Origin of the sequence: Bacillus cereus group sp. BfR-BA-01349 (genome assembly GCF_022663795.1) — a bacterium.
GTDB lineage: Bacteria > Bacillota > Bacilli > Bacillales > Bacillaceae_G > Bacillus_A > Bacillus_A cereus.
The window spans coordinates 1-57,671 of record NZ_JAKUGE010000019.1 but is presented as its reverse complement, the minus strand read 5'-3'; the positions used below and the strand labels follow the sequence as shown (position 1 = coordinate 57,671).

Below are 57,671 nucleotides of genomic sequence, written 5' to 3'. Positions count from 1 at the left end.
TGTAGTTTCAAATTTATTAGGTACTGTTATTGTTGCGAAAGATTTACGTGGAGCAAATGAGTTGGCGAAACAACTGCAATACCGTTATCGTATTGTAACAATCGAAGGTGACGTAGTGAATCCTGGCGGTTCTATGACTGGTGGGGCGGTAAAGCAAGCGAAATCTTCTTTATTAGGACGCCAACGTGAACTGGAAGAGTGGACTCGCAAGTTAACTGATATGGAAGAAAAAACAACGAAGTTAGAAAACTTTGTTAAAGCAGTAAAACAAGAGATTCAAGAAAAAGAAGTGAAAATACGCGAACTAAGGCAAACTGTAGAAGCAGATCGTGTAGATGAGCAGAAATTAAGAGAAGAGATTAATCGTTTAGAATTAGAAGAACATCGTATTAATGATCGGTTGTCTATTTATGATTTAGAGATTGAAGGTTTTTTACAAGATCGAGTAAAAATGCAAGGGCGTAAAGAGGAGTTAGAAGGGGTTTTAACGAATCTTCAAGCTGAAATCACTAAGTTAGATAGTAAAATTGTAGCTTTAACAAAACAAAAAAGTGAGCAACATTCTTCGAAAGAAAAAGTTCAAAAAGAAATGACTGAGTTAAAAGTGCTGGCAGCTGAAAAGCAACAACGCTTATCTAATCAAAAAGAAAAAGTTGAACGATTGACGAAGGAAAAAGAAGAAACGGATGCGACACTTGTAAAAACGAAAGAGGATTTAGCGTTCTTAAAACAAGAAATGACATCTAATTCAAGTGGTGAAGAGCAAATTACGAATATGATTGAGAAGAAAGCATATGATCGTAATCAAACTTCAGAATTAATTCGCTCTCGTCGTGAACAACGTGTATCGTTGCAAGAGAGAGTAGAACATTTAGAGCACCATTTGAAAGAAACGACAGGTAAACATAAATATATTCTTGAAATGTTGAAAGATCAAGAAGTGAGAATAAATCGACTTGATGTAGAGTTGGAAAATAGATTACAACATTTACGTGAAACATATACGATTTCATTTGAAGCGGCAAAACTAAAATATACAATGACAATGCCTGCAGAAGATGCGCGTAAGAAAGTAAAATTAATCAAATTATCCATAGAAGAGTTAGGTACAGTGAACCTAGGGGCAATTGATGAATATGAACGTGTAGCGGAGCGTCATACATTCTTACTAGAGCAGAGAGACGACCTAGAAGAAGCGAAAGCGACATTGCACCAGCTTATTACCGAAATGGATGAAGAAATGAAAAAACGCTTTTCTACTACGTTTGAAGGCATTAGAATGGAGTTTCAATCGGTATTCTCTGAATTATTTGGAGGCGGTAGAGCGGATTTAGTAATGACTAATCCAGAGGATTTACTAAATACGGGTATTGATATTGTAGCACAACCGCCAGGGAAGAAACTGCAGAACTTAGGTTTACTTTCAGGTGGAGAGCGTGCTTTAACAGCAATTGCGCTTTTATTTGGTATTTTAAAAGTACGCCCAGTACCGTTCTGTGTACTAGATGAGGTAGAGGCAGCCCTTGATGAGGCGAATGTAGCTCGTTTTGCACAGTATTTAAAGAAATTCAGTGATGAGACGCAGTTTATTGTAATTACACATAGAAAAGGTACAATGGAAGAGTCTGATGTGTTGTACGGTGTAACAATGCAAGAATCGGGGGTATCTAAACTTGTTTCGGTTCGTTTAGACGCCGGAGAAGAACTTATTGCAAGTGAATAGGAAGGATGGGAAAGTATGAGTTTTTTTAAAAAACTAAAAGAAAAAATTTCAAAACAAACGGATACAGTTACAGAGAAATTTAAACAAGGATTAGAAAAAACGAGAAATTCATTTGCGGATAAAGTGAATGATTTAGTGTATCGTTACCGCAAAGTGGACGAAGATTTCTTCGAAGAGTTAGAAGAAATTTTAATCGGTGCAGACGTTGGCGTTGCGACGGTAATGGAATTAATTGACCAATTGAAAGAAGAAGTACAACGTCGTAACATTCAAGATCCAAAAGAAGTACAAGCTGTTATTTCAGAAAAACTAGTAGGAATTTACAAAGGTGACAGCGATTTTAGTAACGAAATTAATATGCAAGAGGACCAATTAACGGTCGTTTTATTTGTTGGTGTTAATGGTGTAGGAAAAACGACGACAATTGGTAAACTGGCGCATAAGTTTAAATCAGAAGGTAAGTCAGTCCTATTGGCGGCAGGAGATACATTCCGTGCTGGAGCGATTGAACAATTAGAAGTATGGGGCGATCGCGTTGGTGTAGAAGTGATTAAACAAGGATCTGGATCTGATCCAGCGGCGGTTATGTATGACGCTGTACAAGCAGCGAAAGCACGTAAGGTAGATGTATTACTATGTGACACAGCAGGACGCTTGCAAAATAAAGTGAACTTAATGAAAGAGTTAGAGAAGGTGAAGCGTGTAATTGAGCGTGAAGTACCAGGTGCTCCTCATGAAGTATTGCTTGTTATTGATGCGACAACGGGACAAAACGGTTTAAGCCAAGCGAAAACATTCCGTGAAGCAACGAATGTAACTGGTATTGTTTTAACGAAGTTAGATGGAACTGCTAAAGGTGGTATTGTATTAGCGATTCGTAACGAAATGGATGTACCGGTGAAGTTTGTTGGATTAGGAGAGCAAATGGATGACTTGCAGCAGTTTGATCCAGAACAATATGTGTATGGTTTATTTGCGAACTTAGTAGAAACAGAAGAAGTATAAGCGAAAGAAGCGGTATTTCCGCTTCTTTTTCTATAAAAAATATATGATGTTAAGAAAAAAACTTGACACTCTTTTGGACTACATGTAAACTAATTCATGTAAAGGGAAATCACTTAACAAAGGATGATCCAACATGCTCGAAAAAACAACGAGAATGAACTATTTATTTGATTTTTATCAATCGTTGTTAACGCAAAAACAAAGAAGTTATATGTCGCTTTATTATCTAGATGATTTATCTCTTGGTGAAATTGCGGAAGAATTTGATGTAAGTCGCCAAGCCGTGTATGATAACATTAAACGGACTGAAGCGATGCTTGAAGAATATGAAGAAAAATTAGTATTACTTCAAAAGTTTCAAGAGCGACAGCGACTTGTTGCAAAGCTAAAACAGCTAATCAGCGAAGAAGAGCATGTGAATGAAGAAATGAAACAAGTTGTTGAAGCTATCGAAAAATTAGATTAGGAGGGCGGCAATATGGCATTTGAAGGATTAGCCGACCGACTTCAACAGACAATGCAAAAAATCCGCGGCAAAGGAAAAGTTTCTGAAGCCGATGTGAAAGAAATGATGAGAGAAGTTCGTCTAGCTCTTTTAGAAGCGGATGTTAACTTTAAAGTAGTAAAAGATTTTGTGAAGCGTGTGTCTGAACGTGCTGTCGGACAAGATGTAATGAAAAGTTTGACACCTGGACAACAAGTAATTAAAGTTGTACAGGAAGAACTTACAGAACTTATGGGCGGAGAGCAAAGCAAAATTGCTGTTGCTAATAAGCCACCGACTGTTATTATGATGGTTGGTCTGCAAGGTGCGGGTAAAACAACGACGACAGGTAAGCTTGCGAATTTGCTTCGTAAAAAGCATAATCGTAAACCGATGCTTGTTGCAGCGGATATTTACCGTCCAGCAGCGATTAAACAGCTTGAAACATTAGGGAAGCAATTGGACATGCCTGTATTTTCTTTAGGAGATCAAGTAAGTCCTGTTGAAATTGCGAAACAAGCGATTGCAAAAGCAAAAGAAGATCATCACGATTATGTTTTAATCGATACAGCGGGTCGCCTGCATATTGATGAAGAATTAATGGATGAATTAGCGAAAGTGAAAGAAGTTGCGAAACCGGATGAAATTTTCCTTGTTGTCGATGCGATGACGGGGCAAGACGCGGTAAATGTTGCACAAAGTTTCCATGAACAGTTAGGTTTAACAGGTGTTGTATTAACGAAATTAGATGGTGATACGCGCGGTGGTGCTGCATTATCTATTAAGGCTGTAACAAACACGCCGATTAAATTTGCTGGTATGGGTGAAAAACTAGATGCAATTGAAGCGTTCCATCCAGAGCGTATGGCATCCCGTATTTTAGGGATGGGCGATGTCTTAACATTGATTGAAAAAGCGCAAGCTACAGTTGATGAAGAGAAAGCAAAAGAACTTGAGCAAAAAATGCGTACGCTTTCGTTTACGCTTGACGATTTCCTAGAACAACTTGGACAAGTGCGCCAACTTGGGCCGCTTGATGAATTGTTAGGAATGCTTCCTGGTGCAAATAAAATTAAAGGGCTGAAAAATGCGCAAGTTGATGAAAAACAAATTGGGCATATTGAGGCAATTATTCGTTCTATGACTAAATTAGAACGAGAACAACCGGAAATAATCAATGCTAGTCGCAAAAAGCGCATTGCCAAAGGTAGCGGTACAACTGTACAAGAAATCAATCGTCTAATTAAGCAATTCGATGACATGAAAAAAATGATGAAGACGATGACGGGAATGCAAAAAGGTAAGAAAAAAGGACTAGGTGGATTGAAGTTTCCATTCATGTAAGGAAAAAAAGATGGCTCTGTTAAGAAAAAATACTTTACAAAGCAATAGTCTTTTTGCTAATATAATTATCTGTGTGAAATAAATTCGGAGGTGCTTTATAAATGGCAGTTAAAATTCGTTTAAAACGTATGGGAGCTAAAAAAACTCCTTTCTATCGTGTAGTTGTTGCAGATTCTCGTTCTCCTCGTGACGGACGTTTCATTGAGGAAATCGGAACTTACAATCCAGTTGCTCAACCAGCTGAAGTTAAGATCAACGAAGAAGCAGCATTAAAATGGTTAGGAAATGGTGCTAAACCATCTGATACAGTTCGTAACTTATTCTCTAACCAAGGTATCATGGAGAAATTCCACTTATCTAAACAAGGTAAGTAATTGAGGCAATGACTATGAAGAAGTTAGTCGAGACGATTGTCAAGCCTCTTGTCGATTATCCTGAAGATGTAAAAGTTACACAGGAACTTTGCAACGGAGAGATAAAGTATCGATTAACTGTACATCCTGAGGATGTTGGAAAAGTCATTGGAAAGCAAGGGAGAGTTGCGAAAGCGATTCGAATGCTCTTGTATTCAGTGGGACATCATAATGATGAAAAAGTAACACTGGAAATTCAATAAACGTAAAAAGGGCGAGGAGTTATTCCTCTCCCTTTTTTAACATTTAAATAGAGATTGCATGTTCCATCTGTGAAATGGAGATGCTTAATTTATATAGAAACCAGGGGTGACATACTATTTATGACAAAATGGTTTAATGTAGGGAAAATTGTAAATACTCATGGCGTAAGAGGAGAAATCCGTGTTATTTCTCGTACTGATTTTCCAGAAGAGCGATATAAAGTAGGAAACACGCTATACATATCGAATGAGAAAGGCACAGACTATCTTCCGGTAAAGGTAACTTCTCATCGCCAACATAAGACATTCGATTTATTAACATTTGAAGGATATAACAATGTAGATGAAGTAGAGAAGTTTAAAGGTTCTTTAATAAAAGTACCAGAAGAGCAGTTAGGTGAACTTGCTGAAGGTGAATACTACTATCATGAAATTATTGGTTGCAGTGTTGTAACGGAAGAAGGAGAAGCGCTAGGGACAATCAAAGAGATTCTATCTCCTGGTGCAAATGATGTTTGGGTAATTAAACGCCCGAAGGGTCAAGATCTCTTAATTCCTTATATCGATGACGTTGTACTTCAAGTTAATATTGAAAATAAATTAGTAACCATTCATGTAATGGAAGGGCTGCTATAATGAAAATTGATATTTTAACGTTGTTCCCAGACATGTTTACCGGTGTATTTGGATCTTCTATATTAAAGAAGGCGCAAGAAAAAGAAGCGGTAAACCTTCGTGTTGTTAACTTTCGTGATTATACAACAAGTAAGCATAATAGCGTAGACGATTATCCTTACGGCGGAGGAGCTGGTATGGTGCTTACTCCTCAGCCTATTTTTGATGCTGTAGAAGATTTGACGAAAGAGACAGAGCGTAAGCCGAGAGTTGTCTTAATGTGTCCGCAGGGCGAAAGATTTACGCAGAAGAAAGCGGAAGAGCTTGCAGGGGAAGAACATTTAATCTTCGTATGTGGGCATTATGAAGGATATGACGAACGAATTCGTGAGCATCTCGTAACGGATGAGATTTCTATTGGTGACTATGTATTAACGGGCGGAGAATTAGCCTCTATGGTTATTACTGATAGTGTGGTACGTCTCTTGCCAGGGGTGCTAGGAAATCATGCTTCACAAGTAGAGGATTCGTTTAGTACAGGTTTATTAGAGCATCCTCATTATACACGTCCAGCTGATTTTCGTGGTATGAAGGTACCGGATGTATTAATGTCAGGGAATCATAAAAACATTGATGAATGGCGACATAAGGAATCTTTGCGCCGAACGTATACGCGTAGACCTGATTTATTAGATGAGAGAGAGTTATCTAAACAAGAGAAAAAATGGCTTGAGGAAATAAAGCGAGAGCAGTAATAACTTCATATATTTGCTATTGCAACAGGCCTAGTAATATGCTATTATAACATTTGTGCTACTGAAATCAGTAGCCGTATTAACGATGTTCCGCTGTAATTTATTAAGACTTTATAAGAGCATCTGTTTAAAGGAGAGAATTTAATATGCAACAATTAATCGCAGAAATTACAAAAGGCCAATTAAAAACTGACCTTCCTTCATTCCGTCCTGGTGACACTTTACGTGTACACGTAAAAGTTGTTGAGGGAACTCGTGAAAGAATTCAGCTTTTCGAAGGTGTTGTAATTAAACGTCGTGGTGGCGGAATCAGTGAAACATTCACAGTTCGTAAGATTTCTTACGGTGTAGGTGTTGAGCGTACATTCCCAGTTCACACGCCAAGAATCGCGAAAATCGAAGTACTTCGCCGTGGTAAAGTACGTCGTGCTAAGTTATACTACTTACGTAACCTTCGCGGTAAAAAAGCACGTATTAAAGAAATTCGATAAGACATGTATGGGAGCTTGTAAATGCACAAGCTCCCTTTTTCCAATCTATATGAAATTTTGGTATAATACGAGCAGTTTACATAACCGTGGAGGGGAAATGCATGAAAAAAGAGAAGAGTTCACTTTGGGAATGGATTAAAGCAATTTTGATTGCTGTTGTATTAGCTGGTGTTATTAGACAGTTTTTCTTTGCGCCAATTCTCGTAGACGGGGTATCGATGGCACCTACTTTACATGATCGTGATCGAATGATTGTGAATAAAATTGGTTATCACATTGGAGATCCAAAACGCTTTGATATTATCGTATTTCGAGCAACAGAAGATAAAGATTACATTAAGCGCATTATAGGCCTGCCAGGCGATGAAATAGAGTATCGTAATGATAAACTGTATGTTAACGGAAAGGCTTATGAGGAGCCGTATTTAGACAAGCAGAAAAAGCAAATTGCTGACGGACCGCTTACATATGATTTTAATCTTGAAGAAATGACAGGCAAGAAAACCGTTCCAAAAGACCAATTATTTGTTTTAGGTGATAATCGTCGTTTTAGTAAAGATAGCCGTTCAATCGGTACGATTTCAATGGATCAAGTAATTGGTAAAGCTAATATGTTATATTGGCCGTTAGAAGACGCACGTATTGTGAAATAAATGAAAAAGAAGGTGGCAACATGGTAATTCAATGGTTTCCAGGGCATATGGCGAAGGCTAGACGCCAAGTAACGGAGAAATTAAAATTAATTGATGTTGTAATTGAACTTGTAGATGCTCGATTACCATTATCATCTCGAAACCCAATGATTGATGAAATCATTACACATAAGCCAAGGCTTGTTGTTTTAAATAAAGCGGATATGGCGGATGATCGTTTAACAAAACAATGGATCGCATATTTTAAAGAAAAAGGCCATATGGCAATTTCGATTAACGCGCAAGCTGGACAAGGTATGAAGGAAATTGCAGCAGCTTGTAAAGTGCTTGTTAAAGAAAAATTTGATAAAATGGTTGCAAAAGGTATTAGACCGAGAGCGATTCGTGCATTAATTGTAGGTATACCAAATGTTGGTAAATCTACATTGATTAATAAATTGGCAAAGAAAAATATTGCTAAAACAGGAGATCGTCCAGGTGTGACAACAGCTCAACAATGGATTAAAGTTGGGAAGGAAATGGAATTGTTAGATACACCAGGTATTCTGTGGCCTAAATTTGAAGATCAATTAGTGGGTCTTCGCTTAGCGACAACGGGTGCAATTAAAGATTCAATTTTAAATTTACAAGATGTAGCTGTTTACGCATTACGTTTTATGGAGAAACATTATCCAGAACGCTTGAAAGAACGCTATAATTTAAATGAGATTCCAGAAGATATTGTGGAATTATTCGATGCAATTGGAAAAAATAGAGGCTGCTTAATGGGCGGCGGAATGATTGATTATGATAAGACATCTGAGCTTATACTTCGTGAGCTTCGTGGTGGCAAACTTGGAAAAATGACGTTTGAAACACCGGAAGAGTTTGCAGAGCAAGTAGAAGATGTGGAAAAAATAGAAGAAGTATAAGACGTGCGTTTGTGCGTCTTTTCTTTTTGGATACGTTTAAAAAGGAGCTTGTATAAATGCAAACTATGACGATAAAAGAAGCGGAAAATGTATTGAAAGAAATTATGAATGAAGAAGATGATCGCTTTCAACTGTTAATGAAAGATGATCGAAAAGGTGTTCAAAAGCTCGTTTTGAAGTGGTATAAACAAAAAGAGTTAGAACAGAAAGAAAAAGAGAAGTTTTTTGAAATGTCCAAGTATGAAAATGCTTTGCGTGAAAAAGGGGTCACATATATCGCGGGTATTGATGAAGTAGGGCGCGGGCCATTGGCTGGGCCTGTTGTGACGGCAGCTGTCGTTCTTCCTGAGGATTTTTATATTCCAGGGTTAAATGATTCGAAAAAGTTGAGTGAAGCGAAACGTGAGCGTTTTTATGATGAAATAAAAGTACAAGCAATTGCAATTGGAGTAGGAATTGTATCACCAGAAGTTATTGATGACATTAATATTTACCAAGCAACGAAACAAGCGATGTTAGATGCAGTTGCGAATTTATCTTGTACACCCCAACATTTATTAATTGATGCGATGAAACTTCCTACACCAATTCCGCAAACATCAATTATTAAAGGTGATGCGAAAAGTGTTTCGATTTCAGCCGCATCCATTATCGCAAAAGTAACGAGAGATCGTATGATGAAAGAACTGGGAGAGAAGTATCCTCAATATGGATTTGAGCAACATATGGGATATGGCACAAAGCAACATTTAGAGGCAATTCAAGTGCATGGAGTATTAGATGAACACCGAAAGTCATTCGTGCCAATTAAAGATATGATTCAAAAATAAGCTGTAAATATACAGCTTATTTTTTTATTTTGGCATATAAACATTACTATTTCCGAAAAAGAATAAAGCGATTTCAGTTTTCTGACACTTTATTGTAGACAGCGTGCCAATCATCTTATACAATGGCAATGTAATGTTTTTTAAACATTAAAAAACTTTTCGAGTAAAACAGGAAAACAGGGGAGGATGGGACCATGAATATCCATGAGTACCAAGGTAAGGCAGTCCTTAGAAGCTATGGGGTTAGCGTTCCGAACGGGAAGGTTGCATTTACAGTAGAAGAAGCTGTAGAAGCGGCGAAAGAATTAGGAACAGATGTATGTGTAGTGAAAGCACAAATTCACGCTGGTGGACGCGGCAAAGCTGGCGGAGTAAAAGTTGCAAAAAATTTAGATGAAGTTCGTACATATGCAGAAAGCATTTTAGGAACTACACTTGTGACACATCAAACAGGTCCTGAAGGTAAGGAAGTAAAACGCTTACTTATCGAAGAAGGTTGCGATATTAAAAAAGAATATTATGTAGGTCTAGTTTTAGATCGTGCAACTTCTCAAGTTGTTTTAATGGCGTCTGAAGAAGGCGGAACAGAAATTGAAGAAGTAGCAGAAAAAACACCTGAAAAAATCTTTAAAGAATATATTGATCCAGCAGTAGGCTTACAAGGTTTCCAAGCGCGCCGAATCGCATTTAACATCAATATTCCAAAAGAGCTTGTAGGACAAGCTGTGAAGTTTATGATGGGCTTATACCGTGCGTTTATCGAAAAAGATTGCTCTATCGCTGAGATTAACCCACTTGTTACAACAGGTGAAGGTAAAGTTATGGCATTAGATGCAAAATTAAACTTTGATTCTAATGCATTATATCGCCATAAAGACATTTTAGAGCTTCGTGATCTTGATGAAGAGGATTCAAAAGAAATTGAAGCTTCAAAATACGACTTAAACTACATTCCTTTAGATGGAAATATCGGTTGTATGGTTAATGGTGCAGGTTTAGCGATGGCTACAATGGATATCATTAAACATTACCACGGTGACCCAGCTAACTTCTTAGATGTTGGTGGCGGTGCAACTGCAGAAAAAGTTACAGAAGCATTCAAAATTATCCTTTCTGACAAAAATGTAAAAGGTATCTTCGTTAACATTTTTGGTGGCATTATGAAGTGTGATGTTATTGCAGAAGGTGTTATTGAAGCAACGAAACAAGTAGGTCTTGAGTTACCTTTAGTTGTACGTCTTGAAGGTACAAACGTAGAACTAGGTAAGAAAATTTTAAATGAGTCTGGCTTAAATATTGTTGCAGCAGAATCTATGGCAGACGGTGCACAAAAAATTGTTTCACTAGTGGGCTAATAGAAAGCGGGGGAGAAAAATGAGCGTATTAGTTAATAAAGATACAAAAGTTATTGTTCAAGGTATTACAGGTTCTCAAGGTTTATTCCATACAAAACAAATGATTGAATACGGTACGAAAATTGTCGGTGGTGTAACACCAGGTAAGGGCGGCACTGATATTGAAGGTGTACCAGTATTTGATACAGTAGAAGATGCAGTGAAAGCAACAGGGGCAAACGCTTCAGTTGTATACGTTCCACCCGCTTTTGCGGCAGATGCAATTATGGAAGCTGTTGATGCAGAAATTGATTTAGTAGTATGTATTACTGAAGGGATTCCTGTATTAGATATGGTAAACGTAAAGAGATATATGGCGGGTAAACATACACGTTTACTTGGACCAAACTGCCCAGGTGTAATCACACCGGATGAATGTAAGATTGGTATTATGCCAGGATATATTCATAAAAAAGGTCATGTTGGTATCGTATCTCGCTCTGGTACATTAACGTATGAAGCTGTACATCAGTTAACACAAGAAGGTATTGGCCAATCTACTGCTGTAGGTATCGGCGGAGACCCTGTTAACGGTACAGACTTTATTGATGCTTTAAAAGCATTTAATGAAGATGAAGAAACACATGCTGTAATTATGATTGGTGAAATCGGCGGTACAGCAGAAGAAGAGGCAGCTGAATGGGTAAAAGCTAATATGACAAAACCTGTTGTAGGCTTCATTGGTGGTCAAACAGCGCCTGCTGGCAAACGTATGGGCCATGCTGGTGCAATCATTTCTGGCGGTAAAGGAACTGCTGCTGAAAAGATTAAAACAATGGAAGCTTGTGGCATTAAAGTAGCTGAAACTCCAGCAGTTATGGGAGAAACGCTAATCTCTGTTTTAAAAGAAAAAGGTTTATTTGAGACTTGTAAAAACTATTAATCTGTTGAAAGACACCTTCTTACTTGAGGGTGTCTTTTTAGACTTTTTCTGTTTACATAATAAAAATTATGGATAAGGAGAATCAAGATGAAAAGAGAGAGATTATTACATCTTCATTACTTGCTAGCAGATTATTGGAAAGCGATGGAGAGGCTACTATATGTCGATCCAGAATTAGAGAACATATATAATTTTAACGAAAAACAAATGGAACACTACACTGGAATATCCTCGAAAAAATCTTCAGAACTAGTAAAATTTCTTCAAAGTTCAAATCTTCCGCAATATATATCTTATTTAGAGAAAAATCGTATTTTTTATATAACGATATGGGATGAAAATTATCCGCAATTATTACGTGAAATACAAGATCCTCCCTTCGTTTTATATGGAAAAGGAGAGAAAGATTTCCTGAATAAAGTAAATAAATTAGCAGTTGTTGGAACGAGAGAACCATCATTATATGGTCATGAGAGTTTGAAGTTTATTTTACACCCTTTATTAGAAAGAGAGTGGCTTATTGTCAGTGGGTTTGCAAAAGGGATAGATACAATGTCTCATGAGATTACAGTAAGGCATCATTGCCCGACTATTGCGATATTAGGGCATGGATTGTCTTTTATGTATCCGAAAGAAAATAGACATTTATATGAAATGTGGAAGGAATATATATTGTTATTGACAGAGTATCCGCCGCACTATGCACCGAAAAAATGGTATTTTCCAAAAAGAAACCGGATTATTAGTGGTATAAGTAAAGGTGTTTTAGTTGTAGAAGCGAAATCGAGAAGTGGAACACTTATTACTGCGGACCTTGCGTTAGAGCAAAGTAGAGAGGTATTTGCGCTTCCTGGACCTATATTTATAGAGGGGGCATCGGGAACGAATCATCTTATTCAGCAAGGAGCAAAACTAGTAAGAAATGCAGAAGATATCTTGGAAGAGATTTTAAATTAACCTTATATTTTTATGTTTTTATTAAACAATTATTGACAAATGGTAGATTGGCACTGTATGGTATATTCATTCTTGATTGACAAAAACAAGAGAAATCAATAAGATTAATGAAGACTTGAATCCACCTCTTAAGGAGGCACTAGCATGTCAGATTACCTCGTAATCGTGGAGTCGCCTTCTAAGGCGAAGACCATTGAGAAATATTTAGGGAAAAAATACAAAGTTGTCGCGTCTATGGGACATGTTCGCGATTTGCCAAAAAGTCAAATGGGGATAGAAGTAAAGAACAACTTCACCCCGAAGTATATTACCATTCGTGGTAAAGGTCCCGTCTTAAAAGATTTAAAATCAGCGGCCAAAAAAGCAAAGAAAGTCTATCTCGCGGCCGATCCAGACCGTGAAGGGGAAGCGATTGCTTGGCATTTAGCGAATACGTTAAATGTGGACGTTGAATCAGATTGTCGGGTTGTGTTTAATGAGATTACGAAAGATGCAATCAAAGAATCATTTAAACATCCTCGTGCAATCAATATGGATTTAGTGGATGCACAACAAGCAAGACGTATACTTGATCGTCTTGTTGGTTACAATATTAGTCCTTTATTATGGAAGAAAGTAAAAAAAGGATTAAGTGCAGGACGTGTACAATCTGTAGCAGTTCGTTTAATCATCGAGCGTGAAAGGGAAATTCAAAACTTTGAACCTGAAGAATTCTGGACAATTAAAACAGAATTTGTAAAAGGAAAAGACACATTTGAAGCAAGCTTTTACGGTGTAGATGGTGAAAAAGTTCAATTAACAAATGAAACGCAAGTGAATGAAATAATTGAACAGATGAAAGAGAATGCGTTTTCAGTTGAAAATGTAACGCGCAAAGAGCGAAAACGTAACCCTGCATTACCGTTTACAACATCTTCCTTGCAACAAGAAGCAGCCCGTAAGTTAAACATGCGAGCAAAGAAAACAATGATGCTTGCACAGCAATTGTATGAAGGGATAGATCTTGGAAAACAAGGAACTGTAGGTCTTATTACGTATATGAGAACTGATTCAACACGTATCTCAGAAACAGCTCAAACAGAGGCTCGTACTTACATCACTGAAGCGTATGGTACGGAATACATAGGAACAGAAAAGAAGAAAGAAACGAAAAAGTCAAATGCACAAGATGCGCATGAGGCAATTCGTCCTACTTCGGTAATGAGAAAGCCAGAGGAACTAAAAAGTTTCTTAGGTCGTGATCAACTTCGATTATATAAATTGATTTGGGAGCGATTTGTTGCAAGTCAAATGGCGTCTGCTATAATGGGTACTGTGACAGCGAGACTCATTAATAACAATGTTCAGTTCCGTGCAAGTGGATCGGTTGTAAAGTTCCCAGGATTTATGAAAGTGTATGTAGAGTCAAAAGATGATGGTGCTGAAGAAAAGGATAAGATGTTGCCGCCTTTAGAAGTAGGGGAAACTGTATTTTCAAAGGATTTAGAACCAAAGCAACATTTTACACAACCTCCTCCGCGCTATACAGAGGCTCGCCTAGTAAGAACACTTGAAGAACTTGGAATTGGAAGACCGTCGACATATGTACCTACACTTGAAACGATTCAAAAGCGTGGGTATGTAGGCTTGGATAATAAACGCTTCGTTCCGACTGAACTTGGTGAAATAGTAATTGAACTTATTTTAGAGTTTTTCCCAGAAATTATTAACATTGAATTTACTGCCAATATGGAGCAAAGCCTTGATGAAGTAGAAGAAGGAAATGCGAATTGGGTAAAAATTGTTGATGATTTCTACGTAGGTTTTGAACCGCGTTTAGAAAAAGCGGAAAAAGAAATGCGTGAAGTGGAAATTAAAGATGAACCAGCTGGGGAAGATTGTGAACTATGTAATCACCCAATGGTCTTTAAAATGGGTAAATACGGGAAATTTATGGCTTGCTCGAATTTCCCAGATTGTCGTAATACAAAGCCGATTGTGAAAGAAATCGGTGTTACTTGTCCAAAGTGTGATAAGGGTCAAATTATTGAACGCCGTAGTAATAAAAAGAAACGTCTTTTCTATGGGTGCGGTACGTATCCGGAATGCGACTTTGTATCTTGGGATAAGCCAATTGGTCGTAAGTGTCCGAAGTGCGAAGGCATGCTTGTAGAGAAAAAGTTGAAAAAAGGCGTGCAAGTACAATGTATTTCGTGCGATTATGAAGAAGAACAACAAATGTGAGCGTAACTGCTCACATTTTTTTCGGGAAGAAAAGGAAAGGTGATATAAATGACAACACAGGTAGTAAACGTCATTGGCGCAGGTCTTGCAGGAAGTGAAGCAGCTTACCAAATTGCAAAACGTGGTGTCCAAGTTAGATTATATGAAATGAGACCGGTAAGGCAAACGCCAGCTCATCACACAGATAAATTCGCTGAATTAGTATGTAGTAACTCACTTCGTGCAAACACTTTAACAAATGCGGTTGGAGTTATTAAAGAGGAAATGCGCTTAATGGATTCTGTAATTATTCGTGCGGCGGATGAGTGCTCTGTACCAGCTGGAGGCGCTTTAGCTGTAGACCGTCATGAGTTCGCAGCTAAAGTAACAGAATACGTAAAGAACCATCCAAATGTAACTGTAATGAATGAAGAAATTACAGATATTCCAGAGGGACCGACAATTATTGCTACAGGTCCATTAACATCTCCTGATCTTTCTGCAAAATTGAAAGAATTAACAGGAGAAGATTATTTCTACTTCTATGATGCTGCAGCCCCAATCGTAGAAAAAGACAGCATTGACATGAATAAAGTATATTTAAAATCGCGTTATGACAAAGGTGAAGCTGCATATTTAAATTGCCCAATGACAGAAGAAGAGTTTGATCGTTTTTATGAGGCTCTAATTGCTGCCGAGACAGTGCCTTTAAAAGAGTTTGAAAAAGAAATTTTCTTTGAAGGTTGTATGCCAGTAGAGGTTATGGCAAGTAGAGGGAGACAGACGTTAGTATTTGGACCTATGAAACCTGTTGGATTGGAAGATCCAAAAACAGGGAAAACGCCATATGCTGTTGTTCAGTTACGTCAAGATGATGCAGCGGGAACTTTATACAATATCGTAGGTTTCCAAACACATTTAAAGTGGGGACCGCAAAAAGAAGTGCTACAGTTAATTCCAGGATTGGAAAATGCAGAGATTGTACGTTATGGTGTAATGCATCGTAATACGTTTATTAATTCACCTAATTTGCTTCGTCCAACATATCAATATAAACAACGGGATGATTTATTCTTCGCTGGTCAAATGACTGGAGTAGAGGGATATGTTGAATCAGCAGCATCAGGATTATTAGCAGGAATTAATGCTGCGCGTCTTGTGCAAGGTGAAGAGCCAGTTGTATTACCGCCAGTAACTGCGATGGGTAGCATGGCAAATTACATTACGGCAACGAACGCTAAAAACTTCCAACCGATGAATGCGAACTTTGGTCTATTTGCACCGTTAGAGAAGAAGATTAAAAAGAAAGCAGAACGAAATGAAGCGTACGCAGCACGCGCTTTAGAAACGATTCGAAATTTTGTAAATATTTAGTTAAATTTCTTGCAAAGGCTACTAAGTTGTGATACGATTTAGTAGCCTTTATTGAGGTGAGTTGTGTGAATGTGAAGAAATTGTTACAATTATTCGTTGGATATTTACAAATTGAAAGAAATTATTCAAAATATACAATTGCAAGTTATCAAAATGATTTAGAACATTTTGTGCAATTTATGGAACGAGAAGGCATATCCTCTTTTTTAGACGTTACATACGCGGATGTTCGTTTGTACTTAACGACGTTGCACGATGAGAAGTTAGCCCGTAAATCTGTCGCAAGAAAAGTATCAAGCTTACGAAGTTTATATCGTTTTTTGATGCGTGAAGGTTATCGAAAGGATAATCCGTTTGCACTTGCGTCACTCCCCAAAAAAGAATTGTCAATCCCAAAGTTTTTATATGCTGAAGAGTTAGAGGAATTATTTGAAGTTTCTGACACGGAAACACCATTAGGTCAAAGGAATCAAGCTTTGTTAGAGTTGATGTATGCGACTGGGATCCGTGTGAGTGAATGTGTCAATTTACAACTTACCGATATTGACTTTGCGGTGGGAACAATTTTAGTAATGGGAAAAGGAAAAAAACAAAGGTATATTCCGTTCGGAAGCTATGCGCAAGATTCTTTAATTACTTATATAGAGAATGGGAGAAAACAGTTAGTTAATAAGACTGACGAAGACTCTCATATGGTATTTTTAAATGCGAAAGGTAAACCGCTAACAAGTCGTGGAGTTCGTTATGTTTTAAATGAACTCATTAAAAAGGCTTCGCTGACAATGCGGATAAGTCCCCATATGTTAAGGCATACATTTGCTACACATATGCTAGATGAAGGGGCGGATTTACGTACTGTACAGGAGTTATTAGGCCATGAAAATTTGTCGACGACACAAATTTATACGCATGTCTCTAAAGAAAGATTGCGTTCTGTTTACATGAAGCATCACCCGCGGGCATAAATTGCTTTAAAAGCTATAAAAACAAATAAAGGAGTTTTTTCTATGGGAAATTTCCACGCTACAACGATATTTGCAGTTCATCATAATGGAGAATGTGCAATGGCTGGAGATGGCCAAGTGACAATGGGAAATGCTGTTGTAATGAAACATACAGCTCGTAAAGTTCGTAAGCTTTTCCAAGGTAAAGTTTTAGCTGGTTTCGCAGGATCAGTTGCTGACGCATTTACTCTTTTTGAAATGTTTGAAGGGAAATTAGAAGAGTATAATGGCAACTTGCAGCGTGCTGCTGTTGAAATGGCTAAACAATGGCGTGGCGATAAAATGTTACGTCAGCTAGAAGCAATGCTCATTGTCATGGATAAAACAACTATGCTCCTTGTTTCAGGTACAGGAGAAGTGATTGAACCGGATGATGGTATTTTAGCAATTGGATCTGGTGGGAATTATGCACTTTCTGCAGGTCGTGCTTTAAAGCAATATGCAAGTGAACACTTAACAGCGAAGCAAATTGCGAAAGCGAGTTTAGAGATTGCTGGCGATATTTGTGTTTATACGAATCACAACATAATTGTTGAAGAATTGTAGAATCGTAAGGGAGGCATTTTATATGCATTTACATTTTACTCCGCGCCAAATTGTGGAAAAATTAGATCAATACATCATCGGTCAAAAAGACGCAAAGAAAGCGGTTGCTGTAGCGTTGAGAAATCGATATCGTCGCAGTAAATTAGCTGAAAATTTACGTGACGAAATTGCACCTAAAAATATCTTAATGATTGGACCGACAGGTGTTGGGAAAACAGAGGTAGCACGACGAATGGCGAAACTCGTTGGAGCACCTTTTATTAAGGTTGAGGCTACAAAATTCACAGAAGTTGGATATGTGGGTAGAGATGTAGAGTCAATGGTACGTGACCTGGTGGAAACATCGGTTCGTATCGTAAAAGAAGAAATGGTAGTGAAAGTTCAAGATAAAGCCGAAGAGCAAGCGAATCAACGTCTTGTTGAAATTTTAGTACCGAGTCCAGAGAAACAATCTGGATTCAAAAATCCATTAGAGATGCTTTTTGGAGGTACTCAAAATTCGAATCAAACGTCTGATACACAAGAAGATGTTGAAATCGAAAAGAAGCGTCATGATGTGGAGAGAAAGCTTGCTGCAGGGCTTCTTGAAGACGAAATTGTATCGATTGAAGTGACTGAACAACAGTCTTCCATGTTTGATATGTTACAAGGAACTGGCATGGAGCAAATGGGAATGAATTTCCAAGATGCGCTAGGAAGTTTTATGCCGAAAAAAACGAAAAAACGTAAACTTTCTGTAAAAGAAGCAAGAAAACTCTTGACAAATGAAGAGGCACAGCGCTTAATTGATATGGATGAAGTTACACAAGAGGCTGTTTATCGTGCTGAACAGCTCGGGATTATTTTTATCGATGAAATTGACAAAATTGCTGGTAAGCAGTCGAATAGCGTAGATGTATCACGTGAAGGTGTGCAACGTGACATTTTGCCGATTGTAGAAGGGTCGAATGTTGCGACAAAATACGGATCAGTAAAAACGGATTATATTTTATTCGTTGCAGCTGGAGCGTTCCATATGTCTAAACCGTCGGATTTAATTCCGGAATTGCAAGGGAGATTTCCGATTCGAGTAGAATTAACAAAATTATCGACAGACGATTTTGTTAAAATACTAATCGAGCCTGACAATGCGTTAATTAAACAATATATGGCATTATTAGCGACTGAAGGTATAGAAATTGAATTTTCAGACGAAGCTATTCGTAAGATTGCTGAGATTGCTTATCAAGTTAATCAGGATACAGATAATATTGGAGCAAGAAGACTTCATACAATTATGGAGAAGCTCCTTGAAGATTTATCGTTTGAAGCATCTGAAATTACGTTAGAGAAAATAACGATAACACCTCAATACGTTGAGGAGAAATTAGCAACAATTGCTAAAAATAAAGATGTGAGCCAGTTTATTTTGTAATAGTGTCATCAGGTGACTCGCCCTAGTTTCCAAGTGATGAAAAAATATGTGAGTAACATGTAGGAGGAACTTTTGAAATGGAATTATTAGCAAAAACGAGAAGATTAAATGCGTTATTACAGAGCGCAGCAGGGAAGCCTGTAAACTTTAGAGAAATGTCTGACACAATGTGTGAAGTAATCGAAGCAAACGTATTCGTAGTTAGCCGTCGTGGTAAATTACTAGGTTATGCAATTCACCAACAAATCGAAAACGAACGCATGAAGCAAATGCTTGCAGAACGTCAATTCCCAGAAGAATATACACAAAGCTTATTCAACATTACAGAAACATCTTCAAACTTAGATGTGAACAGTGCTTACACAGCATTCCCAGTAGAAAACAGAGAATTATTTGGTCAAGGTTTAACTACAATCGTACCAATCGTTGGTGGCGGTGAGCGTCTAGGGACATTAGTATTAGCTCGTCTTGGTCAAGAGTTCTTAGATGATGATTTAATCCTTGCTGAGTACAGCTCAACTGTTGTAGGTATGGAAATCTTACGTGAAAAAGCAGAAGAAATCGAAGAGGAAGCACGTAGTAAAGCTGTTGTTCAAATGGCGATCAGCTCATTATCTTACAGTGAGTTAGAAGCGATTGAGCACATCTTCGAAGAATTAAATGGAACAGAAGGTTTACTTGTTGCAAGTAAAATTGCTGATCGCGTAGGAATTACTCGTTCTGTAATCGTAAATGCACTACGTAAATTAGAAAGTGCTGGTGTTATTGAGTCTCGTTCTTTAGGTATGAAAGGAACATACATTAAAGTGCTAAACGACAAGTTTCTACAGGAACTTGCTAAATTAAAAACAAACTAATTTGTAAAAAACTCTCCTCAATCGAGGAGAGTTTTTTTATGTGCAATGGATAGATGGTGCTTGTGAAAAGTGTCATAAGCGTGTTTTCTGAGAAAACTATTAATTGTATTTATTTTTTTGCTTAAAAGAAATGAAGGTTGGTAATACTAGAATTCGAGTATGAACAAAGAAAGTTTTACATTGGTCGCATTTTCGACTTGATTGTAATATTTCAGTATGATATAGTAAGCAGTGGTGTCAGTACAAAGTACACACGTTTACTGATTTAAGTGTTGGTGCTACGTTTGTAGTTTCGCTTAGAGATGAAGTAAACGGAGGATATCAAAAACCATTTAGGAGGAACTATATTATGTCAGTAATTTCTATGAAGCAATTGCTTGAAGCTGGTGTTCATTTCGGACATCAAACTCGTCGTTGGAACCCAAAAATGAAGCGTTACATTTTCACAGAGCGTAACGGTATCTACATCATCGACTTACAAAAAACTGTGAAAAAAGTTGAGGAAGCTTACAGAACGATGCGCGACATCGCTGCTGAAGGCGGAGACATCTTATTCGTAGGTACTAAAAAACAAGCACAAGAAGCTATTAAAGAAGAAGCAACTCGTGCTGGTATGTACTTCGTTAACCAACGTTGGTTAGGCGGAACTTTAACAAACTTCCAAACAATCCAAAAGCGTATCAAGCGTCTTAAAGACATCGAAAGAATGCAAGAAGATGGTACTTTTGAAGTACTTCCTAAGAAAGAAGTTGTTCAACTTAAAAAAGAGTTAGAGCGTCTTGAGAAATTCTTAGGCGGTATTAAAGATATGAAAGGTCTTCCAAGTGCATTATTCGTAGTAGACCCTCGTAAAGAGCGTATTGCAGTTGCTGAAGCACGCAAATTACACATTCCAATCATCGGTATCGTTGATACAAACTGTGATCCAGACGAAATCGATCACGTTATCCCAGCAAACGATGATGCAATTCGTGCTGTAAAACTTCTTACATCTAAAATGGCAGACGCGATCCTTGAAGCAAAACAAGGTGAAGAAACTGTTACTGCGTAACAAAGTTGGAAAGGTGATAAGGGGTTCGGCCTTTTATCACCTTTTTTAAGGTATAAACACCTTTATAAAAGGTATAAATACATATTTTAGGAGGATGAAAAGTATGGCAATCACTGCTCAAATGGTAAAAGAATTACGTGAAAAAACTGGCGCAGGTATGATGGACTGCAAAAAAGCTTTAACAGAAACTAACGGCGACATGGAGAAGGCAATTGACTTCTTACGTGAAAAAGGTATTGCGAAAGCTGCTAAAAAAGCTGACCGCATTGCTGCTGAAGGTTTAACTTTCATTGAAACAAACGGTAACGACGCTTTAATCTTAGAATTAAACTCTGAAACTGATTTCGTTGCGAAAAACGAAGGTTTCCAAACACTAATTAAAGAATTAGCTGCTCACTTATTAACTAACAAACCAGCTAACGTTGAAGAAGCTATGGCTCAAACAATGGAAAACGGTAAAAAAGTTGAAGAGCACATCAACGAAGCAATCGCTAAAATTGGTGAAAAACTTACACTTCGTCGTTTCGAAATCGTATCAAAAACTGATGCAGATGCATTCGGCGCTTACCTACACATGGGTGGACGCATTGGTGTATTAACAGTTCTTGAAGGTTCTACTGATGAAGCTGCTGCTAAAGATGTTGCAATGCACATCGCTGCAGTTAACCCTAAATACATCGACCGCGATGCTGTAACAGCTGAAGAAGTTGAGCATGAGCGTCAAGTATTAACACAACAAGCATTAAACGAAGGCAAGCCTGAGAAAATCGTTGCAAAAATGGTTGAAGGCCGTTTAGGCAAATTCTTCGAAGAGATTTGCTTACTTGACCAAGCATTCGTTAAAAACCCTGATATGAAAGTTCGTCAGTTCGTTGAGTCTAAAGGCGGAACATTAAAAGGATTCGTTCGCTACGCTGTTGGTGAAGGTATCGAAAAACGCGAAGACAACTTTGCTGAAGAAGTAATGAACCAAGTAAAAGGTAGCAACTAATACAGATTAGGGAACACATTGTGTTCCCTTTTTTAAAATAAAGATGTAAGCAATTGGAGGTTCATTATGAGTAAACCGAAATATAATCGTGTCGTTTTAAAGCTAAGTGGAGAAGCTTTAGCTGGAGAGCAAGGATTTGGAATTAACCCAACTGTTATTAAGTCAGTTGCGGAACAAGTAAAAGAAATTGCAGAACTTGATGTAGAGGTTGCTGTTGTTGTTGGTGGCGGTAACATTTGGCGTGGGAAAATTGGAAGTGAAATGGGCATGGATCGTGCAGGGGCAGATTACATGGGCATGTTAGCGACAGTTATGAATTCATTAGCTCTTCAAGATAGCTTGGAGAATATCGGAATTCAAACTCGTGTACAAACTTCAATTGAGATGCGTCAAGTTGCAGAACCTTACATTCGTCGTAAAGCAGTTCGTCACTTAGAGAAAAAACGTGTTGTTATCTTTGCAGCAGGTACAGGTAACCCATACTTCTCTACAGATACAACAGCAGCATTACGTGCGGCAGAAATTGAAGCAGATGTAATTTTAATGGCGAAAAACAATGTAGATGGTGTATATAATGCGGATCCATCTATTGATCCAACAGCTACGAAATATGAAACGCTTACTTACTTAGACGTATTAAAAGAAGGTTTAGGTGTAATGGATTCTACAGCTTCTTCTCTATGTATGGATAATGATATTCCATTAATTGTATTCTCAGTTATGGAAAAAGGTAATATTAAACGTGCCGTTTTAGGCGAAAATATCGGAACAGTGGTAAGGGGGAAATAAATATGGGACAACAAGTGTTGAAGTCTTCAAATGAAAAAATGGAAAAAGCAGTTGCTGCTTATTCTCGTGAATTAGCAACAGTTCGTGCTGGCCGTGCAAACGCGTCTGTATTAGATAAGGTACAAGTTGATTACTATGGTGCACCAACACCAGTTGTGCAATTAGCGAACATTACAGTTCCAGAAGCGCGTTTACTAGTAATTCAACCTTATGATAAAACTTCTATCGGTGATATTGAAAAAGCAATTTTAAAAGCAGATTTAGGCTTAAATCCTTCTAATGATGGAACTGTAATTCGTATTGCATTCCCTGCATTAACAGAAGAACGTCGTCGTGATCTTGTAAAAGTTGTGAAAAAATATGCTGAAGAAGCTAAAGTTGCTGTTCGTAACGTACGTCGTGACGGAAATGATGATCTTAAGAAGCTTGAAAAAGCTGGCGAGATTACAGAAGATGATTTAAGAGGATATACTGAAGATATCCAAAAAGAAACAGATAAATATATTGCAAAAGTTGACGAAATCGCAAAAAACAAAGAAAAAGAAATCATGGAAGTGTAATAGCGATAACTTCGCAATTATGACCCTCTTCTTAAGGGGGTCTTTTTACACTTTTAGGCATACGTCTGCTTGCTGGAGGGTATGAATGATGTTTAAAAACTTTCCTTTTTTTAAAGGTAAAAAGGACACATCGTTTGATCATCTCGTTGAAGAAGTGAAAAAAGGATATATCCCAGAACATATTGCCATCATTATGGATGGGAATGGAAGATGGGCAAAGAGGAGAGCAATGCCTCGTATTGCGGGACATCATGAAGGTATGCAAGTTGTAAAGAAAATTACAAAATTTGCAAGTGAACTTAATGTGAAAGTGTTAACTCTTTATGCTTTTTCAACTGAGAACTGGAAAAGACCGAAAAAGGAAGTTGATTATTTAATGAAGCTTCCAGAAGAATTTCTAGGTACATTTTTACCAGAATTGATTGAAGAAAACGTACAAGTCCGAGTAATAGGGCAAAAAGATCGTCTTCCTACGCATACACGCAGAGCGATGGAGAAAGCCATGGAAGATACGAAAGAGAATACGGGATTAATTCTTAATTTCGCGTTAAACTATGGAAGTCGAGATGAAATCGTTTCTGCTGTGCAACATATGATGAAAGATAATGAGGAAGGAAAAATTCGTTCTGAAGAGGTAAGTGAAGAAATGCTTTCCTCCTACTTAATGACGAGTTCTTTACCTGATCCAGAGTTGTTAATCCGAACAAGCGGAGAGCTACGTATTAGTAATTTCATGTTATGGCAAATTGCATATTCGGAGTTTTGGTTTACAGACGTGTATTGGCCAGACTTCAAAGAAGAACATTTGCTAAATGCGATTACTGACTTTCAACATAGAGGGCGCAGATTCGGAGGCGTGTAGAAAGAGAGGGTTTGGTAGTGAAACAGAGAATTATTACTGGAGTGGTTGCTGCCGCGCTATTCATTCCCATCGTAATATACGGTGGCGTGCCTTTTACGGTTTTAGTGTATGCACTTGCTTCTATAGGTTTATATGAATTAATTCGTATGAATAAGCTTACGCTTATTTCAGTACCGACAGTTTTAGCTGCAGTATTATTGTGGATTCTTTTAATTCCAAGTAGTGCATCAGAACTGTTTACATGGATTGGATTAGGTAAATTGGAAATCACATTTGTGATTGTTTTATTACTTTTATCATATACAGTCCTTTCTAAGAATACATTTACTTTTGATAATGCTTCATTTTTACTGATGGCAACGACATATGTGGCAATGGGATTCTTATATTTAAATGAAACGAGAATATTAGGAATTAAATATGTATTTTGCGCATTATTTGTTATATGGGCTACTGATTCAGGCGCATATTTCGTAGGAAAAGCATTGGGCAAGAGAAAATTGTGGCCAGAAATCAGTCCAAATAAAACGATTGAAGGTTCATTAGGGGGCATCGTTTGTGGAATTATTGTGGCACTTGTTTACAACGTGTTCTTCCCAGTCGAATCGAATGTAGTAATTTTAATTGTGCTGACAATTATCATTTCTATTTTTGGACAAATTGGTGATTTAGTACAATCTGCTTTTAAACGTCATTATGGCGTAAAGGATTCAGGTACAATTTTACCTGGGCATGGTGGTATATTAGACCGAACAGATAGTTGGTTATTCGTTTTACCAATTCTCTACTTCTTATTACAATACAATTAATAAATGAACGAGGGGTTGGAGTCATGAAAAACATTAGTTTATTAGGTGCAAGCGGATCAATTGGTACACAAACTTTAGATGTATTACGCTCGCACCCAGACCAATTCCGTCTCGTTGCTTTTTCTGTAGGGAAAAATATTGACTACGCAGTAAAGGTAATTCAAGAATTTTCTCCGCAAATCGTCTCTGTGCAAAGAGAGGAAGATGTTTTAAAATTACAATCTGTTTCTGGTAATACAAAAATTGTATATGGTAGTGAAGGACTTTTAGAAGTAGCATTACATCCAGATGCGGAGATTGTAGTAAATGCTGTTGTAGGTAGCGTAGGGTTGTTACCAACACTTCGTGCAATTGAGGCGAAAAAAACAATTGGAATTGCAAATAAAGAAACGTTAGTAACTGCAGGACATCTTGTAATGGAAGCAGCACGAAAACATAATGTTTCGTTACTTCCAGTTGATAGTGAACATTCGGCTATTTTTCAATGCTTGAATGGTGAAAATGAAAAAAGAATTTCTCGTCTTATTATAACGGCTTCTGGTGGAAGTTTCCGCGATAAAACGAGGGATGAATTGCATCGTGTGACCGTAGAAGATGCGCTTCGACATCCAAACTGGTCAATGGGTTCGAAAATTACAATTGATTCTGCTACAATGATGAATAAGGGACTAGAAGTAATTGAAGCACATTGGCTTTTTGGTATCCCTTATGAGCAAATCGATGTTGTTTTACATAAAGAAAGTATTATCCATTCTATGGTTGAATTTGAAGATCGTAGTGTAATGGCGCAGCTTGGTTCACCTGATATGCGAGTACCAATTCAATACGCACTTACATATCCTGATAGATTGCCTCTTTCAGACACAAAACAGTTAAACTTATGGGAAATAGGGGCGTTGCATTTTGAGAAAATGGACCAAGAACGATTCCGTTGTTTACGTTTTGCGTATGAAGCTGGAAAAGCAGGTGGAAGTATGCCAGCTGTAATGAACGCAGCGAATGAAGTAGCTGTTGAAGCCTTTTTACAAAAGAGAATTGATTTCTTAACAGTGGAAGACCTCATTGAAAAAGCAATGAACCATCACAATGTCATTGCACGACCGAACTTAGAGGAAATTTTGGAAATTGATGCGGCCACAAGACGGTTTGTGATGGAACAAATTTAGCAAAGGTGGTTATGGAATTGAATACAGCGATTGCCTTTATATTAATTTTCGGTGCACTCGTATTTTTCCATGAGCTAGGGCATCTATATTTCGCAAAAAGAGCAGGTATTTTATGCCGCGAGTTTGCGATTGGTTTTGGTCCGAAAATATTCTCATTTGAAAAGAATGAAACGGTGTATACGATTCGATTACTGCCCCTTGGTGGCTATGTAAGAATGGCTGGCGAGGATGCGGACACAGTTGAGTTAAAGCCTGGGAAAAAGGTTGGCCTTGTATTAAATGAAAAAGACGAAGTTGTGAAATTAGTTTTTGATGGATATGAAAAGTATCCAAATGTTCGTGTTATTGAAGTCGAACAAGCTGATTTGGAGCATAATTTAACAATTTCGGGCTATGAAGAGTACGAGGAAGAGCTTCAAACATTCCGAGTGAATGAAAAGGCTCGTATTATTACTGCGGGGGAAGAAATTCAAATTGCCCCGTATAATAGACAATTTGGCTCGAAAAAACTAGGGCAACGCGCTTTAACAATCTTTGCGGGTCCTGCAATGAACTTCATTTTAGCATTTGTTATTTTTGTGATTCTTGGATTTGTACAAGGGGTCCCTATTGACAAACCAATGGTCGGAAAAGTGATGGATAACAGTGCAGCACAGCAAGCTGGATTGAAAGAGAATGATACAATTCAAGCTATTGATGGGAAAAACACAAGTACATGGAAAGATGTTGTTACTATTGTACGTGAAAACCCAAATAAAGAAATTACGTTACAAGTAAAGCGTGATAATGAACAGTTTAATGTGAAAGTAACGCCAACACTCGATAAAGAAGGAAAAGACGAAGTTGGTAGGATCGGTGTTTATTCTCCTGTAGAGAAAACAGTGATGGGTTCTATTAAATCAGGTTTTGAACAAACGTACCAATGGACGAAACTAATTTTTGAGTCTCTTGTGAAATTAGTAACTGGTCAATTTTCTATTAATGAGTTGTCAGGTCCAGTAGGAATTTATAATCTAACAGATCAAGTTGTAGATTATGGGTTTACGCGTGTACTAAGTTTAGCTGCAGTTCTAAGCATTAATCTTGGTTTATTTAATTTATTACCAGTTCCTGCTTTAGATGGTGGCCGTTTATTCTTCTTCTTAATTGAAGCGTTACGAGGGAAACCAATTGATCGCCAAAAAGAAGGAATGGTTCACTTTATTGGTTTTGCATTATTAATGTTACTTATGTTAGTTGTAACTTGGAATGACATTCGTAAGTTTTTCTTGTAAAATAAAGTGAAACTTATAATGAAATAGAGCTCGTAGAATAAAATCCCTCACCTAACTCGAGGTGAGGGGTTTTACTGCGTGTAAGAGTAAAATGAAGAGGTGCAAATAAATGAAACAAAGTATGGTATTCAGTCCTACATTACGTGAAGTTCCAGCTGATGCTGAAATTAAGAGTCATCAGCTATTACTTCGTGCAGGTTTTATGCGTCAAAATGCTTCTGGTATTTATAGCTTTCTACCATTTGGATTAAAAGTATTACACAAAGTAGAACGTATCGTTCGAGAAGAAATGGAGCGCGCAGGAGCTGTAGAATTATTAATGCCAGCTATGCAAGCTGCAGAATTATGGCAAGAATCAGGTCGTTGGTATTCTTACGGATCTGAATTAATGCGTATGAAAGATCGTAACGCTCGTGAATTCGCATTAGGAGCGACACATGAGGAAGTAATTACGGATCTTGTGCGTGATGAAGTGAAATCATATAAAAAATTACCGTTAACATTATACCAAATTCAAACAAAATTCCGTGATGAGCAAAGACCTCGTTTCGGCTTATTACGTGGAAGAGAGTTTCTAATGAAAGATGCATACTCTTTCCATGCTACACAAGAGAGCTTAGATGAAGTATACGATCGCTTATATAAAGCATACTCTAACATTTTTGCTCGCTGTGGCTTGAATTTCCGTGCAGTTATTGCTGATTCTGGAGCAATGGGCGGAAAAGATACACATGAATTTATGGTATTATCTGATGTTGGTGAAGATACAATTGCATACTCTGACACATCTGATTATGCAGCAAACATCGAAATGGCTCCTGTTGTAGCTACGTATACGAAGAGTGACGAAGCAGAAAAAGCACTTGAAAAAGTAGCAACACCAGACCAAAAAGCAATTGAAGAAGTATCTGCATTCTTAAACATTGCAGCTGACAAGTGCATTAAGTCTATGGTGTTTAAAGTAGATGAGAAATTAGTAGTTGTACTTGTTCGTGGTGATCACGAAGTAAACGATGTGAAAGTGAAAAATGTATACGGCGCTTCAGTTGTTGAGCTTGCTTCTCATGAAGAAGTAAAAGCATTATTAAATTGTGAAGTTGGTTCATTAGGACCGATTAATGTAACAGGTGATATCGAAATTATTGCTGATCACGCTGTAGCATCAATTGTTAACGGATGTTCAGGAGCGAATGAAGAAGGGTTCCATTATGTAAATGTAAATCCAGAACGTGACTTTAAAGTAAGTCAATATACAGATTTACGCTTTATTCAAGAAGGAGACCAATCTCCAGATGGAAACGGAACAATTCTTTTCGCACGCGGAATTGAAGTTGGTCATGTATTCAAATTAGGAACTCGTTATAGTGAAGCAATGAACGCAACATTCCTAGATGAAAATGGAAAAACACAACCACTTATTATGGGTTGTTACGGTATCGGTGTATCTCGTACAGTAGCAGCAATTGCAGAGCAATTTAACGATGAGAACGGCTTAGTTTGGCCAAAAGCGGTAGCACCGTTCCATGTGCATGTAATTCCAGTAAATATGAAATCTGATGCACAACGTGAAATGGGTGAAAATATCTACAACTCATTACAAGAACAAGGCTATGAAGTGTTATTAGACGATCGTGCAGAACGTGCAGGTGTTAAATTTGCAGATGCAGATTTATTCGGTCTTCCAGTTCGTGTTACAGTTGGTAAAAAAGCAGACGAAGGTATTGTAGAAGTGAAAGTACGTGCTACAGGTGAGTCTGAAGAAGTAAAAGTAGAAGAACTTCAAACATATATTGCAAATATTTTAAAATAAGAAGAGGTACCTCGTAATGGGGTACCTTCTCTTTCTTTGTAAACGTATTTTGTAAAAGAAGAGGTGAGAAATCTTTCTTTGTGGTACGTTTCAATTTATAATAGCAAATGGAAGGAGAGTGCTTATGTCTTTAACAAATGAACAACAAGAGCGATTTCAAATTTTGCTCCAGCAGTTGCAAATACCAGACGACCTTATAAATCAATATTTACAAGGCGGTGGTATTGAAAGGCTCGTTATTGATAAAGCGAATAAAAGTTGGCATTTTGATTTACAAGTGCCACGTATTTTGCCTACAGAATTATATGAATTGCTAGAAACAAAGCTTAAGCAATCATTTTCTCATATTGCAAGAACAACATTTGCATTAGAAACAGAGAATAAACAATTTACAGAAGAAGAAGTGAGGGCGTATTGGCCGCTTTGTACGGAACGAATTACATTTTCACCTATGTTCGCATACTTAAAGAAGCAGCTTCCACAGGTGAATGGAGTGAAGTTGCTAATAAATGTAAATAACGAGCTGGAGTCTACGGCTTTAAAGAAAAACGTTGCGAAACCAGTAGGGGATCAATACGAAGTTTTTGGATTCCCGCGTTTTCAGTTAGACACACATATACAGCAAAATACAGAAGAAATGCAAAAGTTTCGTGAACAAACGCAGCAAGAAGACCGTGAGCGTGTTATACAAGCTATGGAAGAAATGGCGAAGAAGCAAGCTGAAGAAAGCAGCGTTGTGTATGAAGGACCGATTACACTCGGGTATCTTATTAAGCCAGATGAAGAGATTACACCGATGCGAGAAATTCAAGATGAAGAAAGAAGAAAAACGGTTCAAGGATATGTCTTCCATGTAGAAACAAAAGAGCTTCGTAGTGGGCGTACGTTATTAACTTTAAAAATAACGGATTATACGGATTCTATTATGATCAAAATGTTCTCACGTGACAAAGAAGATATTCCAATGCTGCAATCCTTGAAAAAAGGAATGTGGGTGAAAGCGCGTGGTTCTGTTCAAAATGATACATTCGTTCGAGATTTAGTAATGATTGCAAATGATATTAATGAAATAACAGGACCGTCTCGTAAAGATAAAGCACCAGAAGGCGAAAAACGAGTAGAGCTGCATCTCCATACTCCGATGAGTCAAATGGACGCTGTCACTCCAGTTTCTAAGCTTGTTGCTCAAGCTGGTAAATGGGGACATGAGGCTATTGCGGTTACAGATCATGCCGTGGCTCAGTCCTTCCCAGAGGCGTACTCTGCAGGGAAGAAGGCTGGTGTTAAAGTTATATATGGTGTAGAAGCAAATCTAGTTAATGATGGTGTACCGATAGCGTATAACGAAGCGCATCGTTTACTTGCAGAGGAAACGTATGTTGTTTTCGACGTTGAGACGACAGGTTTATCAGCTGTATACGATACAGTCATTGAGTTGGCTGCCGTAAAAGTAAAGGGTGGCGAAATTATTGATCGCTTTGAATCTTTCGCAAATCCACATCAACCATTATCAGCGACGATTATTGAATTGACAGGTATTACGGATGATATGTTAACTGATGCACCTGAAGTGGACGAAGTGTTTAAAAAGTTTGAGGAATGGATGGGCGACCATACACTTGTTGCCCATAACGCGAGCTTTGATATGGGCTTTATTAACGTAGGTTTTAAAAAGGCTGGACTAGAAAAAACGAATAATCCAGTTATTGATACGTTAGAACTTGCACGATTTTTATTCCCAGAAATGAAAAATCATCGATTAAATACGATGTGTAAAAAACTTGATATTGAATTAACACAACATCACCGTGCGATTTATGATACAGAAGCGACGGGATATTTACTTGTGAAAATGTTGAAAGACGTAATTGAAAAGGGATTTGAATATCACGACCAATTAAATGATAGCATGGGACAAGGGGAGGCGTATAAGCGTGGCCGTCCAAGTCATATGACGTTACTTGCCACATCAGATGTTGGATTGAAAAATTTATATAAACTTGTTTCATATTCTCACCTTAATTACTTTTACCGTGTACCACGTGTGCCGAGATCACTATTAAAAAAATATCGTGAAGGGATTTTAGTAGGAACGGCTTGTGATAAAGGTGAAGTGTTCGAGGCAATGATGCAAAAGGCACCTGAAGAGGTAGAAGAAATTGCCCAGTTCTATGATTACATTGAAGTAATGCCTCCAGAGGTGTTGCGTCATTTAGTAGAACGTGAGCTTGTTCGAGACGAAGGTCAATTAAAAACAATTATTTCTAACTTAGTAAAACTAGGTGAGACGTTAGATAAACCAGTTGTTGCTACAGGAAACGTGCATTATTTAGACCCTGAGGATGCGATGTATCGTAAAATTTTAGTCAGTTCGCAGGGCGGAGCCAATCCGTTAAATCGACATTCATTACCGCCAGTACATTTCCGTACAACTGATGAAATGTTAGAATGTTTTTCATTCTTAGGTGAAGACAAAGCGAAAGAAGTTGTTGTAACAAATACACAAAAGATTGCGTCATTAATTGGTGATGTGCATCCAGTAAAAGACGATCTATACACACCGAAAATTGAAGGTGCTGATGATGAAACGCGTGATATGAGTTATAAAATGGCGCGTAGCATTTATGGTGAAGAGCTACCGGAAATTGTAGAAGCACGTTTAGAAAAAGAATTAAAAAGTATTATTGGGCATGGATTCGCCGTAATTTATTTAATTTCACATAAGCTTGTGAAAAAATCGTTAGTAGACGGATATCTAGTAGGTTCGCGTGGATCGGTAGGGTCATCATTTGTTGCAACGATGATGGAAATTACAGAAGTAAACCCATTACCACCACACTATGTATGTCCGAAGTGTAAGCAATCAGAATTCTTTAATGATGGTTCTGTAGGTTCTGGTTTTGACTTACCAGATAAAGAATGTCCTGCTTGTAATATTCCATATGTAAAAGATGGACATGACATTCCTTTCGAAACGTTCCTTGGATTTAAAGGAGATAAGGTGCCCGATATCGATTTGAACTTCTCCGGGGAATACCAACCACGTGCCCATAACTATACGAAAGTACTGTTCGGTGAAGACTATGTATATCGTGCAGGAACGATTGGTACAGTTGCGGAAAAAACTGCTTACGGATATGTAAAAGGTTATGCAAATGATCATAACTTAACGATTCGAAATGCAGAGATTGATCGCTTAGTAGCAGGGTGTACCGGTGTAAAACGTACAACAGGACAGCATCCAGGCGGTATTATCGTTGTGCCAGATTACATGGATATCTTTGATTTCTCACCAATACAGTACCCAGCTGATTCAATTGGTGCTGAATGGAGAACAACGCATTTTGATTTCCACTCGATTCATGATAATTTATTAAAACTTGATATACTAGGACACGATGATCCGACCGTTATTCGTATGTTACAAGATTTAAGTGGTATTGATCCGAAAACAATCCCAACGGATGATCCAGAAGTAATGAAAATTTTCTCTGGTCCAGAATCGTTAGGGGTAACAGAAGAGCAAATTAACTGTAAAACAGGTACACTTGGTATACCAGAGTTTGGTACAAAATTCGTAAGACAGATGTTAGAAGAGACAAAACCGACGACATTCTCAGAGTTAGTCCAAATTTCTGGACTATCACATGGTACTGACGTATGGCTTGGTAATGCAAACGAGTTAATTTATAACGGTACATGTACGCTGAGCGAAGTTATCGGTTGTCGTGATGACATCATGGTATATTTAATCTATCAAGGTCTAGATCCATCATTAGCCTTCAAAATCATGGAGTCGGTTCGTAAAGGTAAAGGTGTACCGGAAGAATGGGAAGAAGACATGAAAAATAATAATGTACCAGGTTGGTATATTGATTCATGTAAGAAGATTAAATACATGTTCCCTAAAGCCCATGCGGCTGCTTACGTACTTATGGCTGTACGTATCGCATATTTTAAAGTACATTTTGCACTGTTATTCTATGCCGCATATTTTACAGTTCGTGCAGATGATTTTGATGTAGAGGCAATGGCGAAAGGTTCAGCATCTATACGTGCAAGAATTGATGAAATTGCTCAAAAAGGATTGGATGCAGCGCCGAAAGAGAAAAGTTTATTAACAGTACTAGAAATGACACTTGAAATGTGTGAGCGAGGATACTCATTCCAAAAGGTGGATTTATACCGCTCACATGCAACAGAATTTATTATTGATGGAGACACATTAATTCCTCCATTTAATGCGGTACCTGGTCTTGGTACAAACGCAGCTTTAAGTATTGTGGAAGCACGTAAAAATGGAGACTTCTTATCAAAAGAGGACTTGCAGCAGCGTAGTAAGGTCTCGAAAACAATTATTGAGTATTTAGATAGTCAAGGTTGTTTAGGAGATTTACCGGATCAAAACCAGTTATCACTGTTCTAGTAGGTAGGAAAAGTCTTTGCAAATCAACATTTCCTATGATATACTATTAACCGAGATAACCATGTCATGTATATTGTGTAAAGAAAAGAGTGGGGAAACCCACTCTTTCGTGTTACTATCTATGTTTTCTCTACGTAGATAGGTAAAAGATTTCTGTCGTATATACATATTTTGTTACAAGTTTTACTTCTTAAATTTGGTAATACTAAGACAGATAATCCCTGCTGAACAGCAGGGGCTTTTGTTAGCTAACGAGAAAGAATAAGATAGACCGTTTTTAAAGTGGCGGGGTCTTCTTCTTTTAAATGGTACATGACGGCAGGAAGGAGGCTGTTTATGGATAAGAAAGTCACAGAAGTTGTAGAAGCATTTGCGCAGCCGATCGTTGAAGAGTTAAATCTTGAACTTGTAGATGTAGAGTATGTGAAAGAAGGACAAGACTGGTTCTTACGCGTATTCATCGATTCTGAAAAGGGAGTCGACATTGAAGAATGCGGTGCGGTAAGTGAACGTTTAAGCGAAGCTTTAGATAAAGAGGATCCAATTCCTCATCTTTACTTTTTGGATGTATCATCTCCTGGAGCGGAACGCCCATTAAAGAAAGAAAAAGACTTCCAGCAAGCGGTAGGAAAACAAGTGGCAATTAAAACATATGAGCCGATTGATGGTGAAAAGATGTTTGAAGGAAAACTGCTTTCTTACGATGGTACAACAATAACATTATTATTAACAATTAAAACACGTAAAAAAGAAATCCAAATTTCGATGGATAAAGTCGCAAATGCGCGACTTGCTGTTACGTTTTAGTTAGAAGGGGGATCTTCATGAGCACTGAGTTATTAGATGCTTTGCTCGTATTAGAATCTGAAAAAGGCATTAGCAAAGACATTATTATTGATGCGATTGAAGCAGCTTTAATCTCTGCTTATAAGCGCAATTTTAATCAAGCACAAAACGTTCGTGTGAGCTTTAACCCAGAAGTGGGAACAATTCAAGTTTTAGCACGTAAAGACGTAGTAGACAATGTGTTTGATCCACGTCTTGAAATTTCTGTAGAGGAAGCAAGACAAATTAATCCAAACTACCAAGATGGTGACGTACTAGAAATTGAAGTAACACCAAAAGACTTTGGTCGTATTGCAGCACAAACTGCAAAACAAGTTGTCACACAACGAGTGCGTGAAGCAGAGCGCGGTGTTATTTACTCTGAGTTTAGTGACCGTGAAGAAGATATTATGGTAGGTATTGTACAACGTCAAGATGCTCGTTTCATCTATGTAAGCTTAGGAAAAGTAGAAGCTTTATTACCTGTAAGTGAGCAAATGCCTAATGAGCAATACAAACCACATGATCGTATTCGCGTATTCATTACGAAAGTAGAAAAAACGACAAAAGGACCACAAATTTACGTATCACGTACACATCCTGGTCTTTTAAAACGTTTATTCGAAATGGAAGTTCCTGAAATCTATGATGGAACTGTAGAAATTCGTTCTGTAGCACGTGAAGCTGGCGATCGCTCTAAGATCTCTGTATATGCAGAGAACACTGATGTTGATCCAGTTGGATCTTGTGTAGGACCAAAAGGGCAACGTGTACAACGCATTGTAGACGAATTAAAAGGTGAAAAAATTGACATCGTCCGCTGGTCAAATGATCCAGTTGAATATGTTGCAAATGCATTAAGCCCATCACAAGTTGTTAAAGTACTTGTAGATGAAGAAGAAAAAGCGACAACAGTAGTTGTTCCAGACCACCAGTTATCATTAGCTATCGGTAAGCGTGGACAAAATGCACGTCTTGCAGCTAAATTAACAGGCTGGAAAATTGATATTAAGAGTGAGTCTGATGCGAAACAACTTGGTATTGTAACAGAAGAAGATAGGGTAATCGCATTTGGATTCGATTCAGTGGAAGACGAAATCGAATAGAGGTGATGAGTATGAGCAATCGAAAAGTTCCGTTACGAAAATGTGTTGCAACGCAAGAAATGAAATCAAAACGAGAGCTCGTTCGCATTGTTCGTTCCAAAGAGGGAGAAGTGTCCATTGATTTAACTGGGAAAAAATCAGGACGAGGTGCTTACTTGTCGAAGGACAAGGAGAGCATTCTTCAAGCTCAAAAGAAAAATGTTTTGGAACATCATCTAAAAGCGAAAATCGACGGTTCTTTATATGAAGAGCTTCTTGAGCTTGTTGAGAAGGAGTCGAAATAAGTGTCCGATTGGAAATCGTTTTTAGGACTAGCAAACCGGGCTCGGAAAATTATTTCGGGTGAAGAACTCGTTTTAAAAGAAGTACGAAGTGGCAAAGCAAAACTTGTATTGCTATCTGAAGATGCGTCAGTAAATACTACAAAACGCATCACAGATAAAACTACGTACTACAACGTACCAATGAGAAAGGTCGAAAATCGACAACAATTAGGGCATGCGATTGGGAGAGATGAGCGAGTCGTTGTAGCTGTGTTAGATGTAGGCTTTGCGAAAAAGCTGCGTAGCATGCTCGATACAAATTACCGGGGGTGAAGGTATGAGTAAAATTCGAGTGCATGAATATGCAAAAAAACATAATATCTCAAGTAAAGATCTTATGACAAAACTAAAAGAAATGAATATCGAGGTTTCGAATCATATGACAATGTTAGACGATGAAGTAGTAAATAAATTAGATAATGAATATCAAACTGAAAAACCTTCTGTTGCAGATGAGTTTGAAGTAGAAGAAAAAGTTGTTCGCAGTAAAAAGAACAGCAATAAGAAAAAGAAAAAAGGCAAAGGAAACGAAGACAAACGTCAAGAGAACTTTGCTGGTAGACAACAAACTCAAATTGTAGAAACACCAGATAAAATTACTTTCTCTGGAAGCCTTACAGTAGGAGATCTTGCTAAAAAATTAAGCAAAGAGCCATCTGAAATTATTAAGAAGCTCTTCATGCTTGGAATTATGGCAACAATTAACCAAGACTTGGATAAAGATACAATTGAGTTAATTGCTAACGACTACGGTATTGAAGTAGAAGAAGAAGTAATTGTAAGCGAGACTGAGTTTGAAACATTCATTGATGAGCAAGATGATGAAGAGAACTTAAAAGAACGTCCAGCTGTAGTTACAATCATGGGACACGTTGACCATGGTAAAACAACATTACTGGATTCTATTCGTAACTCAAAAGTAACTGCAGGCGAAGCGGGTGGAATTACTCAGCATATCGGTGCATATCAAGTTGAAGTAAACGATAAGAAGATTACATTCTTAGATACACCTGGTCACGCAGCATTTACAACGATGCGTGCTCGTGGGGCACAAGTAACGGATATTACAATCCTTGTTGTTGCAGCGGATGACGGTGTTATGCCACAAACGGTTGAAGCAATTAACCATGCGAAGGCAGCAGGAGTACCAATTATTGTTGCTGTGAATAAAATGGATAAACCAGCTGCAAACCCTGATCGCGTAATGCAAGAACTAACTGAATATGAATTAGTTCCAGAAGCTTGGGGCGGAGATACTATTTTCGTACCAATTTCTGCAATTCAAGGCGAAGGCATTGACAACTTACTAGAAATGATCCTTCTTGTAAGTGAAGTAGAAGAATATAAAGCAAATCCAAACCGCTATGCAACTGGTACAGTAATCGAAGCACAGCTTGATAAAGGTAAAGGAACTATCGCGACATTACTTGTTCAAAATGGTACGCTTCGAGTTGGAGATCCAATCGTTGTTGGAACTTCATTCGGACGTGTTCGTGCAATGGTAAGTGATATTGGTCGTCGTGTAAAAGTTGCTGGTCCATCAACTCCTGTTGAAATTACTGGTTTAAACGAAGTACCACAGGCTGGAGATCGTTTCATGGCATTTGCTGATGAGAAGAAAGCTCGTCAAATTGGTGAATCACGTGCACAAGAAGCGTTAGTTGCACAACGTGGTGAGAAATCTAAATTAAGCCTTGAAGATTTATTCCAACAAATCCAAGAGGGCGATGTAAAAGAAATTAACTTAATCGTAAAAGCAGACGTACAAGGTTCTGTTGAAGCGATGGCAGCATCACTTCGTAAAATTGATGTTGAAGGCGTAAAAGTTAAAATCATTCACACTGGTGTAGGTGCGATTACAGAATCTGATATCATTTTAGCTTCTGCATCTAATGCAATTGTAATTGGATTTAACGTACGTCCAGATGTGAACGCGAAGCGTACAGCTGAATTAGAGAACGTTGATATTCGTTTACACCGTATTATTTATAAAGTAATCGAAGAGATTGAAGCAGCTATGCAAGGTATGCTTGATCCAGAATTCGAAGAAAAAGTAATCGGTCAAGCAGAAGTTCGTCAAACGTTTAAAGTAACAAAAGTTGGAACAATCGCAGGTTGTTACGTAACAGACGGTAAAATTACGCGTGATAGTGGCGTACGTATTATCCGTGACGGCGTAGTAATTTTCGAAGGACAACTTGATACGTTAAAACGTTTCAAAGACGACGTAAAAGAAGTTGCACAAAACTATGAGTGTGGTATTACAATTGAGAGATATAATGATCTTAAAGAAGGGGACATCATTGAAGCGTACATTATGGAAGAAGTGAAGCGATGATTATCGCTTCACTCTCATTCGAGTGTATGATTTACGATGTGCATTCTTTAAAAGAGAAACGTGCAATTTTACAACGTGTGTTAACTCGTGTAAAACAGCGCTATAATGTAGCTGTTTCTGAAGTTGGGCACCAAGATGTATGGCAACGTACAGAAATTGCAATTGTTTCCGTATCCTCAAATCGTGTTATCTGTGAGAAAGAAATGAATCGTGTACTTGAGTACATCGATTCATTTCCTGAAATTGAACGTACAATAACACATTTGGAATGGTATTGAATGAGGTGAAGAGTTATGAAATTACGTGCGAACCGTGTGGGCGAGCAAATGAAAAAAGAATTAGGCGACATTATCAGTCGTAAAATTAAAGACCCACGTATTGGATTTGTTACAGTAACTGATGTACAAGTGAGTGGTGATTTACAAATTGCTAAAGTATATATTTCTGTTTTAGGTGATGAAGAACAGAAAGAAAATACTTTAAAAGGTTTAGCGAAGGCAAAAGGCTTTATTCGTTCAGAAATTGGCCAACGTATTCGTCTTCGTAAAACACCAGAAATTACCTTTGAGTTTGATGAGTCTATCGGATATGGTCATCGAATTGATACACTTTTACATGAAATTAATAAAGACGGTAAACGTGAAGAATAATGGATAGACATTTGTCTATCCATTTTTTCAATGCAAAATAAGTTTTGGATATTTACTACGAGAGAATTATGATGAGGTGAACATATATGGAAGGTGTAGTATTATTACATAAGCCAAAAGGCATGACATCACATGATTGTGTATTTAAATTAAGAAAGATATTGCGAGAAAAGAGAATTGGTCATACGGGAACATTAGACCCTGATGTAACAGGAGTATTACCAATTTGCGTTGGAAGAGCAACGAAAATTGCACAATTTTTAACAAGTGAAACGAAAACATATGAAGGTGAAGTAACATTAGGGTTTTCAACGACAACTGAAGATGCTTCTGGTGAGGTTGTTGAAACGAAAAATGTAGATCGTACTATTACTCGTAAGGAAGTAGAGAAAGTCCTTGCGGAATTAACAGGCACGATTGAACAAATGCCACCAATGTTCTCGGCTGTAAAAGTAAACGGGAAAAAATTATACGAATATGCAAGAGCAGGGCAAGAGGTGGAACGTCCAGTTCGTACAATTACAATTCATGAATTCATATTACTTGATGATCGTGAAGTTTTTGAAGGAGAAAATATTTCATTCCGTTTCCGTGTAACGTGTAGTAAAGGAACATATGTAAGAACGTTAGCTGTAATGATCGGGGAAAAACTTGGTTTCCCATCACATATGTCGCACCTTATAAGAACGGCATCTGGTGAATTTTTATTAGAAGATTGCATATCATTTGAAGAAATTGAAGAAAACGTGCAAAATGGAACAGTAGAGTCTATCTTCATTTCAATTGATGAAGCATTAAGTAAGTTTCCAAAAATGGTTGTAGATGAAAAGCAAGCAGAGAAAATAAAGAATGGTATGTTCTTAAAAAATGAATTAGAAATAACAGCACCATTTATTACAGTGTTTGATAAAAATGATCGTTGCTTAGCAATTTATGAACATCATCCGAAACATCCTGGTATGTTAAAGCCGATGAAAGTACTTGTGAATAATCAAGAACTAAAGCTATAATGAATTATTGGAAGGATTATTACAGAAAAAGGTGAATTCAAGCGTGAAACTTATTCATTTAACTCATCCACATGAACAAAATAAATTAGAATTACCACCTACTGTAATGGCATTAGGATTTTTTGATGGCATTCATTTAGGACATCAATGTGTAATTCGAACTGCGAAAAAAATAGCGGACGACCGAGGATATAAAAGTGCAGTTATGACATTTCATCCTCATCCATCTGTTGTTTTAGGAAAAAAGGATGCGCATGTGGAGTATATTACACCGATGCGCGATAAAGAAAAAATAGTCGAAAGCTTAGGAATCGATATATTATATGTAATTAAATTTGATGAATCATTTGCAGGGTTATTACCGCAACAATTTGTAGATGATTATATTATTGGTTTAAATGTAAAGCATGTAGTAGCAGGGTTTGATTATTCATATGGACGTTTAGGAAAAGGAAAGATGGAGACTTTACCATTTCATGCAAGAGGGGAGTTTACACAGACTGTGATTGAAAAAGTTGAATTTCAAGAAGAGAAAGTAAGTTCTACAGCATTACGAAAGTTAATTCGAAATGGCGAAATGGAGCAAATTCCATCTATTTTAGGTAGAGCCTATACTGTAGCGGGAACAGTTATACACGGCGACAAACGTGGACGTCAAATTGGTTTTCCAACAGCTAATGTAGGTTTAAGTGATGAGTATTTATTGCCACCTGTAGGTGTTTATGCAGTGAGATTAAAAGTTCACGATGAATGGTACGATGGTGTATGTAATATTGGATATAAACCGACTTTTAAAGAAGATGAGCGTCAATTATCAATTGAAGTGCATTTATTTGAATTTAACAAAGATATATACGATCAAAATGTTACAGTAGAGTGGCATATGCGTATAAGAGCAGAAAAGAAATTCAACGGTATTGATGAGTTAGTTGAACAAATCGCAAAAGATAAGAAAACAGCCCAAGAATATTTTGTGAGCGAAAAGAATATACTTGCTTTTTCAAATGAAAAGTAGTATTCTATGTTATGTACTTTATGACAACCATTGCTTGGCATTGCGACTCACCGACGCTTGCTAGGTAATTGGGGGTTTAATTAATAGGAGGTGAAATAGGATGGCTTTAACACAAGAGCGTAAAAATGAAATCATTGCACAATTTAGAACTCATGAGACTGATACTGGTTCTCCAGAGGTTCAAATTGCTGTCCTAACGGAGCAAATTAACACTCTAAACGAGCACTTACGTACTCACAAGAAAGATCATCATTCACGTCGTGGTCTATTAAAGATGGTTGGTAAACGTCGTAACTTACTAACTTACCTTCGTAATAGCGATATCACACGTTACCGTGAATTAATCACAAAGCTTGGCTTACGTCGATAGTCAAAGAAGCGGGAATATTCCCGCTTTTTTGTTAGGTAAAAATATATCTTCTACGCTTTATAGCTTACTTAATTTTAGGCAATACTAGAGGTAGAATATTGTGATATACTATCCATTTACATAGAAGAATTGAATACTTTAAATTGAGAGGGGTACTTAAATGAGTCAAGAAAAGCAAGTCTTCTCGATAGATTTAGCTGGTCGCCAGCTAACAGTTGAAACTGGTCAGCTTGCAAAACAAGCGAACGGAGCAGTATTAGTAAGATATGGCGATACAGCGGTTCTATCTACAGCAACTGCATCAAAAGAAGCAAAAAATGTAGATTTCTTCCCACTTACAGTAAACTATGAAGAGCGTTTATATGCAGTCGGAAAAATTCCTGGCGGTTTCATTAAACGTGAAGGTCGTCCAAGTGAAAAAGCAATTTTGGCAAGTCGTTTAATCGACCGTCCAATCCGTCCACTTTTCGCAGATGGTTTCCGTAACGAAGTACAAGTTGTCAGCATCGTAATGAGTGTTGATCAAGATTGTTCTTCTGAAATGGCAGCTATGCTTGGTTCTTCATTAGCGTTATCGATTTCAGATATTCCATTTGAAGGTCCAATCGCGGGTGCAACAGTTGGTCGTATTAACGGCGAATTCGTTATCAACCCAACAGTAGAACAGCAAGAACAAAGTGATATTCACCTTGTTGTAGCTGGTACGAAAGATGCAATTAACATGGTTGAAGCAGGAGCAGATCAAGTGCCTGAGGAAACAATGTTAGAAGCAATTATGTTTGGTCATGACGAAATTAAACGTCTAATTGCATTCCAAGAAGAGATTGTACAAGCTGTAGGTAAAGAGAAATCAGAAGTGAAACTTTATGAAGTTGACGCTGATCTTAACCAAGCTGTACGTGAAATGGCTGAAGAAGATATGCATGCAGCAATTCAAGTACATGAGAAACATGCACGTGAAGATGCAATTAACGAAGTGAAAAAGCGTGTTATTGAGCATTACGAAGCGCAGGAAGCTGACGCTGATACATTAGGACAAGTAAATGAGATTTTATATAAAATTGTAAAAGAAGAAGTACGTCGTCTTATTACAGTTGAAAAAATCCGCCCAGATGGCCGTAAAGGTGACGAAATCCGTCCATTAGCATCAGAGGTTGGCATTTTATCTCGTACACACGGTTCTGGTTTGTTCACTCGTGGACAAACACAAGCATTAAGTATTTGTACATTAGGTGCATTAGGCGATGTGCAAATTTTAGATGGTCTTGGTGTAGAAGAATCAAAACGCTTTATGCACCATTACAATTTCCCATCATTTAGTGTTGGTGAAACTAGACCAATGCGTGGACCAGGTCGTCGTGAAATCGGTCACGGTGCACTAGGAGAACGCGCACTTGAGCCTGTAATTCCATCTGAAAAAGATTTCCCATACACAGTACGTCTTGTATCTGAAGTTTTAGAATCAAATGGTTCTACTTCACAAGCAAGTATTTGTGGTAGTACTTTAGCAATGATGGATGCTGGTGTTCCACTTAAAGCTCCAGTTGCAGGTATTGCAATGGGTCTAGTTAAAACTGGTGAGCATTACACAATTTTATCTGATATTCAAGGTATGGAAGATCATTTAGGTGATATGGACTTTAAAGTAGCAGGTACAGCACAAGGTGTAACTGCACTACAAATGGACATTAAAATCGATGGTCTATCTCGTGAGATTTTAGAAGAGGCATTACAACAAGCGAAAGTTGGTCGTGTGCACATTCTAAATCATATGTTATCTGTTATTCCAGAGCCACGCACTGAATTATCAGCGTACGCTCCAAAGATTATTACAATGACAATTAATCCAGATAAAATCCGTGACGTTATCGGACCGAGCGGTAAACAAATCAATAAAATTATTGAAGAAACTGGCGTTAAAATTGACATCGAGCAAGATGGCACAGTATTCATTTCTTCAATAAACCAAGAAATGAACGACAAAGCTAAGAAAATTATCGAAGATATCGTTCGCGAAGTACAAGTAGGTGAAATCTACGAAGGAAAAGTGAAACGTGTTGAGAAATTCGGTGCTTTCGTTGAATTATTCAGCGGTAAAGATGGATTAGTTCACATTTCTGAACTTGCACTTGAGCGTGTAGGTAAAGTAGAAGACGTTGTAAAAATCGGTGACGTAATTACGGTTAAAGTTATCGAGATTGACAAGCAAGGTCGTGTTAATCTATCTAGAAAAGTATTGCTAAAAGAAGAGCAAGAAAAAGAAGCTGCTAAAGAAGAAAACAAACAAGAGCAGCAATAAGCGAAAGCCAGTTTAACTGGCTTTTTTTGTTATGTAAAAATATGATTTATATATATTTTTATGTCAGTATAGGTATAGTTTTCATTATAACGCTCAAATTAACAAAGATAAGAAGAAAAATGTTTTTTTATATAGTTAATTTGGGAGGGTTTATATGAAAGTTCGTATATTGGCATACATATGTATATTTTCTTTATATGTCAGTTTAGGCTCTTATTCTGTTTTTGCACAGGATAACTTATATGAAGAAATTCAAAAGCATGCAAAACAATATGAGATTGCACCTCAAAATGCGATGATTGATAAGATATGGAAAGCAACACCAGGATATAATGGAAGACAAGTTGATATGGAAGCATCCTATAACAATATGAAGAAGCTAAAGGAATTTGATCAAAAACACCTTGAATTTAAGGAAGTATCACCGAGTGTCCACTTAGAAGATTTATCACCTGCTCCAATTTATAGGGGGCATCCGAATAAAAAGATGGTGGGATTAACAATAAATGTGGCATGGGGAAACGAGTATTTGCCTCGTATATTAGAAATATTGAAAAAGCATGATGTGAAGGCGACTTTCTTTTTAGAAGGACGTTGGGTGAAAGAAAATTTACGATTTGCAAAAATGATTGTCGATGCAAATCAAGAAGTCGGAAATCATTCTTATACGCACCCTAATATGAAAACGCTATCGTCTGATGAAATACGAGAGCAGTTACAAAAAACAAATCGAATGATTGAAGCTGCTACGAATCAAAAGGTGAGATGGTTTGCCCCGCCGAGTGGAAGTTTTCGGGATGAAGTCGTGAAAATCGCTGATGATTTCCAAATGGGAACGATTATGTGGACTGTCGATACAATCGATTGGAAGCGACCTGAGCCAGATGTACTATTGCAGAGAGTAATGAGAAAAATACACCCAGGTGCTATCGTATTAATGCATCCTACTTCGTCAACGGCAGAAGCATTAGATACAATGATTAAAAAATTGAAGGAACAAGGATATAAAGTAGGGAATATAACAGAATTACTGGATGAAAAACGTGTGGATTAAATACATTTGCATGACATTCATCCTTAAACTTGTTATCATTAAATAATAGCACTTATTTAGAGAAACTGGCAGTAGGAGGAAAGTTTTTGATTAAAAAATATACTTGTAAAAATGGTGTAAGAATAGTTATGGAGAATATACCAACTGTAAGATCGGTTGCGATTGGTATTTGGATCCATGCGGGATCAAGAAATGAAAATGAAAAAAATAACGGGATTTCTCACTTTTTAGAGCATATGTTCTTTAAAGGGACAGAAACACGTAGTGCACGCGAAATTGCAGAATCATTTGATAGTATTGGTGGGCAAGTGAATGCTTTTACTTCAAAAGAGTACACTTGTTACTATGCAAAAGTGCTAGATGAACATGCTAAATATGCTTTAGATGTATTAGCTGACATGTTCTTTAATTCAACATTTGATGAAGAAGAATTGAAAAAAGAGAAGAATGTCGTATGTGAAGAAATTAAAATGTACGAAGATGCTCCAGACGATATTGTGCATGATATGTTAACGAAAGCAACATATGAAACGCATCCGCTTGGATATCCTATTTTAGGAACAGAAGAAACACTTGATACGTTTACAGGTGATACGCTACGCCAATATATTAAGGATCATTATACACCTGAAAATGTAGTTGTTTCAGTTGCAGGAAATATTGATGAAGCCTTCTTACAAACGGTAGAGCAATATTTCGGTAGTTATGAAGGAACAACAAACCGTGAACAAGTACATAGTCCAATTTTCCATTTTAACAAAGTAGCACGTAAAAAGGAAACAGAACAAGCTCATTTATGTTTAGGATATAAAGGCTTACAAATGGGACACGAAGATATTTATAACTTAATTGTATTAAATAACGTTTTAGGCGGTAGTATGAGTAGCCGTTTATTCCAAGAAGTACGTGAGCAACGTGGGTTAGCTTACTCAGTATTTTCTTACCATTCTTCTTATGAAGATACAGGTATGTTAACACTGTATGGTGGAACAGGTAGTCAACAATTAGATACACTGTATGAAACAATGCAAGAAACATTAGAAACATTGAAAAATACAGGTATTACAGAAAAAGAGCTTATTAATAGTAAAGAGCAATTAAAAGGAAACTTAATGTTAAGTTTAGAAAGTACGAATAGTCGTATGAGCCGTAATGGTAAAAATGAATTGCTACTTCGTAAGCATCGTTCACTTGATGAGATTATCGAAAGTGTAAACACTGTAACAAAAGAAAATGTAGATGGGTTAATTCGTAACATGTTTACAGATGAATTCTCTGCAGCATTAATTAGTCCAGATGGAAAACTTCCAAAAGGAATAAAACTATAATCAACTTTTACGATGTATCTGAAAATAACCTTCTCTCTTTTTAAATGAGAGAAGGTTATTTTTTTTATACATATAGAATAGGTACTAATTATAGACAATGCAAATGAAAAATTTAGTAGGGGAGTGGAGTGAGTATGCGATTAAGTGAATTAAGCGGTAAAGAGGTTGTAGATATAGAAAAAGCGGAAAAAATGGGAGCCCTAGGTTATATGGATTTAGAGATTAATGAGAAAGACGGACAAATACAAACACTTATAATACCTGTAGGGAAGTGGGGAGGTTTTAAAAAGGAACCACAAGAAGTAAGAGTGGCATGGAGTCAAATAAAGAAAGTCGGACACGATATGCTTCTTTGTGATAGTATAGATCGTTCAAATTCGGAGTGAAGGATGGCCATTTTGGTCATCTTTTTTTGTATCTACATAGAAACCTGATAAATCATATGTGCATTTGGATTTTCAATCACCATAAACTCGTACATTACATATGATGTGGAGGAAAAAGAAAAAGTAGGCACTTTTCTTATAAATGACAGAAAAAGAAGGTGAATTAGGGAATGTTGACTGAGATGCATATTGCTGTCATAGGAGGAGATGCAAGGCAGCTAGAAGTAATTCGTAAGCTAGTTGAATTGGATGCGAAACTTTCTTTGATAGGTTTTGATCAGTTAGATCATGGTTTCACAGGGGCAGCAAAAGAAAGTATACAAAATTTAGATTTCACTTCTGTAGACGCAATTATTTTGCCGGTTGCCGGTACAAATGCCAAAGGAGAAGTAGATACTATTTTTTCAAATGAAAAAGTTTCAATAACGAAAGAACAAATTGAAAATACACCAGAACACTTTACTATATATTCAGGTATTGGTACACCTTACTTGGAAAATCTCGTATCTACTACGAATCGAAAACTTGTTAAATTATTTGATCGTGATGATGTAGCAATATACAATTCTATTCCAACGGTAGAAGGTACATTAATGATGGTAATTCAACATACCGACTATACAATTCATGGGTCCAATGTAATGGTTCTAGGATTTGGGAGAACAGGAATGAGTGTTGCGAGAGCATTTCAATCATTAGGAGCCCATGTCAAAGTTGGAGCAAGACGATCTGAACATATTGCACGTATTACAGAAATGATGTTTTCTCCTTTTCATATGCAAGACATAGAGAAAGAAGTAGGAAATATCGATATTGTAATTAATACGATTCCGCATCTCGTTGTAACAGCGAATGTTATTGCAAAAATGCCAGCTCATACGTTAGTGATTGATTTAGCTTCTAAACCAGGCGGTACTGACTTTAGATATGCGGAAAAAAGAGGAGTCAAAGCATTGCTAGCACCTGGATTACCAGGTATTGTTGCCCCAAAAACGGCTGGGCAAATTTTAGCAAATGTTCTTTCTCAGTTATTAGCAGCAGATGCAATTGCAAAGGAGGAGGAAAAGAAATGAGTTTGAAGGGGAAACGAATTGGTTTCGGATTTACAGGTTCACATTGTACGTACGAAGAAGTAATGCCTCATTTAGAAAAATTAATTGCTGAGGGAGCAGAAGTACGTCCTGTTGTTTCTTACACTGTTCAATCAACAAATACTAGATTTGGAGAGGGAGCAGAGTGGATTAAGAAGATTGAAGAAATAACAGGTTTTAAAGCAATTAATTCAATCGTTGGTGCAGAACCACTAGGACCTAAAATTCCACTAGATTGTATGGTAATTGCACCACTAACAGGGAATTCTATGAGTAAATTTGCAAATGCAATGACAGACTCTCCAGTATTAATGGCAGCGAAAGCGACGTTAAGAAATGGCAAGCCTGTCGTATTGGCTGTTTCGACGAATGATGCTCTAGGGCTTAATGGAGTAAATCTCATGCGCCTAATGGTAACAAAAAACATCTACTTCGTCCCATTCGGCCAAGATGCACCAGAGAAAAAACCGAACTCAATGGTAGCTCGCATGGAGCTGCTGGAAGATACAGTGTTAGAAGCGCTGCAAGGGAAGCAATTGCAACCGGTTGTCGTAGAAAAATTCAGATATATGAATTAAAAAACGAAAAAAAACGGACAATTTTTGATGAAACCATCATTCTTACTGTAGAATATGATAAAATTAACGTTATTAAGATCAGAAGGGGTATTGTATACTCCTTCTGATTCTAAGTTATAGAAGGATTGGTATCTAGAAAGGGGCATAGTGATGGAAAAGCAAAAAACTTTTCATGTCGCTGTAGTTGGAGCAACCGGCGCAGTTGGTGAACAAATGTTAAATACTTTAGAGAAACGAGAATTTCCAATCGGGAAATTAACGTTACTTTCATCTAAACGATCTGCAGGTAAGAAACTTGTATTTAAAGGCGAAGAATTTACAGTTCAAGAGGCAACTCCTGAAAGCTTTGAAGGAGTAGATATCGCACTATTTAGTGCTGGTGGATCTGTATCGAAACAATTAGCGCCAGAAGCAGCAAAACGCGGTGCGATTGTTGTTGATAATACAAGTGCATTCCGTATGACAGAAAACGTGCCACTTGTTGTACCTGAAGTAAATGAAAACGACTTAAAAGAACATAATGGTATTATTGCAAATCCAAACTGTTCTACAATTCAAATGGTAGTAGCTCTTGAGCCAGTTCGTCAGCAATATGGTTTAAAACGAGTAATCGTTTCCACATATCAAGCTGTATCAGGTGCTGGTGCGGCAGCTATTGAAGAACTGCATGAACAATCACAAGCAATCTTAAATGGCGAAGAAGTTAAGGCAAATGTTCTTCCTGTATCAGGTGATAAGAAGCATTTCCCAATTGCTTTTAATGCGATTCCACAGATTGATAAATTCCAAGATAATGGATTTACGTTTGAAGAAATGAAAATGATTAACGAAACGAAAAAAATTATGCATATGCCTGAATTAGAAGTAGCGGCAACATGTGTACGTTTACCAGTTGTATCAGGACACTCTGAGTCTGTTTACATCGAAGTAGAAAAAGAAGGCGTAACAGTAGCAGAATTAAAGAGCTTACTTGCAAATGCGGAAGGTATTGTTCTGCAAGATAATCCAGAAGAGCAGTTATATCCAATGCCAGCTACTGCAGTAGGTAAAAACGAAGTATTCGTTGGAAGAATCCGTAAAGATTTAAATAACGATAAAGGATTCCATCTTTGGGTCGTATCTGATAACTTATTAAAAGGCGCTGCATGGAATTCTGTTCAAATTGCAGAGCGCTTAGTAAAATTACAATTAGTGTAAACGGCTAAGAGAAGGTGCAAAATATGAAAATAATTGTTCAAAAATTTGGTGGCACATCAGTACGTGATGACAATGGACGTAAGCATGCGCTTCATCATATAAAAAAATCATTAGCTGCTGGTTATAAAGTAGTTACTGTCGTATCTGCTATGGGCCGTAAAGGTGAACCATATGCAACGGATACGTTATTAAGTCTTGTAAATCAAGAGGAATCTACTATTTCTAAACGTGAGCAAGATTTATTATTATCATGCGGAGAGTTAATCTCTGCAATTGTTTTCTCTAATATGTTGAATGAGAACGGTATAAAAGCAGCAGCATTAAATGGTGCACAAGCTGGTTTTGTAACGAATGATGACTTTACGAATGCAAAGATTATTGAAATGAATTGCGATCGTATACATGAAGAGTTAGAAAATGTAGATGTAATCGTCGTTACAGGATTTCAAGGGCAAACGAAAAAAGGTGATACGACAACACTTGGACGCGGAGGTAGTGATACTTCAGCTTCAGCATTAGGTGTTGCACTTCATGCTGAATATATTGATATATTCACTGATGTAGAAGGTGTTATGACTGCGGATCCTCGTATTGTAAAAGATGCACGTCATCTTCAAACTGTAACGTATAACGAAATTTGTAACATGGCTTATCAAGGTGCGAAAGTCGTTCATCCACGTGCAGTTGAAATTGCGATGCATGCAAAAGTGCCACTTCGTGTACGTTCTACGTATTCTGAAAGTGAAGGTACTCTTATTGCAGCATACGATGGTGCTACAAAAGGGCAGGATGTAGAAGAACGTCCTGTTACAGGTATTGCCCACGTATCGAACGTAACGCAAATTAAAGTACTTGCAAAAGAAACGGCATACGACATACAGCAGCATGTATTTAAAGAAATGGCAAACGAAGGCATTAGTGTTGATTTAATTAACATTTCTCCTACTGGTGTAGCTTACACAGTAAATGATAATGTATCAGCTCGTGCTGTCGAAGTGCTAAAACAACTTGGATATGAGCCAATTGTGACAGAACATTGTGCGAAAGTATCTATCGTTGGAGCTGGAATGGCAGGCATCCCAGGGGTTACTGCAAAAATCGTTACAGCTTTAGCGGAAAAAGGTATTCAAATCCTGCAATCGGCAGATAGTCATACAACAATTTGGGTTCTTGTAAAAGAAACTGATTTAGTGGAGGCTGTAAATGCATTACATAGTGCGTTTGAGCTTTCAAAAGAAAAGCAACTGGAACAATAAGGAGTGAGACCATGATAGATTTTGGGACAATTGCAACCGCGATGGTAACACCGTTTGATATAAACGGGAATATCGATTTTGCAAAGACAACGAAATTGGTAAATTATTTAATTGATAACGGTACAACAGCAATCGTGGTAGGAGGAACGACAGGAGAATCTCCTACATTAACTTCAGAAGAGAAAGTAGCGTTATATCGCCATGTCGTATCTGTTGTCGATAAAAGAGTGCCCGTAATCGCTGGAACAGGTAGCAATAATACGCATGCTTCTATTGACTTAACTAAAAAGGCAACAGAAGTTGGTGTGGATGCAGTAATGCTAGTAGCACCGTATTATAACAAACCGAGTCAAGAAGGAATGTATCAGCATTTTAAAGCAATTGCTGAAAGTACGCCGCTTCCGGTTATGCTATATAACGTTCCAGGACGATCTATTGTACAAATCTCCGTTGATACAGTTGTTCGTTTATCAGAAATAGAAAACATTGTTGCTATTAAAGATGCCGGCGGCGATGTGTTAACAATGACAGAAATCATTGAAAAAACAGCGGACGACTTTGCGGTATACAGCGGTGATGACGGTTTAACGTTACCAGCTATGGCAGTTGGAGCGAAAGGTATCGTTTCGGTAGCATCTCATGTTATCGGAAACGAAATGCAAGAAATGATTACAGCATTTCAAGCAGGAGAATTTAAGAAGGCACAAAAATTACATCAATTACTTGTAAGAGTAACTGATTCATTATTTATGGCGCCAAGTCCAACTCCAGTAAAAACAGCGTTACAAATGGTTGGATTAGATGTGGGCTCTGTACGTTTACCACTTCTTCCATTAACAGAAGAAGAAAGAGTAACGTTACAATCTGTAATGCAATCTATCCCTCGTTAATAAAAAATGACCTAGTGTAGAACTAGGTCATTTTTTATTATATGCAAATCTTTTCCTCTTTTTCTCACCTATATGTGTTTTTATAAGAACATTAATCGCTTCTTCATTATGTGTATAAGAAAATAATCGTACCCCTTTAACTGAGTCAAAAAATGATAGATATTATGGAATGAACGCAATAAACTACGGTGTCTGTTTTTAGAGAAATTCCCTCAAATGTGACGTAATTCATAAAAAAACTCCATTTTGTAAGTGTTTTTGTTGGATTCTAGAAAAATAAATCTTGAAACTCCCTATTATGAAATGAATTTAGCGTATGTATGGCTAGTTCTTCAAAATAATATGGAGTATAAAATCGAAGTAAATATAAAGGAAATACGTTCGATACTTTTGTTGTCATTCCGTTCTTTTACTCTTTCTTTCGCACGATTTAACTTGTGTTCTATTTCTTGTATCAGGTATAATATGGCTAAGTAGCTTAGTACGGGTATGCTTAGCAAAATTGGGAAAAATTATAATTTAATTAAATTTTCATATCATATCGAATAAGATATTTGATTTATATAATGAAAGAGAGGTGAAACCTGGTTTAAAAAATAAACAAGGACATGATATCGCATAACGGTAAGGACATTCGTCTTGGACGGTGAAAATATGGTGGTTGTAGAGTTTCCCCTGGTGTCTCTGCAATTTTAGTGAAATCAGTGTTTGCAAGATTTTTAAACCAGGCAACAACATGAAGAGAAAAGAGAATGAGTCTGTTAAAGTATTTGCTCTTGGTGGAGTAGGTGAAATCGGGAAAAACATGTACTGTGTTGAAATTGATTCTGAAATCTTTATCGTAGATGCAGGGTTAATGTTCCCGGGAGATGAAATGTTTGGAATTGATATCGTTATTCCTGATATTACATATTTAGTGGAAAATCAAGAGCGAGTAAAAGGTTTATTTATTACTCACGGTCATGAAGATCATATTGGTGGAATTGTGTATGTACTTCGTAAATTATCTATTCCAGTCTATGCAACGAAATTAACAGTAGGACTTATACAAGAAAAACTTGGTGAAGCGGGCATGTTAGGCCGTGTAGACCTAAAAACAATCGATTCAAATTCAACAGTAGAATTTAACACTACAACGGTGTCATTCTTCGGAACGACACATAGTATTCCGGACTCTGTTGGCGTTTGTTTCCATACATCAAAAGGTGCAGTCGTATATACGGGAGACTTTAAATTCGATCAAACTCCAATTGGAAATAGTGGAGCAGACCTTGGGAAAATGGCGCAAATCGGAAATGAAGGCGTACTTTGCTTATTATCTGATAGTACAAACGCAGAGCGCCCAGGTTATACAGGTTCAGAAAAAGAAGTTGGTGTAGAAATCTCTAAAGTGTTCTACGGCGCAGAAGGTCGTATTATCGTTGCTTCATTTGCATCGAATGTACATCGTATTCAACAAGTATTTGATGCAGCTGCTGAAACAGGGCGAAAAGTAGCGGTAGTAGGACGTAGTATGGTGAAAGTAGTAGACATTGCAAGACGTCTTGGTTATTTAGATGTTCCAGAAGGTATGGTTATTTCATTACAAGAAGTAGACAACTTCCCAGAGAAAAAGGTAGCTATTTTAACGACAGGTAGTCAAGGTGAACCGATGGCTGCTCTATCAAGAATGGCAAAACAAGCACATAAACAAATTTCAATTCGTAAAGGTGATACTGTTATCATTGCTGCTTCGCCAATTCCGGGTAATGAAATATCTGTATCAAAAATTATTGATTTGTTATTTAGAGCTGGAGCTGAAGTTGTTTATTACGGCGAAAGAAAAGTTCACGTTTCAGGTCACGGTAGCCAAGAAGAATTAAAATTAATGTTAAATTTAATGAAACCGAAGTACTTTGTACCCGTACATGGTGAGTTCCGTATGCAAAAAGCACATGCATATTTAGCTGAAGATGTAGGTATTACAAGAGAAAATATCTTTATCGTAGAAAAAGGCGATGTAATTGCTTTTGGTGACGATGAAGCGAACTTAGTCGGTAAAGTACAAGCTGGTAATGTTTTAATTGATGGATTAGGTGTAGGTGACGTTGGTAATATCGTTCTTCGAGATAGAAAGATGTTATCTCAAGATGGAATACTAGTAGTTGTTGTAACGCTTGGTAAAGATGAAAAGAAAATTATCTCTGGTCCAGAAATCATTTCACGTGGCTTCGTATATGTTCGTGAATCAGAAGCGTTAATTGAACGATCTACAGAGATTGTACGTATGATTGTTGAGCAGTCAATTAAAGAATATTCAATTGAATGGTCAATGTTAAAACAAAATATTCGTGAATTATTAGGGCAGTTCTTGTACGAAGAGACAAAGAGAAAACCTATGATTTTACCGATTATTATGGAAGTATAAAAAGGATCACCCTTATGGGTGATTTTTTTTCTTTTTAACCCTATCGAATGAAATTTATAACTTAAGAAATAATAGTTATATACGAGTGAAAGGGGATGCGAAATGACAGAACGTGATCGATATACAAATGAAGAAAAAGAAGCTGAGCCAAAAGAAGTTGGAAAAGAGGCTTCAATAGTTGAAAAAATTCAACAGCTTGGACAGACAAATGTACCACAGATGAATGAATCACGTATTCATTGTTTAACGATTATCGGACAAGTGGAAGGTCATGTTCAATTACCACCGCAAAATAAAACAACAAAATATGAGCATATCATTCCGCAAATTGTTGCGATTGAACAAAATCCGAAAATTGAAGGTTTGCTTTTAATATTAAATACGGTTGGAGGTGACGTTGAAGCTGGGCTAGCAATTTCTGAAATGGTAGCTTCACTTTCAAAACCAACAGTATCTCTAGTTTTAGGCGGGGGGCATTCCATCGGTGTACCGATTGCTGTTTCTACTGACTATTCGTTTATTGCGGAAACTGCGACGATGACAATTCATCCAATTCGTTTAACAGGTCTTGTCATAGGTGTGCCACAAACATTTGAGTATTTGGATAAGATGCAAGAAAGAGTCATTCGTTTTGTGACGAAGCACTCGAAAGTAATAGAAGATCGTTTTAAAGAGCTTATGTTTGCGAAAGGAAATTTAACGCGAGATATTGGGACGAATGTAATTGGTGGCGATGCAGTAAAGTACGGTCTTATAGATGATGTCGGCGGTATTGGAAATGCGATTCGAAAATTAAACGAATTAATAGATGTTCGCGCGGAAGATAGTACAGAAGGGACAATGCTACAATGATTTTATATACAATTATGCCAGAGCAACTTGTGTATCCGGCCGATTATTCACAATGTGAAAGTCAAAAAGTTGTAAATATAAATGGTGTGGAATTAATGGTTTCTGAAGAGGAACATGGATGTTATTCTATTGTACGTGTGCTAAGTACGGACCCACTTCACTATTTAGAGTTTGAGCCCGGTCAGAAAATAACCTTTTAGCAAAAAGAAGGATTTTGTTTAGAAGCTATGGTATAATATAAAAAACAAGACGGTTGAGCAGCCATGAGTAGGCTGCTTTCTTCTGTTTATTTAGCATTTTACAAGAAGTGTAAAAATAGAAGATATAAAGACCTGAAAAATAGAGAAAACAGACATATAAATAGAGCATTTTGAGGGGAGCTTTACTTATATGTAGAACACGAGGTGAAGAAATGGCAAAACAAAAGCAAAGAGGGACGAAGACAAAGGCAAGACGTACGATAAAGCCAACTTTGTATTATGAAATCGTCGGTTTAACTCTTTTTGCACTTTCAATCATTACGATTTTACAGCTAGGCGTTGTAGGGAAATCGTTTGTGTTATTTTTTCGCTTCTTCTTTGGTGAGTGGTACATAATTGGTGTGTTAGGTGTAATAGCTTTATCGGTTTCCTTTGTTATAAAACGCGGATGGCCGAACCTTTTAAATAAACGATTAATTGGATTTTATTTAATTGTATTGGCGATATTAATGTTTAGTCATATTACATTATTTAACCTTCTTACAAAAGATGGAGCAGTGCAAAATACTTCTGTTATTGTGAGTACGAAAGATAACTTCTTTCTTGAAATGAAAAAGGGGCCAGATAGCGTTCATTTAGGTGGTGGTATGTTTGGTGCGCTTATGTTCGCAACATGTTACTTCTTATTTGACGAAGTAGGAGCTTATATCATTGGTATTATTCTAGTTATTCTCGGTATACTTTGTATAACAAATAAGCATATTGGAGAAGTGTTAGCTCCAGTTGGTAGAATTCTTAGAAGTCAGTTTCAAGTGATGCAAGGGGATTATAAAGATTGGAGAGCCAAAAGAACGGCTGAACAAACAGAAAAGAAAAAAACAACAAGAAGCACAAGAAGCAAACGTGCTGCAGAACAAGAAGAAATTATTGAGCCGATGGAAGAAATCTCAATTGATCCTCCGATTATTTCGAATTTCACTGAGAATTATCCTGTAAATGAAGAAGAGGATAAACGAATCGAAGTAGAGCAAGAAGATTTAATCACTTCACCGTTTATTGAAGAGACTCCGCCAATTGAAGAACCAAAGAAAAAGCGTGGAGAAAAAATTGTTGAATCGTTAGAGAGTGAAGCGCAAGCACCTCCTATGCAATTTTCAAATGTAGAAAATAAAGATTACAAGCTTCCTTCACTTGATATATTAAAATTTCCAAAGAATAAGCAAGTTACAAATGAAAATGCGGAAATTTATGAGAATGCTCGTAAATTAGAACGTACATTCCAAAGTTTCGGAGTGAAAGCGAAAGTAACAAAAGTACATAGAGGTCCTGCAGTTACAAAATATGAAGTGTATCCTGATATGGGGGTAAAGGTAAGCAAAATTGTCAGTTTAAGTGATGATTTAGCCCTTGCTTTAGCTGCAAAGGACATTCGTATTGAAGCGCCAATTCCCGGGAAATCAGCTGTAGGGATCGAAGTTCCGAACTCAGAAGTTTCGATGGTAACGCTGAGGGAAGTTCTTGATTCTAAGGCTAATAATCATCCGGAAGAGAAGTTGTTAATTGGTCTTGGCCGAGATATTACAGGTGAAGCTGTATTAGCCCGTCTAAATAAAATGCCCCATTTACTCGTAGCTGGTGCGACAGGTAGCGGGAAAAGTGTATGTATTAACGGTATTATTGTTAGTATTTTAATGCGTGCAAAACCACATGAAGTAAAATTAATGATGATTGACCCGAAAATGGTAGAGTTAAATGTATATAACGGTGTGCCTCATTTGTTAACGCCAGTTGTAACTGATCCGAAAAAAGCATCGCAAGCATTGAAAAAAGTTGTGAGTGAAATGGAACGTCGTTATGAATTGTTTGCTCATAGTGGTACACGTAACATTGAAGGATACAACGATTATATAAAAGAGCATAATAGTCAATCAGAAGCGAAACAACCCGAATTACCTTATATTGTAGTAATTGTGGACGAGTTAGCAGATTTAATGATGGTTGCTTCGTCTGATGTAGAGGATGCGATTATGCGTCTAGCGCAAATGGCTCGTGCTGCTGGTATTCATTTAATTATTGCAACGCAACGTCCGTCAGTTGACGTTATTACGGGTGTTATTAAAGCAAATATTCCATCACGTATTGCATTCGCTGTATCTTCTCAAACAGATTCTCGTACAATTCTTGACGGTGGTGGTGCAGAGAAGCTACTAGGTCGTGGAGACATGCTGTTTATACCAATTGGTGCATCGAAACCTGTACGTGTACAAGGCGCATTTTTATCAGATGATGAAGTTGAGAGAGTTGTAGAATATGTTATTGGACAGCAAAAAGCACAATATCAAGAAGATATGATTCCGCAAGATGTTCCTGATACGAAGCAGGAAGTAGAAGATGAATTATATGATGAAGCGGTTCAACTTGTAGTGGAAATGCAAACAGCATCTGTTTCTATGTTACAACGTAGGTTTAGAGTAGGTTATACGCGAGCTGCTCGCCTAATTGATGCAATGGAAATGAATGGTGTAGTAGGTCCGTATGAAGGTAGTAAACCGAGAGAAGTGCTCATTAATGATGTACAAGAAAAAAGTTCTTAAAAAAAGCCTAATTGTTTTTTGAACTGAACCCAAAAAATTAGACAAATATATTAAGCAGCTACTAAGGATTGAACTCTGTATTGCACAGGGGACAATCCTTTTAGTT

General features: G+C 37.4%; 54 protein-coding genes (1 of these 54 running past the window's edge). All 54 read left to right on the top strand.

The features are described 5' to 3' along the window. Positions 1–1,723, top strand: the final stretch of a protein-coding gene (gene smc / locus MR169_RS12685) for a chromosome segregation protein SMC (protein ID WP_242319479.1). The gene continues 1,847 nt to the left of window position 1, outside the view; the window shows 1,723 of its 3,570 coding nt (coding positions 1,848–3,570); its start codon lies off the left edge, out of view; its stop codon occupies positions 1,721–1,723. A gap of 15 nt (positions 1,724–1,738) precedes the next feature. Continuing rightward, positions 1,739–2,728, top strand: a complete 990-nt coding sequence (ftsY, locus tag MR169_RS12680; RefSeq protein ID WP_000007655.1) for a signal recognition particle-docking protein FtsY — start codon at positions 1,739–1,741, stop codon at positions 2,726–2,728. A gap of 133 nt (positions 2,729–2,861) precedes the next feature. Further along, positions 2,862–3,194 carry a putative DNA-binding protein gene (locus tag MR169_RS12675; RefSeq protein WP_000891062.1) on the top strand — a complete coding sequence of 111 codons (333 nt, stop codon included), beginning with the start codon at positions 2,862–2,864 and terminating at the stop codon, positions 3,192–3,194. Positions 3,195–3,206: 12 nt separating this feature from the next. Further along, the gene (gene ffh / locus MR169_RS12670) at positions 3,207–4,556 is read left to right on the top strand and encodes a signal recognition particle protein (RefSeq protein ID WP_000863460.1); all 1,350 of its coding nucleotides are present in this window, start codon (positions 3,207–3,209) and stop codon (positions 4,554–4,556) included. Positions 4,557–4,657: 101 nt separating this feature from the next. Next, the gene (gene rpsP, locus MR169_RS12665; protein ID WP_000268750.1) at positions 4,658–4,930 is read left to right on the top strand and encodes a 30S ribosomal protein S16; all 273 of its coding nucleotides are present in this window, start codon (positions 4,658–4,660) and stop codon (positions 4,928–4,930) included. Positions 4,931–4,944: 14 nt separating this feature from the next. Then, entirely contained in the window at positions 4,945–5,172 is a 228-nt protein-coding gene (locus tag MR169_RS12660) for a KH domain-containing protein (protein WP_000737401.1), read from the top strand. 120 nt (positions 5,173–5,292) lie between these two features. Beyond that, positions 5,293–5,808, top strand: coding sequence for a ribosome maturation factor RimM (gene rimM, locus MR169_RS12655; RefSeq protein WP_000170278.1), 516 nt, complete (start codon positions 5,293–5,295; stop codon positions 5,806–5,808). Further along, the gene (gene trmD, locus MR169_RS12650) at positions 5,808–6,542 is read left to right on the top strand and encodes a tRNA (guanosine(37)-N1)-methyltransferase TrmD (RefSeq protein WP_000686903.1); all 735 of its coding nucleotides are present in this window, start codon (positions 5,808–5,810) and stop codon (positions 6,540–6,542) included. Before rimM ends, trmD begins: the two co-directional genes overlap by 1 nt. A 146-nt stretch (positions 6,543–6,688) precedes the next feature. Then, on the top strand, positions 6,689–7,033 hold the full coding sequence (gene rplS / locus MR169_RS12645; RefSeq protein WP_001186516.1) for a 50S ribosomal protein L19: 345 nt from the start codon (positions 6,689–6,691) through the stop codon (positions 7,031–7,033). 101 nt (positions 7,034–7,134) lie between these two features. Further along, positions 7,135–7,686, top strand: a complete 552-nt coding sequence (lepB, locus tag MR169_RS12640; protein WP_000711853.1) for a signal peptidase I — start codon at positions 7,135–7,137, stop codon at positions 7,684–7,686. Between the two features lie 20 nt (positions 7,687–7,706). Then, the gene (gene ylqF / locus MR169_RS12635) at positions 7,707–8,597 is read left to right on the top strand and encodes a ribosome biogenesis GTPase YlqF (protein WP_000236701.1); all 891 of its coding nucleotides are present in this window, start codon (positions 7,707–7,709) and stop codon (positions 8,595–8,597) included. Between the two features lie 56 nt (positions 8,598–8,653). After that, complete coding sequence (locus MR169_RS12630) at positions 8,654–9,427, top strand: ribonuclease HII (RefSeq protein ID WP_242319478.1); 774 nt, start codon at positions 8,654–8,656, stop codon at positions 9,425–9,427. 194 nt (positions 9,428–9,621) lie between these two features. Next, on the top strand, positions 9,622–10,782 hold the full coding sequence (gene sucC / locus MR169_RS12625; RefSeq protein ID WP_001020791.1) for an ADP-forming succinate--CoA ligase subunit beta: 1,161 nt from the start codon (positions 9,622–9,624) through the stop codon (positions 10,780–10,782). A 19-nt stretch (positions 10,783–10,801) separates the two neighbouring features. Further along, the gene (gene sucD / locus MR169_RS12620; protein ID WP_000115178.1) at positions 10,802–11,704 is read left to right on the top strand and encodes a succinate--CoA ligase subunit alpha; all 903 of its coding nucleotides are present in this window, start codon (positions 10,802–10,804) and stop codon (positions 11,702–11,704) included. A gap of 87 nt (positions 11,705–11,791) precedes the next feature. Then, positions 11,792–12,661 (top strand): DNA-processing protein DprA, encoded by an 870-nt coding sequence (gene dprA / locus MR169_RS12615; protein ID WP_242319477.1) that lies wholly within the window; start codon positions 11,792–11,794, stop codon positions 12,659–12,661. A 144-nt stretch (positions 12,662–12,805) separates the two neighbouring features. After that, positions 12,806–14,884 (top strand): type I DNA topoisomerase, encoded by a 2,079-nt coding sequence (gene topA / locus MR169_RS12610; protein ID WP_242319476.1) that lies wholly within the window; start codon positions 12,806–12,808, stop codon positions 14,882–14,884. A gap of 48 nt (positions 14,885–14,932) precedes the next feature. Continuing rightward, entirely contained in the window at positions 14,933–16,237 is a 1,305-nt protein-coding gene (gene trmFO / locus MR169_RS12605) for an FADH(2)-oxidizing methylenetetrahydrofolate--tRNA-(uracil(54)-C(5))-methyltransferase TrmFO (protein ID WP_000213002.1), read from the top strand. Positions 16,238–16,302: 65 nt separating this feature from the next. Then, positions 16,303–17,202: a tyrosine recombinase XerC gene (xerC, locus tag MR169_RS12600; RefSeq protein WP_001101241.1), complete on the top strand. Its 900-nt coding sequence runs from the start codon at positions 16,303–16,305 to the stop codon at positions 17,200–17,202. A 42-nt stretch (positions 17,203–17,244) separates the two neighbouring features. Further along, positions 17,245–17,787, top strand: coding sequence for an ATP-dependent protease proteolytic subunit HslV (gene hslV / locus MR169_RS12595; RefSeq protein ID WP_000526272.1), 543 nt, complete (start codon positions 17,245–17,247; stop codon positions 17,785–17,787). A gap of 22 nt (positions 17,788–17,809) precedes the next feature. Further along, entirely contained in the window at positions 17,810–19,201 is a 1,392-nt protein-coding gene (gene hslU / locus MR169_RS12590) for an ATP-dependent protease ATPase subunit HslU (RefSeq protein WP_016118541.1), read from the top strand. Positions 19,202–19,278: 77 nt separating this feature from the next. After that, entirely contained in the window at positions 19,279–20,058 is a 780-nt protein-coding gene (gene codY, locus MR169_RS12585) for a GTP-sensing pleiotropic transcriptional regulator CodY (RefSeq protein ID WP_242319475.1), read from the top strand. Positions 20,059–20,407: 349 nt separating this feature from the next. Next, positions 20,408–21,109 (top strand): 30S ribosomal protein S2, encoded by a 702-nt coding sequence (rpsB, locus tag MR169_RS12580; RefSeq protein ID WP_000111485.1) that lies wholly within the window; start codon positions 20,408–20,410, stop codon positions 21,107–21,109. A 103-nt stretch (positions 21,110–21,212) separates the two neighbouring features. Further along, complete coding sequence (tsf, locus tag MR169_RS12575; RefSeq protein WP_001018578.1) at positions 21,213–22,100, top strand: translation elongation factor Ts; 888 nt, start codon at positions 21,213–21,215, stop codon at positions 22,098–22,100. 66 nt (positions 22,101–22,166) lie between these two features. After that, the gene (gene pyrH, locus MR169_RS12570) at positions 22,167–22,889 is read left to right on the top strand and encodes a UMP kinase (protein ID WP_000042668.1); all 723 of its coding nucleotides are present in this window, start codon (positions 22,167–22,169) and stop codon (positions 22,887–22,889) included. A 2-nt stretch (positions 22,890–22,891) separates the two neighbouring features. Beyond that, positions 22,892–23,449 carry a ribosome recycling factor gene (frr, locus tag MR169_RS12565; RefSeq protein ID WP_000531501.1) on the top strand — a complete coding sequence of 186 codons (558 nt, stop codon included), beginning with the start codon at positions 22,892–22,894 and terminating at the stop codon, positions 23,447–23,449. 85 nt (positions 23,450–23,534) lie between these two features. Continuing rightward, positions 23,535–24,311 carry an isoprenyl transferase gene (uppS, locus tag MR169_RS12560; protein ID WP_173600362.1) on the top strand — a complete coding sequence of 259 codons (777 nt, stop codon included), beginning with the start codon at positions 23,535–23,537 and terminating at the stop codon, positions 24,309–24,311. 17 nt (positions 24,312–24,328) lie between these two features. Beyond that, the gene (cdsA, locus tag MR169_RS12555) at positions 24,329–25,120 is read left to right on the top strand and encodes a phosphatidate cytidylyltransferase (protein ID WP_000813592.1); all 792 of its coding nucleotides are present in this window, start codon (positions 24,329–24,331) and stop codon (positions 25,118–25,120) included. Between the two features lie 23 nt (positions 25,121–25,143). Further along, the gene (dxr, locus tag MR169_RS12550; RefSeq protein WP_242319474.1) at positions 25,144–26,286 is read left to right on the top strand and encodes a 1-deoxy-D-xylulose-5-phosphate reductoisomerase; all 1,143 of its coding nucleotides are present in this window, start codon (positions 25,144–25,146) and stop codon (positions 26,284–26,286) included. A gap of 17 nt (positions 26,287–26,303) precedes the next feature. Continuing rightward, positions 26,304–27,560, top strand: a complete 1,257-nt coding sequence (gene rseP / locus MR169_RS12545; protein ID WP_001090243.1) for an RIP metalloprotease RseP — start codon at positions 26,304–26,306, stop codon at positions 27,558–27,560. Positions 27,561–27,669: 109 nt separating this feature from the next. Then, positions 27,670–29,370 (top strand): proline--tRNA ligase, encoded by a 1,701-nt coding sequence (locus tag MR169_RS12540; RefSeq protein ID WP_000814299.1) that lies wholly within the window; start codon positions 27,670–27,672, stop codon positions 29,368–29,370. Positions 29,371–29,494: 124 nt separating this feature from the next. Beyond that, entirely contained in the window at positions 29,495–33,796 is a 4,302-nt protein-coding gene (locus MR169_RS12535; protein WP_242319473.1) for a PolC-type DNA polymerase III, read from the top strand. Between the two features lie 336 nt (positions 33,797–34,132). Further along, positions 34,133–34,603: a ribosome maturation factor RimP gene (rimP, locus tag MR169_RS12530; protein WP_000359096.1), complete on the top strand. Its 471-nt coding sequence runs from the start codon at positions 34,133–34,135 to the stop codon at positions 34,601–34,603. A 17-nt stretch (positions 34,604–34,620) separates the two neighbouring features. Continuing rightward, positions 34,621–35,727 carry a transcription termination factor NusA gene (nusA, locus tag MR169_RS12525; protein WP_000102603.1) on the top strand — a complete coding sequence of 369 codons (1,107 nt, stop codon included), beginning with the start codon at positions 34,621–34,623 and terminating at the stop codon, positions 35,725–35,727. Positions 35,728–35,738: 11 nt separating this feature from the next. Next, the gene (rnpM, locus tag MR169_RS12520; protein WP_000071127.1) at positions 35,739–36,011 is read left to right on the top strand and encodes an RNase P modulator RnpM; all 273 of its coding nucleotides are present in this window, start codon (positions 35,739–35,741) and stop codon (positions 36,009–36,011) included. Continuing rightward, on the top strand, positions 36,012–36,323 hold the full coding sequence (locus tag MR169_RS12515; RefSeq protein WP_001286524.1) for a YlxQ family RNA-binding protein: 312 nt from the start codon (positions 36,012–36,014) through the stop codon (positions 36,321–36,323). Between the two features lie 4 nt (positions 36,324–36,327). Further along, positions 36,328–38,388, top strand: coding sequence for a translation initiation factor IF-2 (gene infB, locus MR169_RS12510; RefSeq protein WP_000036343.1), 2,061 nt, complete (start codon positions 36,328–36,330; stop codon positions 38,386–38,388). Next, positions 38,385–38,666, top strand: coding sequence for a DUF503 domain-containing protein (locus MR169_RS12505; RefSeq protein ID WP_000582363.1), 282 nt, complete (start codon positions 38,385–38,387; stop codon positions 38,664–38,666). Before infB ends, MR169_RS12505 begins: the two co-directional genes overlap by 4 nt. Positions 38,667–38,681: 15 nt before the next feature. Further along, positions 38,682–39,038, top strand: a complete 357-nt coding sequence (rbfA, locus tag MR169_RS12500) for a 30S ribosome-binding factor RbfA (RefSeq protein ID WP_000776437.1) — start codon at positions 38,682–38,684, stop codon at positions 39,036–39,038. Between the two features lie 86 nt (positions 39,039–39,124). After that, complete coding sequence (gene truB / locus MR169_RS12495) at positions 39,125–40,048, top strand: tRNA pseudouridine(55) synthase TruB (RefSeq protein WP_000399348.1); 924 nt, start codon at positions 39,125–39,127, stop codon at positions 40,046–40,048. Between the two features lie 43 nt (positions 40,049–40,091). After that, positions 40,092–41,063, top strand: coding sequence for a bifunctional riboflavin kinase/FAD synthetase (gene ribF / locus MR169_RS12490; protein WP_000766702.1), 972 nt, complete (start codon positions 40,092–40,094; stop codon positions 41,061–41,063). A gap of 100 nt (positions 41,064–41,163) precedes the next feature. Then, on the top strand, positions 41,164–41,433 hold the full coding sequence (rpsO, locus tag MR169_RS12485) for a 30S ribosomal protein S15 (RefSeq protein WP_001229392.1): 270 nt from the start codon (positions 41,164–41,166) through the stop codon (positions 41,431–41,433). A gap of 160 nt (positions 41,434–41,593) precedes the next feature. After that, on the top strand, positions 41,594–43,732 hold the full coding sequence (pnp, locus tag MR169_RS12480) for a polyribonucleotide nucleotidyltransferase (RefSeq protein WP_242319472.1): 2,139 nt from the start codon (positions 41,594–41,596) through the stop codon (positions 43,730–43,732). A gap of 154 nt (positions 43,733–43,886) precedes the next feature. Beyond that, a complete protein-coding gene (locus MR169_RS12475) occupies positions 43,887–44,786 on the top strand; it encodes a polysaccharide deacetylase family protein (protein WP_000868232.1) in 900 nt (299 codons plus the stop codon). 86 nt (positions 44,787–44,872) lie between these two features. Continuing rightward, complete coding sequence (locus tag MR169_RS12470) at positions 44,873–46,114, top strand: M16 family metallopeptidase (protein ID WP_000592989.1); 1,242 nt, start codon at positions 44,873–44,875, stop codon at positions 46,112–46,114. 134 nt (positions 46,115–46,248) lie between these two features. Next, positions 46,249–46,500 carry a YlmC/YmxH family sporulation protein gene (locus MR169_RS12465; protein WP_001239756.1) on the top strand — a complete coding sequence of 84 codons (252 nt, stop codon included), beginning with the start codon at positions 46,249–46,251 and terminating at the stop codon, positions 46,498–46,500. A gap of 170 nt (positions 46,501–46,670) precedes the next feature. Further along, positions 46,671–47,573 (top strand): dipicolinic acid synthetase subunit A, encoded by a 903-nt coding sequence (gene dpaA / locus MR169_RS12460; RefSeq protein ID WP_000954735.1) that lies wholly within the window; start codon positions 46,671–46,673, stop codon positions 47,571–47,573. Continuing rightward, positions 47,570–48,169, top strand: coding sequence for a dipicolinate synthase subunit B (dpaB, locus tag MR169_RS12455; RefSeq protein ID WP_098567205.1), 600 nt, complete (start codon positions 47,570–47,572; stop codon positions 48,167–48,169). The genes dpaA and dpaB overlap by 4 nt, the downstream gene beginning before the upstream one ends. 150 nt (positions 48,170–48,319) lie before the next feature. Then, positions 48,320–49,366, top strand: a complete 1,047-nt coding sequence (gene asd, locus MR169_RS12450) for an aspartate-semialdehyde dehydrogenase (protein WP_000414846.1) — start codon at positions 48,320–48,322, stop codon at positions 49,364–49,366. A gap of 23 nt (positions 49,367–49,389) precedes the next feature. Beyond that, complete coding sequence (gene dapG, locus MR169_RS12445) at positions 49,390–50,622, top strand: aspartate kinase (RefSeq protein WP_000692454.1); 1,233 nt, start codon at positions 49,390–49,392, stop codon at positions 50,620–50,622. An 11-nt stretch (positions 50,623–50,633) separates the two neighbouring features. Beyond that, positions 50,634–51,512 (top strand): 4-hydroxy-tetrahydrodipicolinate synthase, encoded by an 879-nt coding sequence (gene dapA / locus MR169_RS12440; RefSeq protein ID WP_000564763.1) that lies wholly within the window; start codon positions 50,634–50,636, stop codon positions 51,510–51,512. Positions 51,513–52,248: 736 nt separating this feature from the next. After that, positions 52,249–53,919 (top strand): ribonuclease J, encoded by a 1,671-nt coding sequence (locus tag MR169_RS12435; RefSeq protein WP_000823096.1) that lies wholly within the window; start codon positions 52,249–52,251, stop codon positions 53,917–53,919. Between the two features lie 102 nt (positions 53,920–54,021). Then, positions 54,022–54,771, top strand: coding sequence for a translocation-enhancing protein TepA (gene tepA, locus MR169_RS12430; protein WP_242319471.1), 750 nt, complete (start codon positions 54,022–54,024; stop codon positions 54,769–54,771). Beyond that, on the top strand, positions 54,768–54,971 hold the full coding sequence (locus MR169_RS12425) for a YlzJ-like family protein (RefSeq protein WP_000605020.1): 204 nt from the start codon (positions 54,768–54,770) through the stop codon (positions 54,969–54,971). The genes tepA and MR169_RS12425 overlap by 4 nt, the downstream gene beginning before the upstream one ends. 212 nt (positions 54,972–55,183) lie before the next feature. Beyond that, the gene (locus tag MR169_RS12420; RefSeq protein ID WP_242319470.1) at positions 55,184–57,565 is read left to right on the top strand and encodes a DNA translocase FtsK; all 2,382 of its coding nucleotides are present in this window, start codon (positions 55,184–55,186) and stop codon (positions 57,563–57,565) included. Positions 57,566–57,671 lie beyond the last annotated feature (106 nt).

Excerpts from the sequence above, each read along its gene's own strand:
- MR169_RS12630 (WP_242319478.1), top strand. The coding sequence starts at position 8,654 with ATGCAAACTATGACGATAAAAGAAGCGGAAAATGTATTGAAAGAAATT.
- rimM (WP_000170278.1), top strand. The coding sequence starts at position 5,293 with ATGACAAAATGGTTTAATGTAGGGAAAATTGTAAATACTCATGGCGTA.
- nusA (WP_000102603.1), top strand. The coding sequence starts at position 34,621 with ATGAGCACTGAGTTATTAGATGCTTTGCTCGTATTAGAATCTGAAAAA.
- MR169_RS12505 (WP_000582363.1), top strand. The coding sequence starts at position 38,385 with ATGATTATCGCTTCACTCTCATTCGAGTGTATGATTTACGATGTGCAT.
- trmD (WP_000686903.1), top strand. The coding sequence starts at position 5,808 with ATGAAAATTGATATTTTAACGTTGTTCCCAGACATGTTTACCGGTGTA.
- tsf (WP_001018578.1), top strand. The coding sequence starts at position 21,213 with ATGGCAATCACTGCTCAAATGGTAAAAGAATTACGTGAAAAAACTGGC.
- MR169_RS12660 (WP_000737401.1), top strand. The coding sequence starts at position 4,945 with ATGAAGAAGTTAGTCGAGACGATTGTCAAGCCTCTTGTCGATTATCCT.
- rnpM (WP_000071127.1), top strand. The coding sequence starts at position 35,739 with ATGAGCAATCGAAAAGTTCCGTTACGAAAATGTGTTGCAACGCAAGAA.
- uppS (WP_173600362.1), top strand. The coding sequence starts at position 23,535 with ATGATGTTTAAAAACTTTCCTTTTTTTAAAGGTAAAAAGGACACATCG.
- MR169_RS12540 (WP_000814299.1), top strand. The coding sequence starts at position 27,670 with ATGAAACAAAGTATGGTATTCAGTCCTACATTACGTGAAGTTCCAGCT.
- MR169_RS12535 (WP_242319473.1), top strand. The coding sequence starts at position 29,495 with ATGTCTTTAACAAATGAACAACAAGAGCGATTTCAAATTTTGCTCCAG.
- MR169_RS12420 (WP_242319470.1), top strand. The coding sequence starts at position 55,184 with ATGGCAAAACAAAAGCAAAGAGGGACGAAGACAAAGGCAAGACGTACG.
- rimP (WP_000359096.1), top strand. The coding sequence starts at position 34,133 with ATGGATAAGAAAGTCACAGAAGTTGTAGAAGCATTTGCGCAGCCGATC.
- MR169_RS12465 (WP_001239756.1), top strand. The coding sequence starts at position 46,249 with ATGCGATTAAGTGAATTAAGCGGTAAAGAGGTTGTAGATATAGAAAAA.
- truB (WP_000399348.1), top strand. The coding sequence starts at position 39,125 with ATGGAAGGTGTAGTATTATTACATAAGCCAAAAGGCATGACATCACAT.
- MR169_RS12435 (WP_000823096.1), top strand. The coding sequence starts at position 52,249 with ATGAAGAGAAAAGAGAATGAGTCTGTTAAAGTATTTGCTCTTGGTGGA.
- MR169_RS12675 (WP_000891062.1), top strand. The coding sequence starts at position 2,862 with ATGCTCGAAAAAACAACGAGAATGAACTATTTATTTGATTTTTATCAA.
- dprA (WP_242319477.1), top strand. The coding sequence starts at position 11,792 with ATGAAAAGAGAGAGATTATTACATCTTCATTACTTGCTAGCAGATTAT.
- MR169_RS12475 (WP_000868232.1), top strand. The coding sequence starts at position 43,887 with ATGAAAGTTCGTATATTGGCATACATATGTATATTTTCTTTATATGTC.
- asd (WP_000414846.1), top strand. The coding sequence starts at position 48,320 with ATGGAAAAGCAAAAAACTTTTCATGTCGCTGTAGTTGGAGCAACCGGC.
- codY (WP_242319475.1), top strand. The coding sequence starts at position 19,279 with ATGGAATTATTAGCAAAAACGAGAAGATTAAATGCGTTATTACAGAGC.
- rplS (WP_001186516.1), top strand. The coding sequence starts at position 6,689 with ATGCAACAATTAATCGCAGAAATTACAAAAGGCCAATTAAAAACTGAC.
- pnp (WP_242319472.1), top strand. The coding sequence starts at position 41,594 with ATGAGTCAAGAAAAGCAAGTCTTCTCGATAGATTTAGCTGGTCGCCAG.
- ylqF (WP_000236701.1), top strand. The coding sequence starts at position 7,707 with ATGGTAATTCAATGGTTTCCAGGGCATATGGCGAAGGCTAGACGCCAA.
- dapG (WP_000692454.1), top strand. The coding sequence starts at position 49,390 with ATGAAAATAATTGTTCAAAAATTTGGTGGCACATCAGTACGTGATGAC.
- trmFO (WP_000213002.1), top strand. The coding sequence starts at position 14,933 with ATGACAACACAGGTAGTAAACGTCATTGGCGCAGGTCTTGCAGGAAGT.
- hslV (WP_000526272.1), top strand. The coding sequence starts at position 17,245 with ATGGGAAATTTCCACGCTACAACGATATTTGCAGTTCATCATAATGGA.
- frr (WP_000531501.1), top strand. The coding sequence starts at position 22,892 with ATGGGACAACAAGTGTTGAAGTCTTCAAATGAAAAAATGGAAAAAGCA.
- dxr (WP_242319474.1), top strand. The coding sequence starts at position 25,144 with ATGAAAAACATTAGTTTATTAGGTGCAAGCGGATCAATTGGTACACAA.
- rbfA (WP_000776437.1), top strand. The coding sequence starts at position 38,682 with ATGAAATTACGTGCGAACCGTGTGGGCGAGCAAATGAAAAAAGAATTA.
- topA (WP_242319476.1), top strand. The coding sequence starts at position 12,806 with ATGTCAGATTACCTCGTAATCGTGGAGTCGCCTTCTAAGGCGAAGACC.
- dapA (WP_000564763.1), top strand. The coding sequence starts at position 50,634 with ATGATAGATTTTGGGACAATTGCAACCGCGATGGTAACACCGTTTGAT.
- pyrH (WP_000042668.1), top strand. The coding sequence starts at position 22,167 with ATGAGTAAACCGAAATATAATCGTGTCGTTTTAAAGCTAAGTGGAGAA.
- sucD (WP_000115178.1), top strand. The coding sequence starts at position 10,802 with ATGAGCGTATTAGTTAATAAAGATACAAAAGTTATTGTTCAAGGTATT.
- sucC (WP_001020791.1), top strand. The coding sequence starts at position 9,622 with ATGAATATCCATGAGTACCAAGGTAAGGCAGTCCTTAGAAGCTATGGG.
- infB (WP_000036343.1), top strand. The coding sequence starts at position 36,328 with ATGAGTAAAATTCGAGTGCATGAATATGCAAAAAAACATAATATCTCA.
- dpaA (WP_000954735.1), top strand. The coding sequence starts at position 46,671 with ATGTTGACTGAGATGCATATTGCTGTCATAGGAGGAGATGCAAGGCAG.
- lepB (WP_000711853.1), top strand. The coding sequence starts at position 7,135 with ATGAAAAAAGAGAAGAGTTCACTTTGGGAATGGATTAAAGCAATTTTG.
- dpaB (WP_098567205.1), top strand. The coding sequence starts at position 47,570 with ATGAGTTTGAAGGGGAAACGAATTGGTTTCGGATTTACAGGTTCACAT.
- MR169_RS12425 (WP_000605020.1), top strand. The coding sequence starts at position 54,768 with ATGATTTTATATACAATTATGCCAGAGCAACTTGTGTATCCGGCCGAT.
- rpsP (WP_000268750.1), top strand. The coding sequence starts at position 4,658 with ATGGCAGTTAAAATTCGTTTAAAACGTATGGGAGCTAAAAAAACTCCT.
- tepA (WP_242319471.1), top strand. The coding sequence starts at position 54,022 with ATGACAGAACGTGATCGATATACAAATGAAGAAAAAGAAGCTGAGCCA.
- hslU (WP_016118541.1), top strand. The coding sequence starts at position 17,810 with ATGCATTTACATTTTACTCCGCGCCAAATTGTGGAAAAATTAGATCAA.
- ffh (WP_000863460.1), top strand. The coding sequence starts at position 3,207 with ATGGCATTTGAAGGATTAGCCGACCGACTTCAACAGACAATGCAAAAA.
- ftsY (WP_000007655.1), top strand. The coding sequence starts at position 1,739 with ATGAGTTTTTTTAAAAAACTAAAAGAAAAAATTTCAAAACAAACGGAT.
- rpsO (WP_001229392.1), top strand. The coding sequence starts at position 41,164 with ATGGCTTTAACACAAGAGCGTAAAAATGAAATCATTGCACAATTTAGA.
- rpsB (WP_000111485.1), top strand. The coding sequence starts at position 20,408 with ATGTCAGTAATTTCTATGAAGCAATTGCTTGAAGCTGGTGTTCATTTC.